This window comes from Burkholderia anthinoferrum, from assembly GCF_002925705.1.
Classification (GTDB): domain Bacteria; phylum Pseudomonadota; class Gammaproteobacteria; order Burkholderiales; family Burkholderiaceae; genus Burkholderia; species Burkholderia semiarida.
This window is the reverse complement of sequence record NZ_LFZP01000041.1, coordinates 332197-388057: the sequence shown is the minus strand read 5'-3', so window position 1 is coordinate 388057 and position 55861 is coordinate 332197. Positions and strand designations below refer to the sequence as shown.

General features: G+C 69.2%; 53 protein-coding genes (2 of these 53 running past the window's edge). 35 read left to right on the top strand and 18 right to left on the bottom strand.

Translation table 11 applies throughout. The features are described from left to right. A protein-coding gene (locus C5F75_RS15170; protein WP_060011435.1) for an acyl-CoA dehydrogenase crosses the window boundary here: on the bottom strand, positions 1 to 958 show its 5' portion. It extends 230 nt beyond the left edge of the window; 958 of the gene's 1188 nt are visible here — the first part of the coding sequence; the start codon lies at positions 956 to 958; its stop codon lies off the left edge, out of view. 113 nt (positions 959 to 1071) lie between these two features. On the opposite strand from C5F75_RS15170, the gene C5F75_RS15165 reads away from it, so the two are divergent. Then, positions 1072 to 1863, top strand: coding sequence for an IclR family transcriptional regulator (locus tag C5F75_RS15165; protein WP_104012412.1), 792 nt, complete (start codon positions 1072 to 1074; stop codon positions 1861 to 1863). A gap of 152 nt (positions 1864 to 2015) precedes the next feature. After that, positions 2016 to 2426, top strand: coding sequence for a GFA family protein (locus C5F75_RS15160; protein ID WP_104012424.1), 411 nt, complete (start codon positions 2016 to 2018; stop codon positions 2424 to 2426). 197 nt (positions 2427 to 2623) lie between these two features. On the opposite strand, the gene C5F75_RS15155 is transcribed toward C5F75_RS15160, so the two are convergent. Then, complete coding sequence (locus tag C5F75_RS15155; RefSeq protein WP_059574247.1) at positions 2624 to 3427, bottom strand: EAL domain-containing protein; 804 nt, start codon at positions 3425 to 3427, stop codon at positions 2624 to 2626. Between the two features lie 352 nt (positions 3428 to 3779). Here C5F75_RS15155 and C5F75_RS15150 point away from each other — a divergent pair, with 352 nt between their 5' ends. The 5 genes from C5F75_RS15150 to fahA are packed head-to-tail and all read left to right on the top strand — an operon-like array spanning position 3780 to position 9736. After that, on the top strand, positions 3780 to 5441 hold the full coding sequence (locus tag C5F75_RS15150; protein ID WP_104012411.1) for an FAD-dependent oxidoreductase: 1662 nt from the start codon (positions 3780 to 3782) through the stop codon (positions 5439 to 5441). Between the two features lie 28 nt (positions 5442 to 5469). Further along, positions 5470 to 5700, top strand: a complete 231-nt coding sequence (locus C5F75_RS15145) for a DUF2783 domain-containing protein (protein ID WP_059642074.1) — start codon at positions 5470 to 5472, stop codon at positions 5698 to 5700. Continuing rightward, positions 5697 to 7058 carry an MFS transporter gene (locus C5F75_RS15140; protein WP_104012410.1) on the top strand — a complete coding sequence of 454 codons (1362 nt, stop codon included), beginning with the start codon at positions 5697 to 5699 and terminating at the stop codon, positions 7056 to 7058. The genes C5F75_RS15145 and C5F75_RS15140 overlap by 4 nt, the downstream gene beginning before the upstream one ends. Before the next feature lie 15 nt (positions 7059 to 7073). Next, entirely contained in the window at positions 7074 to 8408 is a 1335-nt protein-coding gene (gene hmgA / locus C5F75_RS15135; protein ID WP_104012409.1) for a homogentisate 1,2-dioxygenase, read from the top strand. Beyond that, positions 8405 to 9736 (top strand): fumarylacetoacetase, encoded by a 1332-nt coding sequence (fahA, locus tag C5F75_RS15130; RefSeq protein WP_104012408.1) that lies wholly within the window; start codon positions 8405 to 8407, stop codon positions 9734 to 9736. Before hmgA ends, fahA begins: the two co-directional genes overlap by 4 nt. A gap of 189 nt (positions 9737 to 9925) precedes the next feature. Here fahA and C5F75_RS15125 read toward each other — a convergent pair whose 3' ends face one another. The 5 genes from C5F75_RS15125 to C5F75_RS15105 form a co-directional block, all read right to left on the bottom strand. Next, positions 9926 to 11086 (bottom strand): MFS transporter, encoded by a 1161-nt coding sequence (locus C5F75_RS15125; protein ID WP_059574242.1) that lies wholly within the window; start codon positions 11084 to 11086, stop codon positions 9926 to 9928. A gap of 93 nt (positions 11087 to 11179) precedes the next feature. Then, complete coding sequence (locus tag C5F75_RS15120; RefSeq protein WP_104012407.1) at positions 11180 to 12349, bottom strand: MFS transporter; 1170 nt, start codon at positions 12347 to 12349, stop codon at positions 11180 to 11182. A 223-nt stretch (positions 12350 to 12572) separates the two neighbouring features. Further along, positions 12573 to 13310, bottom strand: coding sequence for a 5,6-dimethylbenzimidazole synthase (bluB, locus tag C5F75_RS15115; protein WP_059574240.1), 738 nt, complete (start codon positions 13308 to 13310; stop codon positions 12573 to 12575). 183 nt (positions 13311 to 13493) lie between these two features. Beyond that, positions 13494 to 14492, bottom strand: a complete 999-nt coding sequence (locus C5F75_RS15110; RefSeq protein WP_104012406.1) for a 2-hydroxyacid dehydrogenase — start codon at positions 14490 to 14492, stop codon at positions 13494 to 13496. A gap of 30 nt (positions 14493 to 14522) precedes the next feature. Next, positions 14523 to 15506 (bottom strand): LysR family transcriptional regulator, encoded by a 984-nt coding sequence (locus C5F75_RS15105; RefSeq protein WP_104012405.1) that lies wholly within the window; start codon positions 15504 to 15506, stop codon positions 14523 to 14525. A gap of 775 nt (positions 15507 to 16281) precedes the next feature. Between C5F75_RS15105 and C5F75_RS15090 the strand changes: the two genes are divergently transcribed. Continuing rightward, on the top strand, positions 16282 to 17493 hold the full coding sequence (locus C5F75_RS15090; protein WP_059574237.1) for a pyridoxal-phosphate-dependent aminotransferase family protein: 1212 nt from the start codon (positions 16282 to 16284) through the stop codon (positions 17491 to 17493). Positions 17494 to 17520: 27 nt separating this feature from the next. On the opposite strand, the gene C5F75_RS15085 is transcribed toward C5F75_RS15090, so the two are convergent. Continuing rightward, positions 17521 to 18456, bottom strand: a complete 936-nt coding sequence (locus tag C5F75_RS15085) for an AraC family transcriptional regulator (RefSeq protein ID WP_060965628.1) — start codon at positions 18454 to 18456, stop codon at positions 17521 to 17523. A 134-nt stretch (positions 18457 to 18590) separates the two neighbouring features. On the opposite strand from C5F75_RS15085, the gene C5F75_RS15080 reads away from it, so the two are divergent. From C5F75_RS15080 to C5F75_RS37210, 4 genes are all read left to right on the top strand, one after another. Beyond that, positions 18591 to 19481, top strand: a complete 891-nt coding sequence (locus C5F75_RS15080; protein ID WP_059642048.1) for a DMT family transporter — start codon at positions 18591 to 18593, stop codon at positions 19479 to 19481. A gap of 121 nt (positions 19482 to 19602) precedes the next feature. Continuing rightward, complete coding sequence (locus C5F75_RS15075; protein ID WP_226224168.1) at positions 19603 to 20256, top strand: hypothetical protein; 654 nt, start codon at positions 19603 to 19605, stop codon at positions 20254 to 20256. A 9-nt stretch (positions 20257 to 20265) separates the two neighbouring features. Next, entirely contained in the window at positions 20266 to 20604 is a 339-nt protein-coding gene (locus tag C5F75_RS37215) for an RES family NAD+ phosphorylase (RefSeq protein ID WP_258048565.1), read from the top strand. Positions 20605 to 20627: 23 nt separating this feature from the next. Continuing rightward, the gene (locus tag C5F75_RS37210) at positions 20628 to 20858 is read left to right on the top strand and encodes an RES domain-containing protein (protein ID WP_258048564.1); all 231 of its coding nucleotides are present in this window, start codon (positions 20628 to 20630) and stop codon (positions 20856 to 20858) included. A gap of 36 nt (positions 20859 to 20894) precedes the next feature. Here C5F75_RS37210 and C5F75_RS15065 read toward each other — a convergent pair whose 3' ends face one another. Beyond that, a complete protein-coding gene (locus tag C5F75_RS15065) occupies positions 20895 to 22109 on the bottom strand; it encodes an MFS transporter (RefSeq protein WP_059574233.1) in 1215 nt (404 codons plus the stop codon). A gap of 332 nt (positions 22110 to 22441) precedes the next feature. On the opposite strand from C5F75_RS15065, the gene xdhA reads away from it, so the two are divergent. From xdhA to C5F75_RS15045, 4 genes are all read left to right on the top strand, one after another. Beyond that, entirely contained in the window at positions 22442 to 24043 is a 1602-nt protein-coding gene (gene xdhA / locus C5F75_RS15060) for a xanthine dehydrogenase small subunit (protein WP_104012403.1), read from the top strand. An 18-nt stretch (positions 24044 to 24061) separates the two neighbouring features. Further along, a complete protein-coding gene (gene xdhB / locus C5F75_RS15055) occupies positions 24062 to 26425 on the top strand; it encodes a xanthine dehydrogenase molybdopterin binding subunit (protein ID WP_104012402.1) in 2364 nt (787 codons plus the stop codon). 84 nt (positions 26426 to 26509) lie between these two features. Further along, a complete protein-coding gene (gene xdhC / locus C5F75_RS15050) occupies positions 26510 to 27178 on the top strand; it encodes a xanthine dehydrogenase accessory protein XdhC (RefSeq protein ID WP_104012401.1) in 669 nt (222 codons plus the stop codon). Between the two features lie 101 nt (positions 27179 to 27279). Then, entirely contained in the window at positions 27280 to 27681 is a 402-nt protein-coding gene (locus C5F75_RS15045) for a polyketide cyclase (protein ID WP_060965634.1), read from the top strand. A gap of 44 nt (positions 27682 to 27725) precedes the next feature. Here C5F75_RS15045 and C5F75_RS15040 read toward each other — a convergent pair whose 3' ends face one another. The 3 genes from C5F75_RS15040 to C5F75_RS15030 all read right to left on the bottom strand — a co-directional run bounded on the left by C5F75_RS15040 (position 27726) and on the right by C5F75_RS15030 (position 30957). Further along, entirely contained in the window at positions 27726 to 28673 is a 948-nt protein-coding gene (locus C5F75_RS15040) for a LysR family transcriptional regulator (RefSeq protein WP_059574228.1), read from the bottom strand. A gap of 108 nt (positions 28674 to 28781) precedes the next feature. After that, the gene (locus C5F75_RS15035; RefSeq protein WP_059574337.1) at positions 28782 to 29420 is read right to left on the bottom strand and encodes a 2-hydroxychromene-2-carboxylate isomerase; all 639 of its coding nucleotides are present in this window, start codon (positions 29418 to 29420) and stop codon (positions 28782 to 28784) included. A gap of 94 nt (positions 29421 to 29514) precedes the next feature. Beyond that, positions 29515 to 30957: a TAXI family TRAP transporter solute-binding subunit gene (locus tag C5F75_RS15030; protein WP_104012400.1), complete on the bottom strand. Its 1443-nt coding sequence runs from the start codon at positions 30955 to 30957 to the stop codon at positions 29515 to 29517. A 432-nt stretch (positions 30958 to 31389) separates the two neighbouring features. Between C5F75_RS15030 and C5F75_RS15025 the strand changes: the two genes are divergently transcribed. Together C5F75_RS15025 and C5F75_RS15020 are read left to right on the top strand one after the other, a co-directional pair. Further along, positions 31390 to 31755: a BON domain-containing protein gene (locus tag C5F75_RS15025; protein ID WP_059574226.1), complete on the top strand. Its 366-nt coding sequence runs from the start codon at positions 31390 to 31392 to the stop codon at positions 31753 to 31755. Between the two features lie 137 nt (positions 31756 to 31892). Further along, on the top strand, positions 31893 to 33980 hold the full coding sequence (locus tag C5F75_RS15020) for a D-(-)-3-hydroxybutyrate oligomer hydrolase (RefSeq protein ID WP_104012399.1): 2088 nt from the start codon (positions 31893 to 31895) through the stop codon (positions 33978 to 33980). A 287-nt stretch (positions 33981 to 34267) separates the two neighbouring features. Here C5F75_RS15020 and C5F75_RS15015 read toward each other — a convergent pair whose 3' ends face one another. The 5 genes from C5F75_RS15015 to C5F75_RS14995 form a co-directional block, all read right to left on the bottom strand. Beyond that, positions 34268 to 35056, bottom strand: a complete 789-nt coding sequence (locus tag C5F75_RS15015) for a sulfite exporter TauE/SafE family protein (RefSeq protein ID WP_059574336.1) — start codon at positions 35054 to 35056, stop codon at positions 34268 to 34270. Between the two features lie 306 nt (positions 35057 to 35362). Beyond that, a complete protein-coding gene (locus tag C5F75_RS15010; protein ID WP_059574224.1) occupies positions 35363 to 36802 on the bottom strand; it encodes a DHA2 family efflux MFS transporter permease subunit in 1440 nt (479 codons plus the stop codon). Between the two features lie 130 nt (positions 36803 to 36932). Next, the gene (locus tag C5F75_RS15005) at positions 36933 to 37664 is read right to left on the bottom strand and encodes a DsbA family oxidoreductase (RefSeq protein ID WP_059574223.1); all 732 of its coding nucleotides are present in this window, start codon (positions 37662 to 37664) and stop codon (positions 36933 to 36935) included. Between the two features lie 189 nt (positions 37665 to 37853). Beyond that, positions 37854 to 38648, bottom strand: a complete 795-nt coding sequence (locus C5F75_RS15000) for a helix-turn-helix transcriptional regulator (protein WP_081066595.1) — start codon at positions 38646 to 38648, stop codon at positions 37854 to 37856. Further along, a complete protein-coding gene (locus tag C5F75_RS14995; protein ID WP_104012398.1) occupies positions 38645 to 39607 on the bottom strand; it encodes an ornithine cyclodeaminase family protein in 963 nt (320 codons plus the stop codon). The genes C5F75_RS15000 and C5F75_RS14995 overlap by 4 nt, the downstream gene beginning before the upstream one ends. Positions 39608 to 39985: 378 nt before the next feature. On the opposite strand from C5F75_RS14995, the gene C5F75_RS14990 reads away from it, so the two are divergent. The 11 genes from C5F75_RS14990 to groL all read left to right on the top strand — a co-directional run bounded on the left by C5F75_RS14990 (position 39986) and on the right by groL (position 50719). Beyond that, positions 39986 to 40765 carry an ABC transporter substrate-binding protein gene (locus tag C5F75_RS14990; RefSeq protein WP_059642012.1) on the top strand — a complete coding sequence of 260 codons (780 nt, stop codon included), beginning with the start codon at positions 39986 to 39988 and terminating at the stop codon, positions 40763 to 40765. Between the two features lie 67 nt (positions 40766 to 40832). Beyond that, positions 40833 to 42077 (top strand): NAD(P)/FAD-dependent oxidoreductase, encoded by a 1245-nt coding sequence (locus C5F75_RS14985; protein ID WP_104012397.1) that lies wholly within the window; start codon positions 40833 to 40835, stop codon positions 42075 to 42077. Between the two features lie 509 nt (positions 42078 to 42586). Beyond that, positions 42587 to 44698, top strand: a complete 2112-nt coding sequence (locus C5F75_RS14975) for a beta strand repeat-containing protein (protein WP_104012396.1) — start codon at positions 42587 to 42589, stop codon at positions 44696 to 44698. A gap of 328 nt (positions 44699 to 45026) precedes the next feature. Continuing rightward, on the top strand, positions 45027 to 45386 hold the full coding sequence (locus tag C5F75_RS14970) for a COG4315 family predicted lipoprotein (RefSeq protein ID WP_099316113.1): 360 nt from the start codon (positions 45027 to 45029) through the stop codon (positions 45384 to 45386). A gap of 27 nt (positions 45387 to 45413) precedes the next feature. Beyond that, the gene (locus tag C5F75_RS14965) at positions 45414 to 45929 is read left to right on the top strand and encodes a sigma-70 family RNA polymerase sigma factor (RefSeq protein WP_059574216.1); all 516 of its coding nucleotides are present in this window, start codon (positions 45414 to 45416) and stop codon (positions 45927 to 45929) included. Beyond that, positions 45926 to 46708: an anti-sigma factor family protein gene (locus C5F75_RS14960; RefSeq protein ID WP_104012395.1), complete on the top strand. Its 783-nt coding sequence runs from the start codon at positions 45926 to 45928 to the stop codon at positions 46706 to 46708. Before C5F75_RS14965 ends, C5F75_RS14960 begins: the two co-directional genes overlap by 4 nt. Before the next feature lie 26 nt (positions 46709 to 46734). Then, complete coding sequence (locus C5F75_RS14955; protein ID WP_104012423.1) at positions 46735 to 47157, top strand: quinol oxidase; 423 nt, start codon at positions 46735 to 46737, stop codon at positions 47155 to 47157. Continuing rightward, entirely contained in the window at positions 47154 to 47786 is a 633-nt protein-coding gene (locus C5F75_RS14950) for a LolA family protein (RefSeq protein ID WP_099316115.1), read from the top strand. Before C5F75_RS14955 ends, C5F75_RS14950 begins: the two co-directional genes overlap by 4 nt. Positions 47787 to 47830: 44 nt before the next feature. Next, positions 47831 to 48346 carry an SRPBCC family protein gene (locus tag C5F75_RS14945; protein WP_104012394.1) on the top strand — a complete coding sequence of 172 codons (516 nt, stop codon included), beginning with the start codon at positions 47831 to 47833 and terminating at the stop codon, positions 48344 to 48346. A 392-nt stretch (positions 48347 to 48738) separates the two neighbouring features. After that, entirely contained in the window at positions 48739 to 49032 is a 294-nt protein-coding gene (gene groES / locus C5F75_RS14940; protein WP_011351136.1) for a co-chaperone GroES, read from the top strand. Between the two features lie 46 nt (positions 49033 to 49078). After that, on the top strand, positions 49079 to 50719 hold the full coding sequence (gene groL, locus C5F75_RS14935) for a chaperonin GroEL (RefSeq protein ID WP_006485462.1): 1641 nt from the start codon (positions 49079 to 49081) through the stop codon (positions 50717 to 50719). Between the two features lie 146 nt (positions 50720 to 50865). Here the strand turns inward: groL and C5F75_RS14930 are convergent, their stop codons facing one another. Then, entirely contained in the window at positions 50866 to 51732 is an 867-nt protein-coding gene (locus C5F75_RS14930) for a hydroxymethylpyrimidine/phosphomethylpyrimidine kinase (protein WP_059574212.1), read from the bottom strand. A gap of 256 nt (positions 51733 to 51988) precedes the next feature. Here C5F75_RS14930 and C5F75_RS14925 point away from each other — a divergent pair, with 256 nt between their 5' ends. From C5F75_RS14925 to C5F75_RS14900, 6 genes are all read left to right on the top strand, one after another. Then, complete coding sequence (locus C5F75_RS14925) at positions 51989 to 52159, top strand: rubredoxin (protein WP_004186709.1); 171 nt, start codon at positions 51989 to 51991, stop codon at positions 52157 to 52159. A 102-nt stretch (positions 52160 to 52261) separates the two neighbouring features. Further along, positions 52262 to 53563, top strand: a complete 1302-nt coding sequence (locus C5F75_RS14920; protein ID WP_104012393.1) for a hypothetical protein — start codon at positions 52262 to 52264, stop codon at positions 53561 to 53563. A gap of 182 nt (positions 53564 to 53745) precedes the next feature. Next, positions 53746 to 54324: a YqgE/AlgH family protein gene (locus C5F75_RS14915; RefSeq protein ID WP_006491354.1), complete on the top strand. Its 579-nt coding sequence runs from the start codon at positions 53746 to 53748 to the stop codon at positions 54322 to 54324. Beyond that, a complete protein-coding gene (gene ruvX / locus C5F75_RS14910; protein ID WP_060011442.1) occupies positions 54321 to 54770 on the top strand; it encodes a Holliday junction resolvase RuvX in 450 nt (149 codons plus the stop codon). Before C5F75_RS14915 ends, ruvX begins: the two co-directional genes overlap by 4 nt. Further along, complete coding sequence (pyrR, locus tag C5F75_RS14905; RefSeq protein ID WP_104012392.1) at positions 54757 to 55269, top strand: bifunctional pyr operon transcriptional regulator/uracil phosphoribosyltransferase PyrR; 513 nt, start codon at positions 54757 to 54759, stop codon at positions 55267 to 55269. The genes ruvX and pyrR overlap by 14 nt, the downstream gene beginning before the upstream one ends. A 73-nt stretch (positions 55270 to 55342) precedes the next feature. Next, positions 55343 to 55861, top strand: the 5' portion of a protein-coding gene (locus C5F75_RS14900) for an aspartate carbamoyltransferase catalytic subunit (RefSeq protein ID WP_006476735.1). 513 nt of this gene lie beyond the right edge of the window; 519 of the gene's 1032 nt are visible here — the first part of the coding sequence; the start codon lies at positions 55343 to 55345; its stop codon lies off the right edge, out of view.

Sequence of the window (55861 nt, the reverse complement as noted above, 5' to 3'; positions counted from 1 at the left end):
CTTCGTCCTTCATCCGGCCGAGGCGCAGCACGCCTTGCAGGCCGAGCGTGATTTCGGTCTGCATGTCGGCGAGCTTCTTCTGGATCAACTGGTTCGCGGCGAGCGGCCGGCCGAACTGCTGGCGGTCGAGCACGTACTGGCGTGCGGTGTGCCAGCACGACTCGGCGGCGCCGAGCGCGCCCCACGCGATCCCGTAGCGCGCCGAGTTCAGGCAGGTGAACGGGCCGCGCAGGCCGCTCACGTTCGGCATCAGGTTCTCTTCGGGCACGAACACCTCGTCGAGCACGATCTCGCCGGTGATCGACGCGCGCAGCCCGACCTTGCCGTGGATCGCCGGCGCCGACAGGCCCTTCCAGCCCTTCTCGAGGATGAAGCCGCGGATCGCGTCCTTGCCGTTTTCTTCCAGTTTCGCCCACACGACGAACACGTCGGCGATCGGCGAGTTGGTGATCCACATCTTCGCGCCGGACAGCGCGTAGCCGCCCGGCACCTTCTTCGCACGCGTGACCATGCTGCCCGGGTCGGAGCCGTGGTTCGGCTCGGTCAGCCCGAAGCAGCCGATCCATTCGCCGGTCGCGAGCTTCGGCAGGTATTTCCGCTTCTGCGCGTCGGAGCCGAATTCGAAGATCGGCACCATCACGAGCGACGACTGCACGGACATCATCGACCGGTAGCCCGAATCGACGCGCTCGACTTCGCGCGCGATCAGCCCGTAGCTCACGTAGTTGAGGCCGGGGCCGCCATATTCCTCGGGAATCGTCGGGCCGAGCAGGCCGAGTTCGCCCATCTCGCGAAAGATGGCCGCGTCGGTGCGTTCGTGGCGGAACGCTTCGGTGACGCGCGGCGCGAGCTTGTCCTGTGCGTAGGCCTGCGCGGCGTCGCGCACCATCCGCTCGTCCTCGGTCAGTTGCTGGTCGAGCAGCAGCGGATCGTCCCAATGAAAAGTTGCAGCACTCATCGTCTCATCTCCTGTTGGTCCGGTCTTCCAGCCGGCCCCATGCCAAAGTTCGCTTGACTATGGTTCCGCTGTGCGGAACAATGTTTTGCAAATTGAACTCAGTGTAGCACCGGATGACGCTTTCAACCACCGACGACACCACGATCGACGAGCGCAAGTTCGTCGTCGCGCTCGCGCGCGGGCTCGACCTGCTGCGCGCCTTTCGGCCCGGCGAGACGATGCTGGGCAATCGCGATTTCGCGGAACGCACCGGCCTGCCGAAGGCGACGGTGAACCGGCTCGCCTATACGCTGACCGTGCTCGGCTATCTGCGCTACGACGAGACGCTCGGCAAGTATGCGCTGGACGCCGGCGTGCTGTCGCTCGGCTACGCGTTGCTGTCGGGCTCGGGGACGATCGATCTCGCGCGGCCGCACATGCAGGCGCTCGCGCGCGAGATTGGCGCGGCCGTGTCGCTCGGCTGCCGCGACGGGCTCGACATGATCTATCTGGAGACGATCCGCAGCGAGACCGCGCTGACGCTCGGGCTCGCGCCCGGTTCGCGGCTGTCGATGCTGACGAGCTCGATGGGGCGCGCGTACCTGGCCGTGCAGCCGGAGGACGTGCGCGGTGCGCTCTATGCCGAGCTGCACCGCGCGGCCGGCGGCGCGGCCGATGCCGATGCGCTCGTCACCGCCGCGCAGCACGCGGTGGCCGAGTTCTCGGCGAGCGGTTGCTGCTATTCGTTCCGCGCGTGGCACACGGACGTGAATGCGGCAGCCGTGCCGTTTCGCGAGCCGCGCGAGGGGCGCTGGCTGATCCTGAGCTGCAGCGGCCCCGCATCGTCGATGGACGAGGGCGTGTTCCGCACGCAAGTCGGGCCGAAGCTGAAGGCGCTCGCGCAACGGCTCGGGCAGACGGTCTGAGCAACGAGCGCGCGCGCAGTTCGCCGTCGCCCGGCAACGGGTTCGTTGGTCGCGGGGGCGGAAGCGGAAGGGGCGGCGCGGTTGCGTATTGTGCGACGGGCGAACCGCGCTCATCATCGTTCGCCTGTGTCCTGACGATCATGAGGTTCGCGATGCTGCACCCCGAAACGATGGAAGGCGGATGCGCATGCGGCGCGATTCGCTACCGGATCGCCGGCCTGCCGGCCGATGCCGGCTTCTGCCACTGCCGGCTCTGCCAGCGTACGACGGGCGCGGCGGTCGTCGCATCGGCATCGGTGCCGATCGACGCATTCGAATACCTGCAGGGCGAACCGACCGTCTATGCGTCGAGCGCGTGGGGCGAGCGGCGTTTCTGCGGCCGCTGCGGCGCGCAGCTCGAATACCGGCGCTCCGTGGCGCCGCGGACGGTCGAGATCAATTACGCGACGCTCGACGAGCCGTCGCGGCTGCGTCCGGCGTGGCATGTCTGGTACGGAGATCGTTTCCCGGGCATCGAGATCGACGACGATCTGCCGAAGTACGACGACGGTGGAAGAGAATAAGAATAGGCGGCTGGTTCACGCCGACGCGCCGGTGTGGATCTCGCGCGCAGGCAGGTTCGACCTTTGCGCGTAACGAACAAGAAACCGGCCGGCGTCGAGCGACGCCGCGTGCTGAAACCCGATTCCCGAAGCGGCACGACACGCCGTCATTCAGCGTGCGACGCCCCGCGCGCGGCGCGCACCTTCCGCCGCGCCGCTCAGGCCGTCACGACTTTCGCGAACACCGGCCCCTGCATGAACCGCACGTCGTGCTGGCGCAGCAGCTCGCACTGCGTCTCGTCGACCACACCGTCGAAGATCAGCGGAATCCGCACGCGCTGCGCATAGGCGACGAGCGCCTTGACCATCCCGTCGCGCAGCGCGATGCCCGCATCCATCTTGATGTAGTCGGGGCGCGCCATGTCCGATTCGACCGCGAGGATGCGGCCCGGGTCGGGCAGCTTGTCCGCGACCTTGAAGCCGTGATGCTGGTAGCTGCGCGTCAGGTAGCCGAGGAACGTCTTGTGGGCGACCGCGACCGCCGGCAGCTCGATCACGATCCGCTCGGGCGGCAGCCCGAAGCGCTGCAGCACCGACGAGAAATGCTTGCCGTGGTCGTACTTCACGCTCTTGAGCAGCCGCTCGTGCACGCGCAGGAACAGCAGACCGTGACGCTGCGCACCGAAGAAATTGATCGCGTGCAGCGCGCGCGACAGGCGGTCGATCGCGACGAGCGTCTGGTCGTCGACGGCCGCGTCGACCGGATCGTGCTGCGCGCCCGTGACCAGCGTGACGGCCTGGAAGCCGAGCTCGTCGCCGTAGCGCTCGATCGCGTCGGCGAACGACGTCGATTGCGGCGCGCCGGGCATCGTCACGTCGTAGATCGGCTCGTACGCACTGGCGAGCGTGCGCTCGGGCAGATTCGCGCACGCGGTGCCGCCTTCGGCAAGCGCGAGGTGCTCCCGCAGATACGGCAGTTGCCCGGCACGGGCGACCAGCTCGGGGATGGTAGGCGGAATCATCGGCGTGAAAAGGAAAAATGGCGGCCGAAAGGGCCGCCTCGTTGTCTTGATATTAGCAGCGCGCGCCGCGCTCGGCTCGGCGTTTCGCTCATATGGTTATCCCGTCCCCGAGTGAACGACTAGGGTTTACGTTGATTTCACTATTCGTAATTGGTTTTACTATTCGTAAATCCAAAGATTTGTCGCCGATCAAGAAATGCGGCAGGCAGGCGCCGCGAAACGGCGCCGTTCACGAATCAACAGGAAGCAAGGAGCGAGACGTGGCGGTTGACAGGACAGGCGGGCACGCGCGCCGGCAGGAGACGGACGCGACGCCGGGCGCGGCGGTGCGCCCGGCGGGATTGAGGGGCGGATGGCGACCATGAGCATCGATTACCAGACGCTGAAGTTCGAGTACCGCGCCCGCGCGCACGACGCGGCCGTCCACCCGGTGATCGTCGTCGGCGCGGGGCCGGTGGGCCTCGCGGCCGCGATCGACCTCGCGCAGCAGGGCGTGCCGGTCGTGCTGCTCGACGACGACGACACGCTGTCGACCGGCTCGCGCGCGATCTGCTTCGCGAAGCGCACGCTCGAGATCTTCGACCGGCTCGGCTGCGGCGAGCGTTTCGTCGACAAGGGCGTGAGCTGGCACGTCGGCAAGGTGTTCCTGCAGGACGAGCAACTGTACGCGTTCGACCTGCTGCCCGAGGAAGGGCATGCGCGCCCCGCGTTCATCAACCTGCAGCAGTACTACGTCGAAGGCTATCTTGCCGATCGCGCGTTCGAGCTGCCGAACATCGACATCCGCTGGAAGCACAAGGTGACGGGCGTCGCGCAGTCGGCCGAACACGCGGTGCTGACGATCGAGACGCCGGACGGCGTCGCGACGCTGCACGCGCAGTACGTGGTCGCGGCCGACGGCTCGCGCAGCCCGATGCGCACGATGATGGGCCTGGAGAGCCGCGGCCGCACGTTCAAGGATCGCTTCCTGATCGCCGACGTGAAGATGAAGGCGGAGTTTCCGACCGAGCGCTGGTTCTGGTTCGATCCGCCGTTTCATCGCAACCAGTCGGTGCTGCTGCACCGCCAGCCCGACAACGTGTGGCGCATCGACTTCCAGCTCGGCTGGGATGCCGATCCCGTCGCCGAAAAGCAGCCGGAGCGCGTGATCCCGCGCGTGCGCGCGCTGCTCGGGCCGGACGTCGAGTTCGAGCTCGAGTGGGTGAGCGTCTATACGTTCCGCTGCCAGCGGATGGACACGTTCCGGCACGGCCGCGTGCTGTTCGCCGGCGATTCGGCGCACGGCGTGTCGCCGTTCGGCGCGCGTGGCGCGAACAGCGGCGTGCAGGATGCGGACAACCTCGCGTGGAAGCTGAAGCTGGTGCTCGACGGCCACGCGCACGACCGCCTGCTCGACACCTATGCGAGCGAGCGCGAGTTCGCGGCGGACGAGAACATCCGCCACTCGACGCGCTCGACCGATTTCATCACGCCGAAGAGCGCGGTGTCGCGCGTGTTCCGCGATGCGACGCTGAAGCTCGCGCGCGACTGCGAATTCGCGCGCAGGCTGGTGAACAGCGGGCGCCTGTCGGTGCCGGCCGTGCTGGCCGATTCGCCGCTGAACACGCCGGACCGCGGCGGCGACGCATTCGCATGCGCGATGCGGCCGGGCGCGGCGGCGGCCGATGCGCCGGTGCGTGCGCACGGCGCGTCCGGCTGGCTGCTGCGGCATCTGTGCGGCGGCTTCACCGGCGTGCTGTTCGGATTGCCCGGCGACGCGGCCGCGCTCGCGCAGGCCGTCAGCGGTCTCGCGCCGACGGTGCGGCCGGTGCTCGTCGTGCCGGCCGGGCACGCGCGTCCGGCAGCCGGCGTCGACGTCGTGGAGGACGTCGACGGGCTCGCCGCGCAGCGCTACGACGCGCAGCCCGGCACGTTCTACCTGCTGCGTCCCGACGAGCACGTGTGCGCACGCACGCGCACGCTCGACCGTCAAGCGATCGCCGACGCACTGGCGCGCGCGACCTGCGCACGCTGACTACGATAAAGACACCGGAGACACCGTCATGCCCTCACTCGATACCCGCCCGCGCCTGGCCGACCCCGACGCGTTCTACGAAGCGCTGATCGACATGCATCGCGACCTGTCGGACGCCGACAGCCAGCTCGTCAACGCGAAGCTGATCCTGCTGCTCGCGAACCAGGTCGGCGACGCCGACGTGCTGCGCGAAGCGATGGCGCTCGCGCGCCAGGGCGTGACGCCGCCCGTGCATCCGTCCGCCGAGGTGGCGCGATGAGCGCGGCGCCGGCCGATACGCGCGTGCTCGAAGTCGAGCGCGTGATCGACGAGACCCATCGCCCGGGTTTTCACTGGATGCTGCTCGCGCTGTGCGGGCTGTGCCTCGTGATCGACGGTTTCGATGCGCAGGCGATGGGCTACGTCGCGCCGAGCGTGATCGCCGAATGGGGCGTGCCGAAGCAGGCGCTCGGGCCGGTGTTCAGCGCGAGCCTGTTCGGGATGCTGCTCGGCGCGCTCGGGCTGTCGGTGCTGGCCGACCGGATCGGCCGGCGTCCGGTGCTGATCGGCTCGACGCTGTTCTTCTCGGTGACGATGCTCGCGACGCCGTTCGCGAGCTCGATCCCGGTGCTGATGGCGCTGCGCTTCGTCACGGGCCTCGGCCTCGGCTGCATCATGCCGAACGCGATGGCGCTGGTCGGCGAATTCAGCCCGGCCGCGCATCGCGTGAAGCGGATGATGATCGTGTCGTGCGGCTTCACGCTCGGCGCGGCGCTCGGCGGCTTCATCAGCGCGGCGCTGATTCCGGCGCTCGGCTGGCGCTCGGTGTTCTTCGTCGGCGGCGCGGTGCCGCTCGTGCTGATGATCGCGATGGTCGCGCGGCTGCCCGAGTCGCTGCAGTTCCTGGTGCTGAAAGGGCGTGTCGCGCAGGCGCGCGACTGGCTCGCGCGCTTCGCGCCGGCCGCCGGCATCGATGCGAACACGCGGCTCGTCGTGCGCGAACGCGCGGCGAGCGGCGCGCCGGTCGCCGAGCTGTTCCGCCATGGCCGCCTGCCCGTCACGCTGCTGCTGTGGGCCATCAGCTTCATGAACCTGATCGACCTGTACTTCCTGTCGAACTGGCTGCCGACCGTGATGCGCGATGCCGGTTATTCGCCGGGCACGGCGGTGATCGTCGGCACGGTGCTGCAGACGGGCGGCGTGATCGGCACGCTGTCGCTCGGCTGGTTCATCGAACGTTACGGCTTCGTGCGCGTGCTGTTCGCGTGCTTCGCGTGCGCGGCCGTGTCGGTGGGACTGATCGGCTCGGTCGCGCATGCGCTGCCGTGGCTGCTGGTCGTCGTGTTCGCGGGCGGGTTCTGCGTGGTCGGCGGACAGCCGGCCGTGAACGCGCTCGCGGGCCAGTATTACCCGACGTCGCTGCGCTCGACGGGCATCGGCTGGAGCCTCGGCATCGGCCGGATCGGCTCGGTGCTCGGGCCGCTCGTCGGCGGGCAACTGATTGCGCTGAACTGGTCGAACGGCGCGCTGTTCCACGCGGCCGCGGTGCCCGTGCTGTGCTCGGCGCTATTCGTCCTCGGGCTGGCCGGTGTGTCGCGGCGCAACGGCGCGCAGGCGCCGAACGCCGCCCTGAATTGATGGAGAAAGGAAACGATGACGCTTGACCTGTCGACACCGGCGACCGCCGGCTACCTCAGCGGTTTCGCGAACGAGTTCGCGACCGAGGCGCTGCCCGGCGCGCTGCCGCACGGCCGCAACTCGCCGCAGCGCGCGCCGTACGGGCTGTACGCGGAGCAGTTGTCGGGCACCGCGTTTACCGCACCGCGCGGCCACAACCGCCGCTCGTGGCTGTACCGGATTCGCCCCGCCGCCGTGCACCGGCCGTTCGAGCCGTATGCGGGCGCGCAGCGGCTCGTGTCGGAGTTCGGCGATTCGGCCGACGTGCCGCCGACGCCGCCGAACCAGTTGCGCTGGGATCCGCTGCCGATGCCGGTCGAGCCGACCGATTTCGTCGACGGCCTCGTGACGATGGCCGGCAACGGTTCGGCCGCCGCGATGAACGGCTGCGCGATCCATCTGTATGCGGCGAACCGGTCGATGCAGGACCGCTTCTTCTACAGCGCGGACGGTGAACTGCTGATCGTGCCGCAGCAGGGGCGCCTGTTCATCGCGACGGAATTGGGCCGGCTCGACATCGAGCCGTTCGAGATCGCGGTGATCCCGCGCGGCGTGCGTTTTTCGGTCGCGCTGCCGGACGGCGACGCGCGCGGCTACATCTGCGAAAACTTCGGCGCGCTGCTGCGGCTGCCGGATCTCGGCCCGATCGGCTCGAACGGGCTCGCGAACCCGCGCGACTTCCTGACGCCGCAGGCCGCGTACGAAGACCGCGAAGGCGCGTTCGAGCTGATCGCGAAACTGAACGGGCGCCTGTGGCGCGCGGACATCGGCCATTCGCCGCTCGACGTCGTCGCGTGGCACGGCAACTACGCGCCGTACAAATACGATCTGCGCCTGTTCAACACGATCGGCTCGATCAGCTTCGACCATCCCGATCCGTCGATCTTCCTCGTGCTGCAGGCGCAGAGCGACACGCCGGGCGTCGACACGATCGACTTCGTGATCTTCCCGCCGCGCTGGCTCGCGGCCGAGGATACGTTCCGCCCGCCGTGGTTCCACCGCAACGTCGCGAGCGAGTTCATGGGGCTCGTGCACGGCGCGTACGACGCGAAGGCCGAAGGCTTCGTGCCGGGCGGCGCGAGCCTGCACAACTGCATGTCGGGCCACGGGCCCGACGCGGACACGTTCGAGAAGGCGTCCGCGAGCGACACGACGAAGCCGCACAAGGTCGACGCGACGATGGCGTTCATGTTCGAAACCCGCACGCTGATCCGGCCGACGCGCTACGCGCTCGATACCGCACAGCTGCAGGCCGATTACTTCGAATGCTGGCAAGGCATCAAGAAACACTTCAATCCGGAGCAAAAGTGAGCGATACCCAAGACTGGCGCGCGACGCTCGACCCGGCTCGCAGGAGCTGGGTCGATACCGCGAACGATCCCGCCTGCGATTTCCCGATCCAGAACCTGCCGTTCGGAATCTTCAGCGATGCGAAGCAGACGGCGCGCCGCGCGGGCGTCGCGCTTGGCGACCAGATCGTCGACCTGGCCGAACTGAAGCGAGCCGGGCTGCTGACGTTGCCGCTGTCGAGCCCCGAGGATTTTGTCGAGATGCGCGATCGCGCGTTCGAGCAGCCGACGCTGAACGATTTCATCGCGCTCGGCCGCGATGCATGGCGCAGCGTGCGCGTGCAACTGTCCGACCTGTTCTCGCGCGACAACGCACGGCTGCGCGACGATGCCGCGCTGCGCGCGAAGGTGCTGGTGCCGCAGCGCGACGCGACGCTGCATCTGCCGGTCGAGATTCCCGGCTACACCGATTTCTATTCGTCGAAGGAGCACGCGACCAACGTCGGCTCGATGTTTCGCGATCCGAAAAATGCGCTGCTGCCGAACTGGTCGGAAATGCCGATCGGCTACAACGGCCGCGCGTCGTCAGTGGTCGTGAGCGGCACGCCGGTGCGGCGCCCGAACGGGCAGCTGAAGCTGCCCGACCAGGAGCGTCCGGTGTTCGGCGCGTGCCGCAAGCTCGATATCGAACTGGAAACGGGTTTCATCGTCGGCCGCGGCAACGCGCTCGGCGAGCCGATCGCGTGCGAGGACGCGGAAGCGCATATCTTCGGGATGGTGCTGCTGAACGACTGGAGCGCACGCGATATCCAGCAGTGGGAGTACGTGCCGCTGGGGCCATTCAATTCGAAGGGCTTCGCGACGACGATCTCGCCGTGGATCGTCACGCTCGACGCGCTTGAACCGTTTCGCGTCGCGCAGCCCGAGCAGTCGCCGCCGCCGCTCGCGTATCTGCGGCATGCGGGCAAGCACGCGTTCGACATCGCGCTGGAAGTGACGCTGCGCGCCGAAGGTGCGGCCGAGGCCACGTCGATCTGCCGCACGAACTTCAGGCACATGTACTGGACGATGGCGCAGCAGCTCGCGCATCACACGGTCGCGGGCTGCAACACGCGCGTGGGCGACCTGATGGGCTCGGGCACGATCAGCGGGCCGACGAAGGATTCGTTCGGCAGCCTGCTCGAACTGACGTGGAACGGCAAGGAGCCGCTCGCGCTGACGGGCGGCGGCAGCCGTACGTTCATCGAGGACGGCGACGAGCTGACGCTCGCCGGCTGGTGCCAGGGCGACGGCTATCGCGTCGGCTTCGGCACGTGTGCGGGCAAGATCTTGCCGGCGCGGAGCGCGTGACGGATTGCAGCGCGGAACGTCACGCGTAGGTCACGTGTAGATCACGCGTAGTCAGGAAGGACAGGGCGGCCCGCATTGCGCGGGCCGTTTCCGTTTACCGGAGAGTGGGCGCGAGCGGGCCGATGCGTACCGGTGCATGATGCCGCGCGCCAACGCCAACGCCAACGCCAACGCCAACGCCAATCTGCATCAGATCGCGCGTTGCACCGCGGCGCGTCGTTCCCACAACGCGGCCCCGACGAAGGCGGCGACACAGGCGACCAGCACGCCGACCAACGCATGGCTGCCCAACTGCTCCATCAACGCGCCGGCAATCAGCGGCCCGCCGAAGCTCGCGGCGCTCCACGACGCCGACACGAGCGAACTCGCGGTGACGAGCGCGGCGCCGCGGAAACGTTCGCCGCACGCGACGAGCGACAGCGTATAGATGCTGCCGGCGGCCGCGCCGAGCACGAACAGCAGCGGCCAGCACAGCCACGGATTGGCGATGACGAACGGCAGCAGCGGCAGGCCGCCCAGCACGATCCAGCCCGCGCCGAGGTGTACGCGTTCGCGGCCGAGCTTGTCCGCGAGCCAGCCGATCGGGAACTGCATCGCGGTATCGCCGAACAGCATGATCGACGCGAGCAGCACGGCGGTCGCGCTCGCGACGCCGTGATCCATCGCGTAGAGCGGCAGCAGCGACAGCGCGAGCGTGTCGAACAGCGCGAAGAAGCCGGTGCCGATGATCAGCGCGGGCATGCGCGGCAGCACGTCGAGCCAGCGGCCGTGCGCTTCGTGATGCGCGTCGTCGCCGGCGAGCGGCGCGCGGCGGATCGTCGCGAGCGTCGGCAGCGCGAGCAGGAACAGCGCGCCGCACAGCGCGAAGCGAATACGCGTCGCGCCGGCGATCTGGCTGACGAGCACGGGGCCGGCCATCTGGAACAGCGTGAAATTGGTCGCATAGATCGCGACCACGCGGCCGCGTGTCGAATCGTCGGCGAGCTGGTTGACCCATGCTTCGCCGATCGTGAACAGCAGCATCAGCGCGGCGCCGCACAGCACGCGCAGCACGCCCCACAGGATCAGGTTCGACGTGAACTGCATCAGCGCGGTGGCGGCCGCGAGCAGCACGACCGACACGACGATCGCGCGGCGCGCACCGATGTGCCGCGCGAGCGCGGTGACGAACGGCACGATCGCGAGGCCGCCGAGGGCCTGCGCGGCCGTCAGCATGCCGACGACGTTGGTGCCGTGTCCGGCTTCGGTCAGCGCGAGCGCGGTGAGGGGAAGCGTGGCGCCGGTGCCGAGGCCGACGACCGCGACGCTCAGGATCAGCGCGAGGAAATCGCGATTGAGAATGGCTTTCATCGGCCGGGATGCTACACCGCGGCCCTTCAAAGGTCCATGAAGGCCGTCACGTTTGAATGGCGTTGCGCACGCAACGATTACCGCAGGGTTGCGTCATACGTACTCGGTCGGCACGACCACGGGCCGGCGTTCGAGCGACGCCGACCACAGCGTGAGCGCGAGCGCCGCGACGGCCATCGCGACGCCGACCCACGGCAGGTTCACGAGCGATACGCCCGAGCCGATCGCCATCCCGCCGAGCCACGCGCCGGTCGCGTTGCCGAGGTTGAACGCGCCTTGGTTCAGCGTCGACGCGAGGTTCGGCGCGTCGCTCGCGCGATCGACGATCATGATCTGCAGCGGCGGCACGATCGCGAACGCGAGGATGCCCCACACGAAGATCGTCGCGAGCGCGGCGAACGGCAGATGCATCGTGCCCGCGAACAGCGCGAGGACGATGCCGATCAGCGCGAGCGTCGCGATCAGCGACGGCATCCGGCGCCAGTCGGCGAGCTTGCCGCCGAGCGTGCCGCCGACCGTCAGGCCGAGGCCGAACAGCAACAGCACGTAGGTCACCTGATGCGGCGAGAAGCCCGTCACGTCCTCGAGGATCGGCGTGATGTACGTGAACACGCTGAACAGGCTCGCGGACGCGAGCACGCTGATGCCGAGCACCATCAGCACCTGCGGATGCTTCAGCACGCTGAATTCGCGCGTGATGCTGGTGTCGGGCGTCACGAGGTTTTTCGGCAGGCACACCGCGAGCGCGGCGGCCGCGGCGATGCCGATGCCGGTGACGGCCCAGAACGTCGCGCGCCAGCCGAACGCCTGGCCGAGCGCGGTGCCGAGCGGCACGCCGAGCACGTTCGCGAGCGTGAGGCCGGTGAACATCAGCGCGATCGCCTGCGCGCGGCGGTTCGGCGCGACGAGGTTGCTCGCGACCACCGAGCCGATGCCGAAGAATGCACCGTGGCAGAACGCGGTGACGACGCGCGCGGCCATCAGCACCGCATAGCCGGGCGCGATCGCACAAAACAGGTTGCCGGCGATGAACAGGCCGATCAGGCCCATCAGCGCGCGCTTGCGCGGCATCTTCGCGGTGACGATCGCGAGGATCGGCGCGCCGATCGTCACGCCGAGCGCGTATCCGGACACGAGCATCCCGGCGGCCGGGATCGACACGCCGAGATCGCGCGCGACATTGGGCAGCAGCCCCATGATCACGAATTCGGTGGTACCGATTCCAAATGCGGCGACGGCAAGGGCGAAAAGAGGCAGGGGCATCGCGGTAGGCTCGGGAAAAGAGGCCGCTCGAGCCCAAGCGCGGGAGACGCGGGGCGGGCGGTCGGTGAGGCGAACGTCAGCCGCGATTCTACTTCAGTGAAAACCCTTATGTTTGGGGTCAAAACGGATGTTGCCGGCGTGCGACGGGGCGGCAAGCGGGAAGTTCATATTGTGGGATTTGCGGCGATTCGGTCGCGAGCGACGGCGGTTGCCGGACCGTGGATCAGGCGATGGGTTCGGACAATCCACCGGGCATCGTGGCCGACGTTTCTTTCATTTCAGTCTCTATTGACGACGCAGCCGATCCGGCCCCGTCGGTCGCCGCCGGATCGTCCCAGCCGTTCTCGAACAGGCAGGCTTCGATCGGCATCCGCGCGGCCCAGCGTTCTTGTTCCAGCATCGGCTTCGCATAAAACGCATCGACGTGCCCGACGCACAGCACGGCGATCGGCTTCGCGCCGTCGGGCATCCGCAGCAGCGTGCGCAGCGCATCGACGTCGAACAACGACACCCAGCCCATCCCGAGCCCTTCCGCGCGCGCCGCGAGCCACATGTTCTGGATCGCGCACGCGGCGGACGCCAGGTCCATCTCGGGCAGCGTGCGGCGGCCGAACACGTGGCGCTCGCGGCCGTCGGCGAGCGCGACGACCAGCAACTCGCCGCATTCGCGCACGCCTTCGACCTTCAGCCGCATGAATTCGTCCTGGCGTTCGCCGAGCGCGTCGGCGGTCGCGCGGCGCTCGGCCTCGACCAGTGCGTGGACCGACGTGCGCAATGCGGGATCGGTGATGCGGATGAAGCGCCACGGCTGCATGAAGCCGACGCTCGGTGCGTGGTGCGCCGCGCGCAGCAGGCGCGCGAGCACGGCCGGATCGACGGGCGCCGGCGTGAAATGGCGCATGTCGCGCCGTTCGAAGATGGCACGGTAGACGGCGGCGATGTCGGAATCGTCGAAACGCATGAGCGGCAAAGGCAGGGATGACGTCGACGCAACGATAGCAGACGGCGCGCGCGGGAATCGTTACGTCACCTGAAACAATGCGCGTAATTGTGGGTGATGGCGAGTGCAGTGTGCGGCAACCTGCACAAGCAAACGATTGCGAATGCGCTGCCGGCCGTCAAACGTGCCGTTTTTCGTGGTTTCTCAGCGGTTTGCCGTCACGACGTTCCGCGGCGCGCCCGCATGCCACGCCTCGATGTTCAGCAGCGTCGTGTGCGCGATCTCGGCCAGCGCCTCGCGCGTGAAGAACGCCTGGTGCGACGTGACGATCACGTTCGGGAACGTCAGCAGGCGCGCGAGCACGTCGTCCTGCAGCGGCAGGTCGGAGTGATCCTCGAAGAAGAGCCCGCTTTCCTCCTCGTACACGTCGAGCCCGAGATGACCGAGCTGGCCGCTCTTGAGCGCGTCGACCAGCGCCTGCGCATCGACGAGCCCGCCGCGCCCGGTGTTGATCAGCATCGCGCCATGCTTCATCCGCGCGAGCGTCCGTTCGTTGATCAGGTGGTGGGTCGACGGCAGCAGCGGGCAATGCAGGCTGACGACGTCGGCGCGATGCAGCAACTCGTCGAGCTCGACGTAGCGCGCGCCGAACGCGATCAGTTCGTCGTTGTACGGCGGCACCGAGTGCGCGAGCACATGCATCCCGAAGCCCATCATGATCTTCGCGAACACGCTGCCGATGATGCCGGTGCCGATCACGCCGACGGTCTTGCCGTGCAGGTCGAAGCCGAGCAGCCCGTTCAGCGAGAAGTCGCCTTCGCGGGTGCGGGCGACGGCGCGCGGCAGGCGGCGGTTGAGCGCGAGGATCAGCGCGACCGCGTGCTCGGCGACCGCGTGCGGCGAATACGCGGGCACGCGCACGACCGTGACGCCGAACCGTTCGGCGGCGGCCAGGTCGACATGGTTGAAGCCCGCCGAGCGCAGCGCGATCAGCCGCGTGCCGCCGTCGGCGAGCCGTTCGAGCACGGCCGCGTCGACGGTGTCGTTGACGAACGGGCAGACGACGTCATAGCCGTGCGCGAGGATCGCGGTTTCCGCGTCGAGGTGCGACGGCTGGAAGTGCAGCCGATAGCCGAACTGCCGGTTGGCGGCGGTAAACGAATCGTCGTCGTACTGCCGGCTGCTGAACAGGATCACGCGCACGCTGCACCTCCGAGGGCTGACGCGCGCAGTTTACTGCAGGCCCGTGACGATGTCGGAGCGGTCGGGGCCGCGCACCGGCCGCAGGAAGCCGTAGTCGGTCCGCTCGCGGCCGGACGGCGCGCCGAAGTGCTCGAGCGCGTGCTCGACGAAGCTGCGCGTGCGGGCCGGCACGTACTGGCGGTTCGGATAGACGAGCGACAACTGCGCGTCGGGATCGTCGATCCGGTAGCCGGCCATCAGCCGCACGAGCGTGCCGTGGTTGAGCGCGTCGGCGACGCACGGCTCGGGCAGCACCGCGATGCCGGCGCCGGCCACCGCCGCCGCCTGGACGAGCGCGAGCTGGTTGACCGTGCAGGCCGGGCGTACCGTGACCGAATGGACGACGCCGTCGTGACCGACCAGTTGCCACGTCGGCGCGTGCTGGTGCGGCGCGAGCGTGACCCAGTCGTGGCCCGGCAGGTCGTCGGGCACGCGCGGCTCGCCGCGGCGGTCGAGATAGGCGGGCGCCGCGCACGCGACGAACGGGTTCGGCGCAAGGGTGTGGCCGATCAGCGCCGGGTTGCCGTCGAGCCGGGTGCCCGTGACGATGCCGACGTCGTAGCCTGAATCGAGCACGTCGAGCGGCCCTTCGGCGACGGTCAGCTGCACCCGCAGCTCGGGATAGCGGTGCCGGAAGCTGCTGACGAGCGGCGTCAGCGCGAGCGGCGACAGCAGCCCCGACGCGACGACGCGCAGCGTGCCGGCCGGTTCGCGCACGGCATGCGCGACGGACGATTCGAGGTGGTCGAATTCCTCGAGCAGCGCGCGGCAACCGTCGAGGTAGCGCACGCCGGCCTCGGTGAGCGACAGGTTGCGCGTGGTGCGATGGATCAGCCGGGTGTTCAGGTGGCCCTCGAGCATCGCGATGGAACGCGTGACGAGCGCATTGGACACGCCGAGATGGTGCGCCGCGCGCCGGAAGCTTTGCTGCTCGGCGACGCAGACGAATACACGCATGGTCTGAATCTGGTTCATGGCTTGCGTATTTCTGGCCCGGTTGATTGATTTTGGTTGTGATTTATCGCCGCGCAACGCCGAAAGCGCATCGCGCGGCCCCTAGCGCTCCCTCGTATCGAAAATGGAATTTCGATTCCGCAGACGATTGTTCAATAAAGAACCGATATCCGTCAACCTGCGAAAACGGGCGGCTTGCGTAAAATCGAAATCGCGAGTAACGGTTTAACGCTGCGGTGCGGCAAGGAGGTGCGGGGTAAAACCGGCGCGGTATTGGTGGATTCGTCGGCTTGGAGAATATTTCCCATTCAATCAACGGGTTGTGTGAAATGTGAGCACGCCGTAGCAGCGCCTTTCGGAGTCGTTCCCCAATACATGCAACCGTAATGGATGTTTTTTCCACGTTCGGATTTTGTGTATCGAATTCGCTCCGCGATTTGTATCAGGTAACCGGTGTATTCGTACGATACGCCAATGGGGGGCTGAACTGTCAGTTTCGACGAATAGTCTCGATATTGGCGGAGAAAATCGCGCCCGCGGAACGCGAATGGAACCGTTTCTCGACCGGCTCGCACGCCCCTTTTCAATCCGGACGGCCGTCGCGCGAGCGGTGCGCGGCCGGCTGGCCCGGTCCGGCGACCGGGCCACCGTCGTGCTGTCCGAACGGGGGTGCCTCTTGCGCAAGGCGGCGGAACACGGAATGATCGTTCAGTTCGCTGCGCGTGCAACGGGCGCCGTGCATACGGGCGCCGTCCCGCGGGCGTTCGCGCACTTCCTTTCCTCACTTTTTCCAGCCATGTCCATCGATCATTCGCCGATTCCCTGTCCCGTCGTCGTGCCGCTCGACGCGATCCTGCCCGAAGAACCGCTGCTGATGATGGGGGCCGGCCCGGTCCCGATCCCGGCCGCCGTCGCCAAGGCGAACACGATCGTGATCAATCACCTCGGCGCGACGATGGCGAAGATCATCGAGCAGGTGAAGGAGATGGCGCGCTACGTGTTCCAGACCCGCACGAAATGGGTGCTCGGCGTCGCGGGCCCCGGCTCGGCCGCGATGGAAATGGCGATCTCGAACCTCGCGTGGCGTGGCACGCGCGTGCTGTCGATCCGCAACGGGTTCTTCAGCGCGCGGATGGCCGAGATGGCCACGCGCGTCGGCGCCGACGTCGCGACGCTCGAAGTGGCCGACCGCGCGGTCGCGAGCCTCGACGAAATCGCCGACGCGATCGCGCGCGAGCGGCCCGAGATCGTCACGATCGTGCAGGGCGAGACGTCGAACACCGTGTGGAATCGCGACCTGCGCGACATCGCCGCGCTCGCGAAGGCGGCCGGCGCGCTGGTCGTCGTCGATGCGGTATGCACGCTGTCGACGATGCCGCTCGAGATGGACGCGTGGGGCATCGACGCGGTGATCACCGGCGGCCAGAAGGGGCTGTCGTCGATCCCGGGCGTGTCGCTGATCGCGTTCTCCGATGCCGCGTGGGAACGCATGAAGCACCGTCCCGAGCCGAATGCGCACTGGTGCCTCGACATGGCGCTCGCGGAGAACTTCTGGCACAACGCCGGCTATCACTACACGGCGCCCGTGTCGGGCGTGCTTGCGCTGCACGAGGCGCTGCGGCTCGTGTGCGCGGAGACGCTCGAGAGCCGCTTCGCGCGCCACCTGCGCTGCTCGCTGGCGCTGCAGGCGGGCGTCGAATCGATGGGGCTCAAGCTGTATGCGCCGAAGGACTGCCGGCTCAATTCGGTGGTCGGGATCGAGACGCCGGAAGGGCTCACGCCCGGGATGGTGTGCGGCCATATCTCGAAGCAGTACCAGGTCGAGATCTCGGGTTCGTTCGGGTTGCCGATCGTGCGGATCGGCCAGATGGGCGAGCAGTGCCGCGAACACAACCTGTTCCGCACGCTGCATGCGTTCGGCCGCACGATGGTCGACCTGAAGGTGCCGGTCGACCTGCCGGCCGGCGTCGCGGCGCTCGAACAGGAACTGTCGCGGCGCGGCGCGTAAGCCGGGAGGCGCGGCACGGGGCCGCGCTCAGCGGCGCTGCATCGCGCGCCGGTACGTATTCGGCGTCGTGCCGTGCGCGTCGCGAAAGCGATGGCTGAAGTGGCCGGCATTTGCGTAGCCGCAGTCGGCCGCGATCTGCGCGAGCGGCAGCGCGGTCGTGCGCAGCAGCTCGCGGGCCCGGGCGAGCCGTTGCTCGGCCACCCACGCGTGCGGCGCGCGGCCGAACGACAGCCGGAACATCCGCGAGAAGTGATATTCGGACAGCGCGGCGACCTCCGCGAGTTCGCCGAGCGTCAGCGGCTGCGTCAGGTACGTGTCGATGTAGTCGCGCACGCGGCGGCGCACGGCCGGCGCGAGCCCGCCGCGGAACGACGTGTCGGTGCGCATCGTGCTCTGCCCGCGCAGCAGCAGGCTCAGTACTTCGTGCGCGGTCTCGTTCACGCGCAGCCGCTCGTCGGCATCGTCCCAGCCGTCCAGCGCGAGCGAGCGCAGCAGCGCGGCGACGCGCGCATCCTCGAAATAGGTGCGATCGGCGAGCTTCAGCTCGCGTGGCTCGCGATCGAGCTCGCGGATCGCGCGCTGCGTGAAGTGCTCGGGCAGGAAATACAAGTGGATGAAATGCATTTCGCCGCGCACCCACCAGCGTGATTCGTGATCGCCCGGCAACGCACACAGCAGGCTCGGCGCGCCGTAGCGCGGCACGCGCTGGCGCTCGGTCCGGTAGCCGCCGTCGAGGTAGCACGACAGCGTGTGGTGGCCGGGCTGCTCGTAGACCGTCTCGCTTTCGTCGGTGATTCGCGTCCATTCGGCGATCGCGAGATGGTCGCCGAGCCACGCGAAGCGCTCGAGCGTCGCGTTCGCGTCGGCGAGCGTGCGGCACACCGACTGCAGGCCGAACGGCAGATCGCCGCCGGCCAGGGCGGCGGCGCGGTCGATGGGCGGGGCGCAGAGGGAGAGACTCATGATGCGCCGAGTATAAGCGGGCGCGCGGCGCCGCGTGCGGCGCGCCGAAAAAGACCGCAATTCCGGACAATTGGCACGCGTCGTGCGGCGGCATAGTCGGGATCCCGATTCACCCGAATGTCCGGATTGCCGCCATGAACCTGTCGCTTTATTTCGTCACCGTGCTGATCTGGGGCACCACCTGGATCGCGATCAAATGGCAGCTCGGCTCGGTGCCGCCGCCCGTGTCGATCGCGTGGCGCTTCTGGCTCGCGGCCGCCGTGCTGTTCGCGCTGCTGCGCGTGATGCGCCGCCCGGTGCGGCCGCCGCGCGAAGCGTGGCGCTTTCTCGTCGCGCAAGGCTTCGCGCTGTTCTGCCTGAATTTCCTGTGCTTCTACTACGCGGAGCAGGTCGTGCCGAGCGGGCTCGTCGCGGTGATCTTCTCGACCGCGCCGCTGCTGAACTCGATCAACGGCCGGCTGTTCATGGGCCGCCCGCTGCGGCCGTCGGCGATCGCCGGCGCCCTGCTCGGGCTGACCGGCATCGCGTGCCTGTTCTGGCAGCAGATGGCCGGCCATCTCGACGACCACGCGACCTGGGCGGGGCTCGCGATCGCGTTCGCCGGCACGATGTGCTTCTCGGCGGGCAACCTGCTGTCGAGCCGGATGCAGTCGATGGGGCTGCACCCGCTCGCGACCAACGGCTGGGCGATGCTGATCGGCGCGGCGATCCTGACCGTCGGCAGCGCCGCGGCCGGAATGCCGTTCACGCTCGACATGAGCCCGCGCTATCTCGGCGCCCTCGTGTACCTGGCCGTGCCGGGCTCGGTGATCGGCTTCACCGCATACCTCACGCTCGTCGGCCGCATCGGGCCGGAGCGCGCCGCGTACTGCACGGTGCTGTTCCCGATCGTCGCGCTGGCCGTGTCGACGGTGTTCGAGGGTTACCAGTGGTCGCCGCTGGCGGTGGTCGGGCTGCTGCTCGTGGTGGCCGGCAATCTCGTCGCATTCGACCTCGCGCGGAGGTTGTTTCTGCGGACGGCATGAGAAGTTCGCGGTTGCGCGAACACATGATCGACGCAACCGGCGAACGGCCCATTTTGTTGACACGGTTGACTTGGTTTCGATTCAGGGCTACGCTCGATCATTCCGGACGTGACGGGAGGTGATGATGATTGCGCGAGCGCATACGCTGGAAGGGACGGCCGTCGTTCTTGATGTCGAGGCGGAGGAAGCGCTGCGCAGCGCTGTCGGCGCCGCGACCATGCTCGGCCCCGATCGCGCGCGGGCGCTGCTCAGCTTGTCCGACGAGCAATTGGGGCATCTGTTCAAGGCCGGCATCGCGCAGGTCATCGATCTGGCCGGCACGATCACGTTCGGCATCGCTGCTGCCGCGACGCGCGACAGGAAGCCGACCGGCGGGAAGAAGCGGGCGGCGGGCGTCGCCGCCGATCCGGAGCGGCAGGTGCAGGCGGAACGGCGCATGCTGGTCGCCGACGGCAAGCTGCTGCCTGCCGCGCAGACATGGGCCGGCCTGGGCATGACGCGGCAGGCGCTCAGCAAGGCCGTGGCGTCCGGCCGGATCTTCACGGTCGATGTCGGCGCCGCACAGTACTATCCGGCCTTCTACCTGACGGGAGATATCGATCGGAAGACGTTGGGCAGGGTGACGCAATGTCTGGGCGGTTTGCCGGGATGGAGCAAATGGCAGTTCTTCACGACGCCGAAGGCGTCGCTGGGCAACGTTACGCCGCTCGTCGCGCTGTCGCGCGGGAAGGTGGACGAAGTCGAGCGCGCCGCCACGGCGTTCGCCGAGCGCTAGGCGGCCCGTTTGCTGACGGCGCCGGGGGAACATTTCGCGAGCGCGACACTGGTGACGCGCGAGGTGGCGCCGACGGCGCTCGTGCGCATCTCGCGATTCGCGACGGGCGAGCCGTATTTCGGCAAGTCGGGCGGCAACCGCTTCGACGATCCGCGCAAACGGCGGCGGTATGGCACCAGCTACTTCGGTTTCGATCTGCATTGCGCATTCGCCGAGACGGTGCTGCACGACGAAGTCGCCGATCTGGTGCTGGGCGGCTTTCCGCTCGTGACGACCGAACTTGACCGCTATGTCCTGTCGTTCGATGGCGCGCCGCTGACCGTGGCCGTCCTGCATGGTTGCCGTTAAAAAACCTGGGCGGCGATGGTGCGTTGTCGACCATCGCACCGTACGACGTTCCGCAACGGTGGTCGCTTGCCGTCCACCGGCATCCCCGCCGCGTCGACGGGTTTTTGTACATGTCGCGCCATCTCAACACGTCGGAAGCGCTCGTGCTCTTCGATCGTGCCGAACCGAAGCTCTCGCTCGGGCGCGCCGTCCCGTTCAGGCGTCATCCCGATGCGGCCCGCGTATTGCGGGACTTCAACGTACTACTGCGTTGATGTGCGTCGCGGGCGCGGCAACGCGCCTCCCGCTTCTCACGCCGCCGCACCGCTCCCCGCCACCCGCGCCTGCCGCTGGTACAGCATCATCGACAGCGCGACGCCTGCCGCGGCGGCCACCGCCGCGAACAGGAACACCTGCGGATAGCCGAACGCGCCCGCGACATAGCCGGCGAGCGGGCCGGTGATGCCGAGGGACAGGTCGAGGAACACCGAATACGCGGACAGCGCCGCGCCGCGGCTCGCGGCCGGCACGAGCGCGACGGCCTCGACGCCGAGCGCCGGGAAGATCAGCGCGAAGCCGAAGCCCGTCAGCGCCGCGCCGACCAGCGCGACGTGCGGCACCGGCGCGAGCCACAGCAGCACGAGGCCCGCGCATTCGAACGCAAACGACACGATCGCGACGCGGAAGCCGCCGTACGTCTTGATCGTGTTCGCGAACAGCAGGCGCGCGCCGATGAACAGCGTGCCGAACACGGTCAGCGACAGTGCGGCGTTCGGCCAGTGGCGCGCCGCGTAGTACAGCGTGACGAAGGTCGCGATCGAGCCGAAGCCGGCCGAGCCGAGCGCGAGGCCGAGGCCGTGCGGCAGCACGCGCGTGAACACGCTCGCATACGACATCCGTTCGCCGTGCACGAGCGGCACCGGCGCGATCAGGCGGGCGAGGTAGAAGCCGAGCGCGGCGAGCGCGATCACGATCACGCCGATCAGCGCCGGATTCAGCGTATGCGCGATCGCGACGCCCACCGGCGCGCCGAGCGCGAGCGCGCCGTAGGTCGCGATGCCGTTCCACGAGATCACCTTCGCGTTGTGCGCGACGCCGACCCGGCCGATGCCCCACAGGATCGCGCCGGTGCCGCACAGGCTTTCGCCGACGCCGAGCACGAGCCGGCTCGCGACCAGCAGCACCAGGCTCGCGACCGGCCAGTGCGCGAGCAGCAGCGCGACGAGCAGCAGCACGCCCGACACGCCGCAGCCGACCAGCCCGCGCAGCACCGTCTGCTTCGGCCCGAGCGTATCGGCGAGGCGCCCGGCGAGCGGCCGCGACGCGAGCGTCGCGAAGTACTGGACGCTGATCGCGCCGCCCGCGACGATCGCGGAAAAGCCGAGCTCGTCGTGGACGAAGCCCGGCAGCACCGCGAGCGGCAGGCCGATGGTCAGGTAGCAGATGAACGTGAAGCAGACGACGGACACGATTTGCAGCGTGAGCGCGAACCCGCTGCGCGGCGGTGTGGCGGAATCGGATGACATGGGGTCGGAACGAATGGCGAAACGAACGGAAAACGGCAGGAAAGGGAATCGGGATTTTCCCATGGAACCGGTTTTCCCGCAGGTACCGTTTAGTTAACCGCGCCCCTATTCAGGAAGAGGGCGATGGTCTGCGCCCGGGAGCGGGCGAAGCGCCCCGCGCGGCAAGGGCCCGGGCCCGCCGTGCGCGCATATCGCGGCAGTTATATGAGCCGCATGCGTGATGGGCTATGGGTTGCGGAATTTGACGGTGATAGCGTGCAAACTGTCGGAAAAACGTCGGTCGAGCGCTCCGCGCAGGCCGCCTTGCCCCCAATTTGAAGAAACGCCGAGACATGAGTGAGCCGATTCGCTTCTACCATCGTCACGCGATCCGCGAAGTCAGCGGCGCGGACGTGACCCGCACCGTGCTGCAATATCTGCGCGAGGATGCGCATTGCACCGGTACCAAGGAAGGCTGCGCGGAAGGCGACTGCGGCGCGTGCACGGTCGTCGTCGGCGAGCTGACCGACGCCGGCGCGGTCGAGTTCAAGGCCGTCAACGCATGCATCCAGTTCCTGCCGACGCTCGACGGCAAGGCGCTGCTCACGGTCGAGGACCTGCGCCGGCCGGACGGCACGCTGCACCCGGTGCAGCAGGCGATGGTCGATTGCCACGGTTCGCAATGCGGGTTCTGCACGCCGGGCTTCGTGATGTCGATGTGGGCGCTGTACGAGAAGCATGGCCACGAAGGCTGCGGCAGTGCATGCGCGAAGGCGAAGGACGTGCCGACGCGCACCGAGATCGCCGATGCGCTGACCGGCAACCTGTGCCGCTGCACCGGGTATCGCCCGATCGTCGATGCGGCCGTGCGGATGTTCGACGCGGCCGGCGTAGGTGCGACCGGCGAAGGTGCGGCCGGCGAAGGCGCACCGGCGCCCGCCGCGCCCGTCGACACGGCCGCGCTGGCCCGCACGCTCGCGTCGCTCAGGCGCGACGACACGTTCGACTACACGACGATCGACGGCGCGCGCTTCGCGGCGCCGCGCACGCTCGACGCGCTGGCCGCGCTGAAGGCCGAGCGTCCCGATGCGCGCATTCTCGCCGGCAGCACCGACATCGGCCTGTGGGTGACCAAGCAGATGCGCCGCCTCGACGACCTGATCTACGTCGGCCAGATCGCCGAGCTGCAGCAGATCGTTCACGGCGACGACTGGATCGGGATCGGCGCGGGCGTGACGGTCGAGAAGGCCTATGCGGCGCTGGCCGGCACGTATCCGGAGCTGACCGAGATGTGGAAGCGCTTCGCGTCGCTGCCGATCCGCAACGCGGGCACGATGGGCGGCAACGTCGCGAACGGCTCGCCGATCGGCGATTCGATGCCGGGCCTGATCGCGCTCGGCGCGCGCGTCGTGCTGCGCGGCGGCGACACGGTGCGAGAGCTGCCGCTCGAGGCGCTCTACACGGGCTACCAGCAGAAGGACATGGCGCCACACGAATTCGTCGTCGGCCTGAAGGTGCCGACCCGCACCGGCGCGCGCGACAAGCTGCGGTTCCGCACGTACAAGCTGTCGAAGCGCTTCGACTCGGACATCTCGGCCGTGTGCGCGGCGTTCGCGTTCATCGCGGACGGCGACACGATCCGCGAGCCGCGCATCGCGTTCGGCGGGATGGCCGCGACGCCGAAGCGCGCGACCCACACGGAAGCCGTGCTCGACGGCGCGCAGTGGCACGAAGCCACCGCGCAGGCGGCGATGCAGGCGCTCGAGCGCGATTACCAGCCGCTGTCCGACATGCGCGCGACGAGCGCGTATCGCCTCGATACCGCGAAGAACCTGATCTATCGCTTCTGGCTGGAGACGCGTGCGCACGACCCGCTGCCGCCGCAGGCGCTGAACGTGCGCGAAGTGGCCGCCGAAGCAGGCGCCGAAGTGGCCGACGACGCGGCGCGCGTCTGACGACGGAGAACACCGAACATGAACCAGCAAGCAGAACCGTTCCTGAGCACCCTCGACCCGCAGGCCGACGCCGCGCAGGTGCACGTCTCGCGCGCCCACGAATCGGCCCACCTGCACGTGAGCGGGCGCGCCACCTACACCGACGACATTCCGGTCGTCGCGGGCACGCTGCACGCGGCGCTCGGGTTGTCGGCGAAGCCGCACGCGAAGATCGTGTCGATGAACTTCGACGCGGTGCGTGCGACGCCGGGCGTGGTCGCGGTATTCACGGCCGACGACATCCCGGGCGTCAACGATTGCGGCCCGATCGTCCACGACGATCCGGTGCTCGCGAAGGGCGTCGTGCAGTTCGTCGGCCAGCCGATGTTCATCGTCGTCGCGACGTCGCATGAAACCGCGCGGCTTGCCGCGCGCCGCGCGCAGGTCGAGTACGAGGAGCTGCCCGCGATCCTGACCGCGCAGGAAGCGCGCGCGGCCGAATCCTACGTGATCCCGCCGCTGAAGCTCGCGCGCGGTAACGCGGCCGCGCGGCTCGCCGCCGCGCCGCACCGCGAGTCGGGCGAGATGCTGCTCGGCGGGCAGGAGCAGTTCTACCTCGAAGGACAGATCGCATACGCGGTGCCGAAGGACGACGACGGCATGCACGTGTACTGCTCGACGCAGCACCCGAGCGAGATGCAGCACCTCGTCGCGCACGTGCTCGGCGTGGCGTCGCACAACGTGCTGGTCGAATGCCGCCGGATGGGCGGCGGGTTCGGCGGCAAGGAATCGCAGTCGGGCCTGTTCGCATGCTGCGCGGCGCTCGCCGCATGGAAGCTGCTGTGCCCGGTGAAGCTGCGTCCGGACCGCGACGACGACATGATGATCACCGGCAAGCGGCACGACTTCCATTACCGCTTCGACGTCGGCTACGACGACGACGGCCGCATCGACGGCGTGGCGCTCGACATGACGTCGCGCTGCGGCTTCTCGGCCGACCTGTCCGGCCCGGTGATGACGCGCGCCGTGTGCCATTTCGACAACGCGTACTGGCTCGGCGACGTCGACATCGCCGGCTACTGCGGCAGGACCAACACGCAGTCGAACACCGCGTTCCGCGGCTTCGGCGGCCCGCAGGGCGCGTTCGCGATCGAATACATCCTCGACGACATCGCGCGTTCGCTCGGCCGCGATCCGCTCGACGTCCGCTACGCGAACCTGTACGGCAAGACCGAACGCAACGTGACGCCGTACGGGCAGACGATCGAGGACAACGTGCTCCAGGAGCTGCTCGGCGAACTCGAGGCGACGAGCGACTACCGCGCGCGGCGCGCGGGCGTGCGTGCATTCAACGCACGCAACACGGTGCTGAAGAAGGGCATCGCGCTCACGCCGGTGAAGTTCGGCATCGCGTTCAACGTCACGCACTTCAACCAGGCCGGCGCGCTGGTGCACATCTACACCGACGGCTCGGTGCTCGTGAACCACGGCGGCACGGAGATGGGGCAGGGGCTCAACACGAAGGTCGCGCAGGTGGTCGCGCACGAGCTCGGCATCCGCTTCGGCCGGGTCCGCGTGACGGCGACCGACACGAGCAAGGTCGCGAACACGTCCGCGACGGCCGCGTCGACGGGCTCGGACCTGAACGGCAAGGCCGCGCAGGACGCGGCGCGCCAGTTGCGCGAGCGGCTCGCGGCATTCGCGGCGAAGCAGTTCGGCGACGGCAAGGTCGAGGCGGCCGACGTGACGTTCGGCAACGACGTCGTGTGGGTCGGCGGCCATGGCGTGCCGTTCGGCGAAGTGGTCGCGAAGGCATACCTCGCGCGCGTGCAGCTGTGGTCCGACGGCTTCTACGCGACGCCGAAGCTGCACTGGGATCAATCGAAGCTGCAGGGCCGGCCGTTCTACTACTACTCGTACGGCGCGGCGGTGTCGGAAGTCGTGATCGACACGCTGACGGGCGAGATGCGCACGCTGCGCGTCGATGCGCTGCACGACGTGGGCGCGTCGCTGAACCCGGCGCTCGACATCGGCCAGGTCGAAGGCGCGTTCATCCAGGGGATGGGCTGGCTGACGACCGAGGAGCTGTGGTGGAACAAGGGCGGCAAGCTGATGACGCACGCGCCGTCCACCTACAAGATCCCGACCGTGAACGACACGCCGCCCGAGTTCAACGTGCGGCTGTTCCAGAACCGCAACGTCGAGGACAGCATCCACCGCTCGAAGGCCGTCGGCGAGCCGCCGCTGCTGCTGCCGTTCTCGGTGTTCTTCGCGGTACGCGATGCGATTGCCGCGGTCGGCGACTATCGCGTGAACCCGCCGCTCGACGCGCCGGCCACCGGCGAGTCGATCCTGCGCGCGGTGCAGGCGGTGCGGGCGGCGAACGCCGCGCGGGCAGGCTGACGTGAACGGCGTCTGCCCGCTCATTTCGTGCGTCGGCTCCGACGGGGCGATCGGCTTCGTTCGGGCGACCCGCCGGAGGCCGGCGTGAACGGCCCCGCTCGTTCGCCGCGTGCCGCGTCCGATGCGCCCGTCGTGGGGTGCGAAGGCGCGTGCGGCAGCGCGCCTTCGCCGTTGCAGCCGTTCGCGCCGGGCACCGGCCAGCGCAACCGCGCGACCGGTGCGCCGCCGCCGATGCACGTCGTGCTGTTCGGCGCGGGCCACGTCGGCCATGCGCTCGTCACGCTGCTCGGCGCATTGCCGTGCGTCGTGCAGTGGGTCGACACGCGCGACGAGCTGTTCCCGGACGAGTGCCCGCCGAACGTGCAGCCGGAGCCGACCGACACGCCGGAGGCCGTCGTCGACGCGGCGCCGCCCGGCGCGTATTTCCTCGTGATGACGCACAACCACGCGCTCGACTTCTCGCTCGCCGCGCGGATCATGCGGCGGCGCGACTACGCATACTTCGGGATGATCGGCTCGCGCACCAAGCGCGTGAAGTTCGAGCGCCGGCTCGCCGCGCGCGGCGTCGATCCGGCGCGGCTCGTCGAGATGGTGTGCCCGATCGGCGTCGCCGGCATCGTCGACAAGGCGCCGGGCGCGATCGCGGTGGCCGTCTGCGCCGAGTTGCTGCAGGTGCGTTCGGGGATGCCGGTGGCCGATGCGAACGCAGCCGCGGCCGGGCGCGCACGCGACGAGGTGTCCTGCGCGCGGTAACGCGCGCATGCCGCGCGGCCGGCGCACGGCCGTGCGTTTTTGCCTACACTGCACGACAACGCGCGGCAGCGGGCCGCGCTCACTTTACCGTGCACGCGCCCATGTCCGATCATTCCGTCTATCTCGACGCGCTCGATGCGAGCCTCGTCGCCATCGAGCGCTGGCTGTCCGGCGTCGATACCGCGCCGGCGGCGCTCGATGCGCTGCTCGCCGCGTTTTCCGCCGACTTCACGATGATCCTGACCGACGGCCGCATGGTCGACCACGACGGTATGCGCGCGCTGTTCGCGAAGCTGGCCGGCGCGAAGCCGGGGCTGCGCATCGCGCTGTCGGAGATCCGCGTGCTCGCGGCGGACGCGTCGCACGCGGTGCTCACCTATCGCGAAGCGCAGCACGCGGCGGCGGGCGAGTTGCCCGCGCGCCGCGCGACCGCCGTGTTCGCGCGCGACGCGGCGGGCGTCGTACGCTGGGCTCATCTGCAGGAAACCTTCTGCACGGCCTGAGCGGCCGCGCTGCCTGACCCGTCGCGCTGCGCTTCGGCCGCGCGTCAGCGCTTGCGCGTGCGGGCGACCGTCAGCTCGTCGGACACGCTCTGCATCAGCGCGCACAGCCACGCGATGTCGGTCGGCCGGTCGGGCTGCGGGTGCGTGAGCAGGTAGCTCTTGATGCGCGGGAACGGCACGGGCGGCGCGACGACGACGAGCGGCAGCAGTTGCGCATAGTGCGTCGCGAAGCGGCGCGTCGTCGTGAAGATCAGGTCCGACTGCAGCAGCACCTGCGGCACGATCCCGAAGTACGGCAGCGTCGTCACGACGCGCCGCGCGAGGCGCGCGCGTGCCAGGCCGATCTCGATCGCATTGCGCTTGTCGCCGGTGTACGGGGTGGGCGCGACGTGCGCGGCCGACGCATACGCTTCGCGCGTGAGCGGCTCGCGGGCGAGCGGATGCGCGTCGCGCATCAGGCACACGATCGTGTCGGAGAACAGGTCCTGGCGCGCGAACTGCGGGTCGGGCTTCGGCCAGTTGCCGATCACGAGATCGAGCGCGCCCGACTCGAGCGCGGCCGCGTGGTCGAGCGCGGGGTTCAGCGAATCGATTTCCAGACGGGCATGCGGCGCCGCGTCGCGAAAGCGCTCGATCAGCGTCGGCATGAAGAAATCGTTCAGGTAGTCGGGCGCGGCGACGCGGAACGTGCGCCGCGCGGACGACGGATCGAACTCGCCGTGCGGCGTCGCGATGAAATCGACCTCGCGCAGCGCGCGCGACGCGGCTTCGAGCAGCGACGCGCCGTATTCGGTCGGCACCATGCCGGATTTGCCGCGCACGAGGATCGGATCGTTCAGCGTCTCGCGCAGCTTGCGCAGCGCGGTGCTGATCGCGGGCTGGGTCTGGTTCAGCCGCAGCGCGGCCTGCGTGACGCTGCGCTCGAGCAGCAGCGTGCGCAACACGCGCACGAGCCAGATGTCGAGCGAGGCGGTACGGTCGTCGTCTTCCATTGGTGGGGGATGCGGGGGACGCCAAGGGGCCGTTTTCATATGAAAACAGCCCGTTACCTTACCGCAGCCGCGCGTTGCCGTGCGTGATACCGGCCATCACGCACGCCATCACGCGCGGCCCTTCGGCAGCGTGCTGATCCGCTTGACCTCGCCCGATTCGAGCCAGTTCGGCGTGCGCGCGCAGTACAGCACCATCGGCAGCGCGTCCTCGCCCCAGAACAGTTGCTGGTTCATCCAGAAGGTCGGCACGCCGAACACGCCGAGCGCGATCGCGTCGGCCGTGTTGCGGGTCAGTTGCGCGGCGGTTTCCTCGAATTCGATCAGCTCGTCGCCGTGGCCGACGCCGACGCGTTCGCACAGCGCCGCGAAGCCTTCCGGCGTCGACGGATCGTTGCCTTCGCGCCAGATGAAGCGGAACATTTCCAGCACCGTCGCGATATCGGCGCGCAGCGCGATCGCGAGGCGCAGCACCTTGTCCGAATCGAACGGGTGCGCGGGCGGCATCTTGAAGCGGATGCCGAGCTGTTCCGCGCGAAACAGCGCGTGACGGTACGTGAACACGCGCTTGGCCGGCACGTCGGCGCTCGGACGCTGGCCCCAGTGGCGCTGCAGGTCGGCGAGCGACACGGCCACGGGGTCGAACGGCACGTCCGGCCATTTGTCGTGCTGCTCGAGCAGCAGATACGAGAACGGCGACACGAAGTCGAAGAACCAGGCGGGTTGGGCGGTATCGAGGCCGGTTGTCATGTCGTTCTCCAGAAGGTGGGGCGTGCGGCGCCTGACGGCGGCCTCCATGTTACGCGGCGGCGCGCGCATGCAGCAATGATCGCGGATCGTCCGCTCATGCGGAACCGGGAGTCGCCCGGGGGGCGTCGCCGGCCGGCTGCCGCGCGCTTGCCGTGCGTGCCGGCGGGCTGCCGGCGGCGGGCGGGCCCGCCGGCGTGTCCGGCTCCTGCGCGGTGAGCCGTTCGCGCACGAAGCCGATGTGCTCGCGCAGCACGTAGAACTGCCCGGCGTACGCGAGCGGCATCTTCATCCGGTTCACGGCTTCCTCGATGTCGTCGAGCTCGTCGAGCAACTGGACGCGCTCCTCGGCCGTGTGTTCGCCGAGCGCGCGGCGCTCGAGCGCGATCAGCGCGCCGTACCAGCGGTAGATGCGCGAGCGCACGCGCCAGCCGTACAGCGACGGCACGAGCCGCAGCCCCGGAATCAGCACGACGATCAGCGGCACGACCACCACCAGCAGCCGGTCGACGAGGCTCGCGACCCAGAACGGCAGCCGCCGGTACAGGAAGCTCTTGCCCGACTTGTAGTAGCGGGCGGCGTCGTCGGACAGCGGGAAGCCGCGCGTGACGGACGACGGAAATTCGCCTGCGTGCTGCAGGATCGTCGCGTGCCCGTGCACTTCGCGCGCGGCCTCGATCAGCAGGTCGGACAGCGCGGGGTGCAGCGAGTCGCGCGCGACGAGTTCGATCGTCGGCGCGACGGTGTGGATGTCGGCAGGCGGCAGGTTGCGGCCGAGATCGTAGACGCCCATCGGCAGCGTGATCGCGGTCAGGTACGGAAACCGCCGCGCATACGCCTCGGCCTGCGTGAACGAATACACGTGCACGCCCGGCGCGCGGAACAGCTTCGCCATCACCGGGATCTGCGTCGAGTCGCCGGACAGGAAGGCCGCGTCGATCTTGCCGTCGAGCAGCGCGGTCGCGGCGTCCTCGCCGGCGGTCGGCAGCAGCTCGGTCGAGCCGCCCGGCACGATCCCGTTCATCTTCAGCAGCGCGAGGCTCAACTCGCGCGCGCCGCTGCCTTCCGCGCCGAGCGCGAGCCGCTTGCCCTTGAAATCGGACAGCCGCGCGACGATCGGGCCGCGGTACATGATCGCGAGCGGCACGTAGCCGATGCTGCCGAGCGACACGAGATGCTCGTCGCGCTCCTTCGGGCCGATGCCGCTCTGCACGAAACCGACGTCGACCGGCGCGTTCGGGTTCGACAGCCGCGCGAGGTTCTGCGCGGAACCTTCGGACGATTGGACGTCGAGCGTGACGCCGTTTTTCGCGAGGATCGTCTTGTATTTCTGCGCGGCGTTCCAGTACGTGCTGCCCGGCGGCCCGGCCGAGATCACGAGCGTGGACGGCGGCGCCGGCTGGATCAGCTTGACCGCGAGCCAGACGGCCGCGCCGGCGAGCAGCACGGTCGGGCCGATCGACAGCGCGAGGTCGCGCCACGAGACGGCGACGAAGCGGGCGAGGATGCGGCGCGGCGGGCGAGGGCTGGCAGGCTTCATGGGGCGGGTGGATGACGCTGGCGTGACGCATCGGTGACGGTCGTCACCGGACGACACGGATGCTCGCGGCGATGGTACCCGGTTTCGCCGCGCATGCGCGAGTCGGGCGGGCCCGCGCGGCTGTCCGGCGACAGCGGCGGCGGCCGTCGCGTCAAAAGCTTTGCGCTTCGGCGGGCGCTGGATTACATTGTGCGACGCAGCCGCGCCCGAATCGCGCGCGACCCGGCACGTCATGAGACCGGGCGCGTCCGGCCGGCGGCTGTCCGGCCCGGCTGGCCCGCTTCTCGCGTGCGCCGGCCGCCGGCCCGTGCCGCCTCTCTCGTATCGCCGTGGAAAACACCGGCTGTCCCGCCCGTTCGCGCGCGGGCCGGCTGTTTTTGGGGGTATCCGGCCGTACTGTGCACGGCCGTTCCGAAGTGATAAGGAGATAGCATGAAGTCGATCGTGTTGAGAGCGTTGGGTGTCGCCGCCGTGGCGGCCTGTCTGTCGGGCAGCGTGTATGCGCAGTCGAGCGACGCAGCGGCGACGGAAGCGCCGGCGGCCGCAGCGAGCGCGCCGAAGGCCGCCGCGAAAACCGCGAAGAAGGCGAACCGCAAGCTCGGCTACGCGGTGCGCAAGGCCATTACGAAGGCAGGCGGCATCGACGTGGCGAACATCGTCGTGCGTTCGAAGGGCGGCGCGATCTCGCTGGAGGGCACGGTGCCCGACCAGGCACAGATCGACAAGGCGGAAGAGGCAGCCAAGAGCGTGAAGGGTGTGACGTCGGTCTCGAACAAGCTGACGGTTCAGCAGCAGTAACGCCGGGCGGCGGCGCGCGAGCGCCGCGTGCGCCCGTTTCCAGCGGGCCCCGGCATGCCGGGGCCCGTTTGCGCTTCAGAGGCCGAAAGCCGCGCGCGGCGCGGCGGCGGACCGATAACGATATCGAGGGGGCGGCGATGACGAAGCTCGGGTGGGGCAGGCGGGTGGTGTGGGGAGCGGCGCTGGCCGCGGTCGCGATGCTCGGCGCCTGCAACGGCGACGAGTCGGCCGAGCGCAACCGGTTGCCCGGCTTCGTGTCCGGCAGCGTGCGCACGACGACCTACGACGGCGCGAGCGACGACCTGCTGACGGCCGGCCTCGGCAAGACGGGGCTCGCCGCGGCGAGCGCGCCCGGCTTCGCGAATCCGGCGCGGCCGACGAGCGCCGAATTGCGGCGCCTCGCCATCTGGTCGAACTACCGCGCGCTCGTCGACATGAGCGCGAACGGCGGCTACGGCCGCTTCTGGGGGCCGAACGTCGACCTCGGCGGCAACGATACGCTCGGCGAAGGCAAGATCCCCGGCACCGAATACCTTGCGTATGCCGACGACGGCAGCGGCACCAAAAACGTCACGCTGCTCGTGCAGGTGCCCGCCCGCTTCGATCCCGCGCAGCCGTGCATCGTCACCGCGACGTCGTCCGGCTCGCGCGGCGTGTACGGCGCGATTTCCGCGGCCGGCGAGTGGGCGCTCAAGCGCGGCTGCGCGGTGGCCTACAACGACAAGGGCGGCGGCAACGGCGCGCACGAGCTCGGCTCCGACACCGTCACGCTGATCGACGGCACGCTCGCCAACGCGGTGCTGGCCGGCACCGCGAGCCTGTTCACCGCGAACGTGACGAGCGGCGATCTCGCCGCGTTCAACAACCGCTTCCCGAACCGCTATGCGTTCAAGCACGCGCATTCGCAACAGAATCCCGAGCAGGACTGGGGGCGCGTGACGCTGCAGTCGGTCGAATTCGCATACTGGGCGCTCAACGAGCAGTTCGGGCCGCTGATCGACGGCTCGCGTCGCGGCGTGCGCTATCGCGCGGGCGACATCACGACGATCGCCGCGTCGGTCAGCAACGGCGGCGGCGCGTCGCTCGCGGCGGCCGAGCAGGACAACCGCGGCTGGATCACCGCGGTCGTGGTCGGCGAGCCGCAGATCAACGTGCGGATGGCGCCGAACGCGGTGGTCCGCGCGGGCGGCCAGCCGGTGCCGTCGTTCGGCCGGCCGCTGGCCGATTACGCGACGCTCGCGAACCTGCTGGAGCCGTGCGCGGCCGCATCGGCGTCGCTCGCCGGCGCGCCGTACCTGAGCGCGCTGCCGGCCGCGACCACGCAGTCGATCCGCACGCAGCGCTGCGCGACGCTCGCCGCGGCCGGGCTGGTGTCGGGCGCCGACACGCAGAGCCAGGCGGCCGACGCGCTCGCGCAGCTCCACGCGGCCGGCTATCTGGCGGATTCGGACCTGCTGCAGGCGTCGATGTGGGATTCGCAGGCGATTCCCGCGATCGCGGTCACCTATGCGAACGCATACACGCGCTCGCGCGTCACCGACAACCTGTGCAACTTCAGCTTCGCGACGACGAACGCGACGGGCGCGGTCGCGGCGCCCGCCGCATCGCCGATGCCGGCCGTGTTCGGCGCCGGCAACGGCGTGCCGCCGACGGCCGGCATCAATCTCGTGTTCAACGACGGCGCGGGCGTCGACCACCGGCTCGCGACGCCCGATGCGAGCTTCGCGGGCGCGCTGTGCCTGCGCCAGCTATGGACGAACGGAATGCTCGGGATGCCCGCGAACGTCGACGCGGTGCGCGTGAACGCGAACCTGCACGGCAAGCCGGCGATCATCGTGCAGGGCCGCGGTGACGCCCTCGTGCCGGTGAACCACGCGTCGCGCGCGTACGTCGCGCAGAACGGGATCAGCGAAGCCGGGCGTAGCCGGCTGGTGTTCTACGAAGTGACGAACGGCCAGCACTTCGACGCATTCCTGTCGGTTCCGGGCTTCGATACGCGTTTCGTGCCGGTTCACTACTACAACGTGCAGGCGCTGAACCTGATGTGGAAGCATCTGAAGAACGGCGCGCCGCTGCCGCCGTCGCAGGTGGTGCGCACGGTACCGCGCGGCGGCACGCCGGGCGCCGCGCCCGCGCTGTCGAGCGCGAACCTGCCGCCGATCTCGACCGCGCCGGGCGCGAACGCGATCACGACCGGCGTGGGCACGATCGACGTGCCGCTCTGACCGCGGCCGACGCGCCGCCTCGTGCAAGCCGGACAGCCGTCCGGCTTTTTTCTGCGCGTCGTCTGGAATCGGTCGCACCGCGTTCAACGCGCAGAACCTGACGATCAAGAACGACCCGTCGGGCCACATGATCTGCCTGAACGACGCGTCGTGGACCGCGCTGAAGGGCGATCTCGCCAATTTCTACGACGGCATCCTCGCGAACCGTACTGCGCTGCAACGCGTGCTGAAGCTGCGGGCGCGCACGCAGCACCGGGACGGCGTTGTTCGTCAGGAGCGGCGCCCGCTTACGCCAGCACGAGCCGCACGCCGACCGCGACCAGGGTCGACGCGAGCAGGTTGCGCAGCAGCCGCTCGGGCGCGCGTGCCGACAGCAGGCTGCCGATCACGATGCCGGGCAGCGAACCGAGCAGCAGCGACAGCAGCATCGACCAGTCGACCGAGCCGAGCAGCCAGTGGCCCATCCCCGCGACGAGCGTGAGCGGCACCGCGTGCGCGATGTCGGAACCGACGATGCGGGTCGTCGCGAGCAGCGGATACAGCAGCAGGAGCACGGTCACGCCGATCGCGCCGGCGCCGACCGACGTCATCGACACGAGCACGCCGAGCACGGCGCCCGTCAGCACGGTCGACCACAGCGTGCGCGCGGGGCTCGGCGCGAGCGGGTTGCGCGCGGCGAATGCGGTGAGCTGAGGGCGGAAGATCAGCGCGAGCGACGTCAGCAGCAGCGCCACGCCGAGCACGAGCTGGATCATCCGCGCGGTACCCGGCGTGTTCATCCCGTGCGTGTGCAGCCACCACAGCGTGAGCGCCGCGGCCGGCACGCTGCCCGCCGCGAGGCGGCCCGTGATGCGCCAGTCGACCGAGCCTTTCAGGCCGTGGACGAGCGTGCCGGTGGCCTTGGTCGCGGCCGCGTACAGCAGGTCGGTGCCGACCGCCGTCGCAGGGTGGACGCCGAACAGCAGCACGAGAATCGGCGTCATCAACGAACCGCCGCCGACACCCGTCAGGCCGACGAGAATGCCGACGAACAGGCCGGACAGCGAGTACAGCAGATCGATATGGGGAAGCGACATCGGAAGCAGGCGGTTATGCGGCGTTCGGCGGCGGCGCGCGGCCCGTGGCGTGCGCGTCAAAGTCCGCCATTGTCGCAAAAGTGACGCGTCAATGGACGACTGCGTTAAAAATCGGCCGCGAAGGCCCGCCCGGCAGGCGGCCGGCGGGACGTGAAACGCGCGTTCGGGCGGGCGCGGCCGACGACGATGATCTGGCCCGAAAGCGGCGGCGAACCGGGCGCGTACGCCGCGTGCCCGGCACGCACGAAAAAGGCGCGACGATGCGCGCCCCGGTCCGATACCGGTTCCCGGCCCGTCCGTCGACGGTCAGTGCATCGCGGGCCCGGCGCCTTCGACCGCGCGCGGCGGCCGGATGCGCAGCGCGAAGCCGGTCAGCGCGGCCACGGCCGCAAACGCCGCGCCGAACGCGAAGGCCGCGTGGTAGCCGCCGTTCAGCGCGTCGAGCGGCGCCGCTTGCGCCGCCGCCAGTGCGCCGGTGCGGGCCTCCGCGAGACTCGCGAGGACCGCGAGCCCGAGCGCGCCGCCCATCATGAACGCGGTGTTGACGATGCCCGACGCGAGCCCGGAATCGGCCGGATCGACGTCGTTCATCGCGGCGAGCAGCACCGGATTGAACGCGACGCCAGCGCCGATGCCGAGCAGCGCCATGCCGGGCAGCACGTGCCACACGAAACCGCCGTCGACCGGCGCGCGCGAGAACAGCGCGAGGCCGCATGCCGCGGTCAGCAGGCCGGCGGCGATCGGGCCGCGGATCCCGAAGCGCATCACGATGCGCGCCGACAGCCCGAGCGAGAACGCGGCCATGATCAGGTTCGCCGGCAGGAACGCGAGGCCGACCTGCAGCGGCCCGTAGCCGAGCACGCGCTGCATGTACAGCGCGGACAGGAAGAACCACGCGAACATCGCGGCCGCCCACAGCACGGCGATCGCGTTCGCGAGCGCGACGTTGCGCGCGGCGAACAGCGTGAGCGGCATCAGCGGATGCGCGGCGCGCGACTCGATCGCGATGAACAGCGCGAGCAGCACGACGGCCGCGCCGATCAGCGCGACCGTCTGCGTCGACAGCCAGCCGGCCTCGTTGCCGCCGACGATCCCGTAGACGGCCAGCATCAGCGACGCGGTTACCGTGATCGCGCCGGCGACGTCGAGCCGGGCCGTGCCGGCCGGCGCACGCGTGCGCGGCAGCAGCGCGACGCACATCGCATAGACCGCGGCGCCGATCGGCAGGTTGACGAGGAAGATCCAGTGCCACGACAGCGAGCTCGTCAGCAGCCCGCCGAGCAGCACGCCGATGCTGCCGCCGCCCGCGCACACGAAGCCGTAGACGCCCATCGCACGTGCGCGCTCGCCGGGCTCGGTGAAGAGATTCATGATCAGCGACAGCGAGACGGCCGACACGACCGCGCCGCCGAGCCCCTGCACCGCGCGCGCGGCGATCAGCATCGCCTGTGATTGCGCGAGGCCGCAGGCGAGCGACGCGAGCGTGAACACGACGAGGCCCGCGAGGAACATGCGCCGCTGGCCGTACAGGTCGCCGAGCCGGCCGCCGAGCAGCAGGCAGCCGCCGAACGTCAGCAGGTACGCGTTGACGACCCACACGAGGGCTGTTTCGGTGAAGTGGAGGTCGGTGCTGATCGACGGCAACGCAACGTTCACGATCGTGCTGTCGAGCACGATCATCAGCACGCCGAGGCAGAGCACGATCAGCGCATACCAGCGCTTCTCGCCGTGGATACCGTGGGTCATGGGCGCTCAGCCTTCTCTCTGACAGTTATTTGAAAGGAGGCATTGTAGACGTCATCGGCGCGGGCTTCCTGCCGGTTTGTGGCAGCAGCGAAGCGTAGTGGCGCGCGGCGCGCGTGCCGCGGGTTGCGCGTTACGACCGGGCCGGCAGTTCGCAGCCGTCGGGGCCGCAGGCGGCCGCGTCGCTGCCGCCGAGTTCGACGACGCCGTCGCGCCATGCCTGGTCGAGCGCCTGCGCGAACGCGTCGGCCGGCTGCGCGCCGGACACCGCGTAGCGGCCGCCGAACACGAACAGCGGCACGCCGCGCCCGCCGATCTGTTCGGCGCGCGCGATGTCGGCCTCGACTTCGTCGCGGTAGGCGTCGCTGCGCAGCACCGCTTCGACGGCCGGGCGCTCGAGCCCGGCTTCGACCGCGAATTCGGTCAGCGCGGCATGATCGAACAGCGAGCCGTGCTCGCAGAAATACGCGCGATAGAGCCGCTCGGTCAGCGCGTGCGCGCGGCCCGACGCCTGCGCGAGCTTCACGAGCCGGTGGCCGTCGAGCGTGTCGCCGACCAGCGTGCCGGGCAGGTCGTAGCGCAGCCCGACGCTCGCGGCCGCATCGGTCACCTGGCGCAGCATCTGGTCGACCTGCGCCGGCGCCATCCGGTATTTGCCTGCCAGCATCGCCTCGACCGGCTCGACGGGCTGGCCGGGCATCAGCCGGTACGCGCGCGGCACGACGTCGACGCGCTCGGCGTGCGCGAACGCGGCCAGTGCCTCGTCGAAGCGGCGCTTGCCGATCCAGCACCATGGGCAGATCAGATCGGACCAGATTTCGACGGTCAGGGTCGGGCGGGCAGTCGGAGCGGGAGCGGTCGTCATGGGCGGTTCGGGGCGGCAAAAAAATGTAACTGCGACTATATCATTTTATGGTGCCGCGCTTGGGCGCTTCGGCGGCGGGCCCGCGCGGAACCCGGGCTGCACCCGCGCATCGCGAGGCTTGGACGCGGAACCGGAAGGCCGGTGCCGATGGCGCGAAGTCTGCGCGTCATCGCGCCCGCCGCATCCCGCTCAGGCGTCGCCCTGCGTTTCCTTCAGGTGCTTCAGATGCTTGTAGACCGTCGCGCGCCCCATCCCGAGCACGTTCGCGACGTAGTTCGCCGCGCTCTTGCCGCGGAACGCGCCTTCCGCGTACAGCGCCTCGACGAGCTCGCGCCGGTGCTCGCGCGTGAGCCCGTTCAGCCCGACCTGCCGCTCGCGCAGCCATCCGTGCAGGAACGTGTTGATGCGCTCCTGCCAGTCGTCGCGGAACAGTTCGTCGGGCTGCGCGACGACGCCCGCGCCCTTGATGAACAGGTCGAGCGTCGCGCGCACCTCGTCGAACACCGCGATGTTGAAGTTGATGCACATCACCCCGGCCGGCCGGCCTTCGTCGTCGAACAGCACGTTGCTCACGCAGCGCATCCGCCGGCCGTCCCAGTTCAGCTTCTCGTACGGGCCGATCACGCGTTCGCGCGCCGAATGATCGATTTCCTCGAGCGCGGAATCGTCGCCGACCTCGCGCTTCGACAGGTTGTTCGCGAGATACAGCACGGTCTGGTCGTGCAGGTCGTGGATCACGACTTCCGCGTACGGGAAGAACAGCGCGGCGATACCGTCGGCGATCGGCGCATAGCGGGTGAGCAGCAGGTCTTTGACGGGAGATTTCTTCTTGCGCATCGGTGTCGCGATCTCGGGTGGGCGGGAGCGGAGCAGCGTGTGGGGCCGGCGGGCCGGGCCACCGTCGGCCGGCATGCCCGTGCGCCCGCGCGCGGCCGCCGCAGCGGTTGCGCCATTGTATCGGCCCCGTGTGCGCGCGCCGCTCATGCGTGCGTCAGATGCGTGTACAGCGCGTGCGCGATCGCGATGTCCTCGAGGCCCAGGCCGATCGAGCGGAACAGCGCGTGACGCGTGCGCGACGGCGCCGCGCAGGTGCCGGCGACGAGCGCGGGCAGGTCGCCGACGATCCGGCCGGCATCCCAGCCGTGCTCGGCCGCGGCGATCTGCATCTCGCCCGCGCTCGCGGGCGTCGTGTGCCGGTAGTCGCAGTAGACGTCCATGTCAGGCAGCCACGCGGGCGGGATTTCGTGCGCGCGCGCGACGTTCGTGCTGATCGACGTGACGAGCGCGGGGCGCGTGAGCATGCCGTCGCCGAGCACGGGCGTGCCCGACGACGTGCACAGCATCACGACGTCCGCGTCGCGCACGCAGGCCTCGACGCTCGCCGCCGCGCGTGCGCGCGCGTCGAGCGCGGTCAGGCTCGCCTGCAGCGCCGCGTCACCGGCCAGCGCGGGCGAGTACACGCGGATCGTGGCCCAGTCGCGCAGCGCCACCGTGTGCCGCAGGTGCGCGAGGCCGACCGCACCCGCGCCGACGATCGCCAGATGACGCGCGTCGCGCGGCGCGAGACAGTCGACCGCGAGCGCCGTCGTGCCGGCCGTGCGTTCGACGGTCAGCAGCCCCGCGTCGCACCACATCAGCGGCTGGCCGGTCTGCATCGACATCAGCGCGGTCCATGCGGTGACGACAGGTTTGCCGCCTGTCACGACATACGGCGACAGCTTCGCGCCGAACACCTGCTCGTCGGCGAGCGCGCCGAGATACGTGATGAAGTCGCCAGCCCGGTCGGGAAACAGCGTGAGCGTCTGCGGCGGCTGCACCGCGCGCGCCGCGGCCAGCGACGCGAACATCCGGCGCAGCGTGCCGAGCACGTCGAGCGACGGCAGCGCCGCGCGCACCGCGGCTTCGTCGACGGTCAGCGGCAGGGTGGGGACGGTTTGCGTCATGGGGCATCTCCGGTTCGGGCTGGACAGAAAGTCTCGAAAGACGGTGTTCTGTGGGATTTGTGATGGACGAAAAGTCTAATATAGACAAACAAAGTCGTGAGAGTTTTTATTTTCGAGATGCTGTTTCGGAGTCGATGTCACGAAAAATTCCATGAAATCAACGGTGTTTTTGGTGATCGAAAGAAATTTCGACATGGAGGGCCAGAGCGGCATCCTCGTATCCCCTATAGTCTATAGTAGACTTTGAGTCTATATTTCGCATGCAGGACCCGCCACGTCGCCATGCGGCGTCGGCCTGCACTCGAATGCCGACCCGCCGCCCACCGAGGGTGTCGGGCGACCGATCTTCATCGCCTCAATCCGGAACGGAAGACCGTCATGAACTGGAAGCTTTCCCTCTGCGCCGCTGCGGCGCTCGCGTGCGCGGCCGTCACGGCCCATGCGGAACAAACCACGTTGCGCTTCGGGATCGAAGCCGCCTATCCGCCGTTCGAGAGCAAGACGCCGGCCGGTCAGTTGCAGGGGTTCGACGTCGACGTCGGCAACGCGGTGTGCGCGAAGCTGAACATGAAGTGTGTATGGGTCGAGAATGCGTTCGACGGGCTGATCCCCGCGCTACAGGCGCGCAAGTTCGACGCGATCAACTCGGCGATGAACATCACCGCGAAGCGCAAGCAAAGCATCGACTTCACGCCGGCGATCTACGTGGTGCCGATCGTGATGGTCGCGAAGCGCGGTGCGCCGTTGAAGCCCGACGTCGCGAGCCTGCGCGGCAAGCACGTCGGCGTGCTGCAGGGCTCGTCGCAGGAGGATTTTCTGAAGGCGCACTGGGCCAATGCGGGCGTGGCCGTCGTGTCCTACCAGGAGCAGGACCAGATCTACGCCGATCTCGTCGCGGGGCGTCTCGACGCGGCCGTGCAGGAAGCGCAGACCGCGCAGGACGGGTTCCTCGACAAGCCGGCCGGCCGCGACTACCAGATCGTCGGCGAGCCGCTGAAGGATCCGGCGACGCTCGGCGAAGGCACGGGCTTCGGGATGCGCAAGAACGACAAGGCGCTGCAGGCGAAGATCGTCGGCGCGCTCGATGCGCTGAAGAAGGACGGCACGCTGAGCGCGCTGTCGCAGAAGTACTTCAAGCGCGACATCATCGCGAAGTAAGCGCCGCCGCGCGCCGGCCGCGGGGCCGGCGCAACGCGCATCCCATCTCGACGCAGTACGGGGAACCATGGATTTCGACGTCATCGTTCTGGGGGCCGGCATCGTCGGCGTGTCGTCGGCGCTGCATCTGCAGGATCGCGGGCTGCGCGTCGCGCTCGTCGACCGGCGCGCGCCCGGCGAGGAAACCAGCCACGGCAATGCGGGGCTGATCGAGCGCTCGTCGGTCGTGCCGTATGCGTTTCCGCGCCAGCTCGGCACGCTGCTGCGCTATGCGCGCAACCGCTCGGTCGATCTCTATTGGGACTACCGCGCGCTGCCCGCGTACGCGGGCTGGCTCGCCCGCTTCTGGCGCGAATCGTCGCCGCGGCGGCTCGCGGCCGCCGCGCGCGACCTGCTTCCGCTCGTCGCGGCGAGCGTCGTCGAGCACGATGCGCTCCTCGCGCGCACCGACGCGCAGCCGCTCGTGCACGACGGCGGGTGGATCGAGGCGTTCCGTTCACCCGCGCTGTTCGACGAGCAAGCGCGCGCGCAGCAGCGCGTGGCGGCCGAGCACGGGCTGCGGATGACCGTGCTCGATGCGCGTGCGCTGCGGGCGCGCGAGCCCGGCATCGGCGACGCATTCTGCGGCGCGTTCCACTGGCAGGACCCGAAGACCGTATCGAGCCCGGGCGGGCTGACCAAGGCGTATGCGCGGCTGTTCGAGCGCGACGGCGGCACGTTCGTGCGCGGCGACGCGACGACGCTCGTGCAGATGGATGGCGGCTGGCAGGTCCGGTCCGAACACGGGCCGATCTCGGCACGCTCGGCCGTGGTCGCGCTCGGGCCGTGGTCCGATCATGTGTTCGCGCCGCTCGGCTACCGGATTCCGCTGCGCGCGAAGCGCGGCTATCACATGCATTACCGGCCGACGCGCACGCCGCTGAACGTGCCCGTGTGCGATACCGAGGCCGGTTTCGTCGTCGCGCCGATGGAGGGTGGCCGCCTGCGGCTCACCACAGGCGTCGAGATCGCGCCGCGCGATGCGCCGCCGACCGGCGTGCAACTCGCGCGCGCCGAACCGCTGGCGCGCGACGCGTTCGGCATCGGCGAGCGGCTCGATCCGCAACCGTGGCTCGGGATGCGGCCTTGTACGCCCGACATGCGTCCGGTGATCGGGCCGGCGCCGCGCCACCGTCATTTGTGGTTCGCGTTCGGCCATTGCCATCACGGGCTCACGCTGGGGCCCGCGACCGGCCGCCTGCTCGCCGAGATGATGACGGGCGCGCCGACCTATATCGATCCTCATCCGTATCGGCCCGCCCGCTTCGGCTGAACCTGCGGCGCGCGGATGCGGTTTCGGTCGCCGGCACGCGCCGGCGGGCATGCGCTTGCTTCACAGTTTTTCGTTCTGCTGTCCGGCTCGTCGAAATCCGCGCAATTGGAAATGATCTGCGTAATCGACAAGAAAGAAAATTTCGCGACAAAAGAAAATCAGCAAATTCGCGATTGATCAATGCATTTTCATATTGCCGAAATGCGTAATGGTCGGCCCGTCGTAACGGTATAGGGTTGCATTGCCGGCGCGTGTTCCGGCATTGGCGGAATGTACCGGTACACGTCACCACGAGGCTCGCAAACGTTACGTTACATCCCCGCTCCGATGGCGCTTTTCGTCAGACTATTGTGGCGTCGCGACGCGTGAATTCGTCAGAAATCAATTAAAAAAGCGTTATTGCCGGTCAATAAGCAGACAAATCCATCCGGTTTTTGTATTGGCACGCTTCGTGCAATCCGTCCCCATGCTTTGTCAACGTAGTGCCAACCGAGATGGGGAAAATAACGATGGGACAGAATTTTAAATTGACGGGTGTGGCGCTGTCGGTCGCGACGGTGTTCGGGGTGCTGGCTTCGGGGTCCGCGATGGCCGCGGCGCTCGATTCGCTGCCGATCCCGCAAGTGATCGTCAATCCGCCGACGAACAGCGTGTCCGTCGGGTTGGGCGCGACGGGGACGTCGCCGCTGGGTTCGGTCACCGTGACGGCAGGCGGGTCGGGCACGGTCCAGACGTCGCTCGGCGAGCCGGGGCAAGTGCTGTCGGGCGCCGTGGGGGCGGTGACGGGGGCACTGGGTAATGTCGGCGGCGGCACGAATCCGCTGGCGCCGGTGCAGGGTGTGGTGAATCAGGTGACGGGCGCGCTCGGTGGCGGCAACCCGGCAGGTGCGCTGAGCGGTGCCGTGGGTACGGTGACGGGCGCACTCGGCGGCATCGGTGGCGGCAACCCGGCCGGCGCACTGACCGGCGCGCTGAACACGGCAACCGGCACGCTGAGCAACGCGCTCGGCACGGCAACGGGTGCGCTGGGCGGTGTCGGCGGCGGCACGAATCCGCTGGCGCCGGTGCAGGATGTGGTGAATCAGGTGACGGGCGCGCTCGGTGGCGGTAACCCGGCAGGTGCGCTGAGCGGTGCCGTGGGTACGGTGACGGGCGCACTGGGCGGCGTTGGCGGCGGCAACCCGGCCGGCGCATTGACGGGCGCCCTGGGCACGGTAACCGGTGCACTGGGCGGCGTTGGCGGCGGCAACCCTGCAGGCGCGTTGACCGGTGCCCTGGGCACAGTGACGGGCGCACTGGGCGGCGTTGGCGGCGGCAACCCTGCCGGCGCATTGACCGGCGCCCTCGGCACCGTAACCGGCACACTGGGCAACCTCGGCGGCGGCGCGAACCCGATTACCCCGATCCAGAACGTCGTGAACCAGGTCACCGGCGCGCTAGGCAGCGGCAACCCGGCCGGCGCATTGAGCAACGCGGTCAACACGATCACCGGCACGCTCGGCAACGTCGGCGGCGCAGGGAGCCCGCTCGCGCCGGTGCAAGGCGCCGTCACGCAACTTGCCGGCACGCTCGGCAGCGGCGATCCTGCCGGTGCGCTGACGAACGCGCTGAACACCGTGACGGGCGCGCTCAGCGGTGCGAACCCGCTGGCGCCGGTGCAGGGCGTCGTGAACCAGGTCGTCGGCACGCTGTCGGGTGCAGGCGGCGGCAGCCCGATCACGCCGATCACGAACGTCGTCAACGGTCTGCAGAACGCATTGCCGGGCGGCAACCCGGCCGGCGCGCTGACCGGCGCCCTCGGCTCGGTGACGGGCGCGCTCGGCAACCTCGGCGGCGCGAACCCGCTGGCGCCGGTGCAAGGCGTCGTGAACCAGGTCGTCGGCACACTCGGCGGCAGCAATCCGGCCGGCACGCTGAGCAACGCGGTCGGGACGGCCACCGGCGCACTCGGCAACGCGGTCGGCTCGGCAGCGGGCGCGCTCGGCGCGCTGGGCGGCACGAACCCGCTGGCGCCGGTCCAGGGTGTCGTGAACCAGGTCGTGGGCGCGCTCGGCAGCGGCAATCCGGCCGGTGCACTGACGGGCGCGCTGAACTCGGTGACGGGCGCCCTCGGCAACCTCGGCGGCGCCAACCCGCTGGCGCCGGTGCAAGGCGTCGTGAATCAGGTGGTCGGCACGCTGTCCGGCGCTGCCGGCAACAACCCGATCGCGCCGATCACGAGCCTCGTGAGCGGCCTGACGGGCGGCGGCAACCCGGCGGGCGCCCTGACCGGTGCGCTCGGTTCGGTGACGGGCGCACTCGCGTCCGGTCCGGCGGCGCTCGGCCAGGCTGCCGGCGCGCTGTCGGGCGCGGCCGGTTCGACGGCAGCGGCAGGCGGCAGCCTGCTCGGCTCGGGCGCGAACGCGGCCGGCGGCACGGCCGGCGCGGTCGGTTCGCTGCTGACGGTGGGGGCCAATTCGACCGCGACGGTCGTCAATGCGGTCGGCACGTCGGTGGGTACGGCGCTCGGTTCCGCGCCGAGTCTGTCGGTGACGCCGCATTCGGGCAACAGCTCGCCGAACAACCCGCTCGCACCGGTGACGACGCTGCTCCAGTCGCTGACCGGCGCACTGCCGAGGTAACCGGCCGAAACCGCCCGACGGCGCTGCATCGGCCGTCGGGCGAGACGGTCGCGCAATACGGGCCGTGCAATACCGGCGATGCAGTACCGGTCGCCCAACGCGGCATGACAGCGATGTCATGCCGCGTTGTCATTTCGGGCTTCCCGCGCTCTTTCGTCACATGAACGATCGCGGCTGCCGGTCGCGGCGCCGCATGGAATAACAGGCCGTCGCCGTCCGTTTACATACCGAGTTCCGGCACCGCCGGCCGGCGGGATAATGATCGCGACGAAGCCGATCGTCCCGTCTGGCCGCATCGTGTCGCGACACGACGCCAAGGAGAACGGGAATGAAACGGATGCTCTTCGCTGCCGCGCTGACGGCGGCGATCGTGCGGCCGGCGGCCGCGGAACCGCCCCAGGCCGGCGACGGGAAACTGGTCGACGAAGCGCACATGACGCTGTACGTGTTCGACCGCGATGCGCCGGGCAAGAGCATGTGCGACGGCGCGTGCGCGGCCAACTGGCCGCCCGCGCTCGCCGACGCATACGACAAGCCGTCGGGTGCGCTGAGCGTCGTCGCCCGCGACGACGGCACTAAGCAATGGGCGTACCGCGGCCGTCCGCTGTATCGCTGGAAGATGGACCGCAAGGCTGGCGACGCCGGCGGCGACGGGATCGGCGGCATGTGGCACGTCGCGCGGCCGTGACCGCGCGGCGACGCGCGAGGCGCCCCGATGAGCTATGAATCGGACCTGCTGGTGTGGTTGCCGCATCTCACGCGCTATGCGCGTGCGCTGACGGGCGAGCGCGCGTGGGCCGACGATCTCGTACAGGACACGCTCGAGCGTGCGCTGAACCGGCCGCCGCGCGACGGCGGCAACCTGCGCGCGTGGCTGCTGACGCTGCTGCGGCACCGCTTCATCGACCAGTTGCGCGCGCGGCACGAGATCGCCGTGGACGACGCGACGGCGCCGTGGCAGACGATGGCGGCGCCCGCCGGCGAAGTCGGCGGGCTGGAGCTGCGCGACGTGCAGCGCGCGCTGTATCGGCTGCCGGTCGAGCAGCGCGAGGTGCTGCTGCTGGTCGCGCTCGAGGAGCTCAGCTATCGCGATGCCGCGCAGGTGCTCGGCGTGCCGGTGGGCACGGTGATGTCGCGGCTCGCGCGGGCGCGCGCGCAGATGCGCGCGTTGCTGACCGACGCGCCGGCGGCGCACGGCACGGCCACGTTACGGGTGATCGGGAAGCCATGATGGACGATCCGCGCAAGCCTTCGAACCGGCAGGACGACGACGCGTCGGCGCAACTGCTGTCCGCGTTGCTCGATGGCGAACTGTCCGGGCACGAGCGGCGCGAGATGCTCGAGCGCCTGCAGTCCGATCCGCGGGAAGCCGAACGATTCGCGCATTACCGTGCGCAGCGCGATGCGCTGAAGGCGTTGTTTCCGTTGCCGGGCGCCGCGCCCGCATTGTTCGTGCAGCGCCGCGCGTCGCGCTGGCGCGCCGCCGTGCACGCGTGCGCGGGGCTGGCGGCCGGGCTGCTGATCGGGTTCGCGCTGCATGCGGGCTGGGCGGCGTTCGGCCGCGAGCCGGCGTTCGCCGCGCGCGCCGATGCCGCGTACGCGGTGTACGCGGCCGACCGCGAGCATCCGGTGGAAGTCGGTGCGGCCGACCCCGCGCGTTTCGCCGCATGGCTGTCGGCGCGCGTCGGCCGGCCGGTGCGCGCACCGTCGCTCGACGAATACGGTTACGCGCTGCTGGGCGGCCGGTTGCTGCCCGGCGATGCGGGGCCGGCCGCACAGCTGATGTACCAGCGCGCGGACGGCGCGCGCGTGACGCTGTACATGACCGCCTACGATGCGCGGCGCCTCGCGCCGCAGGCGCTGTCGGCGGACGGCCGCTACACGTATTTCTGGTCGGATCGCGGCATGGGTTATGCGCTGTCCGGCCGTGGCGACGAACGGCGTCTGCGCGAGCTGGCGAGCGACGCATGCGCAGCGCTGGGCGGGCCGGCCGATGCGTGGAAGGGATGACGCGCGGCGCCCGCGGGGAGCAGGCGATGAAGACGACGATGATGAAGGAGCTCGTGCTGGCGGCGTGCCTCGCGGGCACGATGCTTGCGCGAGCGCAGGGAAATGCGCCCGTGCGAGTGCCGGTCGATGCCAACGGCGTACAGCGTGTGACGATCGTCGGCGGCAGCTATTTTTTCCGGCCGAATCACGTGATCGTCCGCGCGAACCTGCCGGTGGAGCTGACCGTGTCGGCCGAGCCCGGCGTGGTACCGCACAGCTTCGAGATCGACGCGCCGCCGCAGGCGGGCATCGCAGTGCATACCGAACTCGGCACGACGCCGAGGACGTTCCGTTTCACGCCGCAGCAGCCGGGTCGATTCGCCTACTATTGCACGCACCGGTTGCTGTTTTTCAGCAGCCATCGCGAGCGCGGGATGGAAGGCGTGCTCGACGTCGAGGCGGCGCCGTGATCGCCGCGTTGCTGGCCGCGAGCCTGATAGGAGCGAGCATGACCGCCGATCCCGTGACCGTCGCGCAGGCGCATTTCGACCACGTCCGCTCGTACCGCGCGACGATCCGCTCGTCGGCGCGCGACGGCGAGCACACCGAAATCCGTTACGCGTACCTGAAACCGGGCTTCGTCCGGATGGATTTCGTGTCGCCGCATCGCGGCGCGGTGCTCGCGTACGATCCCGGCGACGGCAAGGTGCGGCTGCGCCCGTTCGGCACGCATGCGCCGCCCGCGCTGACGCTGTCGCCGTCCAATCCGCTCGTGCGCGACCGCAGCGGCCACCGGGTCGACCGTTCGGACGTCGGCGAACTGCTGCGCAACGTGCATGCGCTGCAGCAGGGCGGCGCGACGGTGACCGAAGGCGAGGAAACCACCGGCGGCCGGCGCGCGCTGCGCGTGCTGGTCACGGGCGCGCCCGCGCATGCGATCGACGGCGTGCATCGCTACCGGTTGTGGCTCGACACCGACGACGGTTTTCCGCTGAAGGTGGTCAGCTACGCCGGCGACGACGATGTGCCGCTCGAAACCGTGACGCTCGACGACGTGGAGATCGACGTCGCGTTTCCCGAGCGTTTCTTCGCGCCCTGACGGCGCGCCGATCCGCGTTCCTGACGCGCAATGCTGGAGGCTGCATGGCGGAGTACCGGTTCTCGACGACCTGGCGGGTGGATGCGCCGCTCGCGGCGGTCTGGGACGCGATCTACCAGGTCGACCGCTGGCCCGACTGGTGGAAGGGCGCCGTGCGCACCGTCGAGCTCGAACCGGGCGACGCGCGCGGCGTCGGCGCGCTGCACCGGTATACATGGAAGGGCGCGCTGCCGTACCGGCTGACCTTCGACATGCGCGTGCGTCGCGTCGAGCGGCCGCATGCGCTGGAAGGCCATGCGAGCGGCGCGATCGAGGGCGACGGCCGCTGGTCGTTCGCCGCCGATGGCGCGCGCACCGTCGTGCGCTACGACTGGCACATTCGTACGCACCTGCGCTGGATGCACTGGCTCGAGCCGCTCGCGCGGCCGCTGTTCCGATGGAATCACGACGTCGTGATGCGCGAAGGCGCGAAGGGGCTCGCGCGGCGGCTGGGCGCGACCGTCGAGACGGACGGCCGGACCTTCCGGCCGCTGTCGGGCGCGGATTGCGCCGACGCGTGAGGATCGGCCCGGCGACGCGGGCGAACGAACGTGCCGCGGCGGATGAAATGGGCGCCCGCACGTTTTTTTCGATGCGATGTCGGCGGCCTCGGGAACTCCGGGCTTACCCGGTGTCCAAACGGGGCTGGATGGGATTCGCGGGCCTCGCGAGCCCGCCCGTCGGGTCGCTTTCGATCGTCATGGCTTTGTTTTGAAAGGGTTTTTCGTTGTCTTCAGCCGTTTTCCCGCCGCGTCGCCGCCTCGAAAATTCCTCCGGTTTCCCTTCTTGAATTTGTCAAAACCCGTCCATATAATTAGCACTCGCTGCACGAGAGTGCTAACAATTCTCTGCCGGGCGATGAGCCGGGCAGTTCCCTAAGCGTTCTTCAATCTCAGTCAAGAGAGGAGTGAATATGAACCTTCGTCCTTTGCACGATCGCGTGATCGTCAAGCGCCTGGATCAGGAAACCAAGACCGCCTCGGGCATCGTGATCCCCGACGCCGCTGCTGAAAAGCCGGATCAGGGCGAAGTCCTGGCCGTCGGCCCGGGCAAGCGCGACGACAAGGGCGCCCCGATCGCGCTCGACGTGAAGGTCGGCGATCGTGTTCTGTTCGGCAAGTACGCAGGCCAGACCGTGAAGGTCGACGGCAACGAACTGCTGGTCATGCGCGAAGAAGACATCATGGCCGTGGTCAACGCCAAGTAAGCGTCCTCCGACGGTACATATTCCCAAGAATTCAAGGAGTTAGAAGATGGCAGCTAAAGACGTCGTATTCGGCGATTCCGCCCGTTCGAAGATGGTCGAAGGCGTGAACATTCTCGCCAACGCAGTCAAGGTCACGCTGGGTCCGAAGGGCCGCAACGTCGTGCTCGAGCGCAGCTTCGGCGGCCCGACGGTCACCAAGGACGGTGTGTCGGTCGCGAAGGAAATCGAGCTGAAGGACAAGCTCCAGAACATGGGCGCGCAGATGGTCAAGGAAGTCGCTTCCAAGACCAGCGACAACGCAGGCGACGGCACGACGACGGCAACCGTCCTCGCGCAATCGATCGTCCGCGAAGGCATGAAGTACGTCGCATCGGGCATGAACCCGATGGACCTGAAGCGCGGCATCGACAAGGCAGTCGCAGCGGCTGTCGAAGAGCTGAAGAAGATCAGCAAGCCGTGCACGACCAACAAGGAAATCGCCCAGGTCGGCTCGATCTCGGCGAACAGCGATTCGTCGATCGGCGATCGCATCGCTGAAGCGATGGACAAGGTCGGCAAGGAAGGCGTCATCACCGTCGAAGACGGCAAGTCGCTCGCCGACGAGCTGGACGTCGTCGAAGGCATGCAATTCGACCGCGGCTACCTGTCGCCGTACTTCATCAACAACCCGGACAAGCAAGTCGCCGTCCTCGACAACCCGTTCGTGCTGCTGCACGACAAGAAGGTGTCGAACATCCGCGATCTGCTGCCGGTGCTCGAGCAAGTCGCGAAGGCTGGCCGTCCGCTGCTGATCATCGCAGAAGACGTCGAAGGCGAGGCACTGGCCACGCTGGTCGTCAACAACATCCGCGGCATCCTGAAGACCGTTGCGGTCAAGGCGCCGGGCTTCGGCGATCGTCGCAAGGCGATGCTGGAAGACATCGCGATCCTGACCGGCGGTCAAGTCATCGCGGAAGAAACCGGCCTGACGCTCGAGAAGGCAACGCTGGCAGAACTGGGCCAGGCGAAGCGCATCGAAGTGGGCAAGGAAAACACGACGATCATCGACGGCGCAGGCGAAGCTGCAAGCATCGAAGCACGCGTGAAGCAAGTGCGCGCGCAGATCGAAGAAGCGACGTCGGACTACGACCGTGAAAAGCTGCAAGAGCGCGTGGCCAAGCTGGCAGGCGGCGTGGCAGTGATCAAGGTCGGTGCTGCGACCGAAGTCGAAATGAAGGAAAAGAAGGCACGTGTCGAAGACGCACTGCACGCTACCCGCGCAGCTGTGGAAGAAGGCATCGTGGCAGGCGGCGGCGTTGCGCTGATCCGCGCACGCACCGCGATCGCAGGCCTGACCGGCGCGAACGCCGACCAGAACGCCGGCATCAAGATCGTGCTGCGCGCGATGGAAGAGCCGCTGCGCCAGATCGTCACGAACGGTGGCGAAGAAGCCAGCGTCGTGGTGGCGGCAGTTGCTGCAGGCAAGGGCAACTACGGCTACAACGCAGCAACGGGCGAGTACGTCGACATGGTTGAAGCCGGCGTCGTCGACCCGACCAAGGTCACGCGCACCGCGCTGCAGAACGCAGCTTCGGTCGCAGGCCTGCTGCTGACGACGGACGCTGCTGTCGCGGAACTGCCGAAGGAAGACGCACCGATGCCGGGCGGCATGCCGGGCGGCATGGGCGGCATGGGCATGGACATGTAATCGACTTCGGTCGACGGTGTCCGGAGCGCGCAGCGATGCGCGTTCCAGCCAAAAGAAAAGACCCGCAGCGATGCGGGTCTTTTTTATTTGCACGTGGAATTCGGCGCGCCGTTCGCGGCGGCGGGATCTGCCGGCCGCGTCGCCGCTCAATGCCGATGCGACGTCCTCGGCGCCGAATCGGCCTTCACGGCCGGCGGCGTGTCCGACTCGTCGTTGCTGCGCGCCCAGAAGAACCGGTCGGGCAGGTACGCACCCATGCCGGGCCGGAACGCGTCGCGCACGGCCTGGTACAGATATTCCTGCGCCTCGCGCACGGCTTCGGGCGGCTCCTGGCCGTTCGCGAGCAACGCCGCGATGGCCGCGCCGAGCGTATCGGTGATGCCCATCAGCCGGTGCGGCGAGCGATCCCACATGTCTTCGCGAAGCTGGCCTTCCTCGCCGTACAGCGTGTTGACGAGCCGGTGCGAACCCGTTTCCGACGACAGGATGTATTCGCAGCCCTGCGAAAGCAGGTGCGACACGGCCGCGTCGAGATTCGGCGCCTCGGCATCGCCGTCCGGCTGCGCGAGCGCGATCAGCGTCGCGTGGTCGGCGACCAGCAGCGTGGTTTGCGGCGCCAGCAGATCGGCGATCGATTCGCGCAGGTCGTCGGCCGCGAGCACGTGTTCGTCGTCGAGCGTGAAATCGGGCGCGAGCACGAGCGGCACGCCGTCGTAGTCGGCGACGACTTCGGCGATCGCACTGACGACTTCCGCGCGCGTGGCCGCGCCGATCTTGAACGCGGCGACCGGCATGTCTTCGAGCAGCATGCGCGCCTGCGCGGCGACGACGTCGGGGTCGAGGCCGGTCACCTCGTCGCAGGCGGCCGAGTCGCGCACGGTATAGCCGGTCAGGACGGACACGCCGTGACAGCCCATGCTCGCCAGGGTCATCAGATCGGCTTGGAGGCCGGAGCCGCCGGTGGGATCGGACAGGCCGAAGGTGAGGACGATCGGAGGGGCGTTGCTGGACATGTAAAAATGGGGCAAGAGAAAAACGGACAAGCGACGGACATGCGGACGGCGAGGCGAATGGGCTTTGTTCGGCCCCGTGTTGCCCGGCAGGCCGCACTTTTCAACCATTATGCGGTGGAATCCGGCCGGTACGACGGATTTTTTAGCGCGGCGCAACGTAGTTGCCGTCCTCCAGCGCGATTGCTAGGCAGTCCGGCCCCGACACGGTACCATCATGGCTCCCGAATTTACCGACTTTTCCCCGACGCGGCTTAAGATGGAATACAAGAGCTGGATGTGCCTGATTTGTGGCTGGATTTACGACGAAGAAGCCGGGCTGCCGGAAGAGGGCATTGCCCCGGGCACGCGCTGGGAAGACGTCCCGATCAACTGGACGTGCCCTGAATGCGGCGCCCGCAAGGAAGACTTCGAGATGGTCCAGATCTGACCGGACCGCTGGCCCACGAGCACTCCGCTCAGGCCTCGCACCGGCCCGGCGCTCGCGCCGTGGCACGCGCGAGCGACTTGACGATGACAGGCGCGCGTGTCCATGACGTCCGATCCGGCGAACGTTCCCCACCCTGACGCATTGCCCAACCCGCGCGGCGGCGCCGTGCGCGCGGCCGACGCGTGGCTGGCGGCGGCCGCCGACGCGTTCGAGCGGCGCGACGACGCCGCGGCGCCGCTTGCCGCTGCCGCGGCCGTACTGGCGGAAGCCGGCTGGCTGCCGGCCGCGCGCTTCGCCGGGCAACTGTCGGCCGCGGTGCCGCTCGTTGCCACCGAGCCGACGTCGGCCGGCTGGCGTGCGGCGCTGCGCGATTTTCGTGCGGCCGTCGGGCGCCACAATCTGCGCGAGCTTGCGTGCTCGCCCGTTCTCTTCGAGCATTTCCGGGCGTTGCGCGCGCAAAGTGCTGCCGACCTGCGCGCGAGCGTGCCGCTCGATGCGCTGGCGCTGGTCGGCCGCGCGGTGCCGCCCGCCACGCTGCGCGCGCTGCCCGATACCGTCGCGCCCCGGATTCGCGCCCGCTACGAGCAGGCGCTGCTCGGCGTGCTGCGTGCCGAACACGGTGCGCCGGGCGCGGCGCTCGACGAACTCGACGCGCTGCTCGCCGCGCTCACCGACGACGCACCGTACGACTTCTGGCGGCTCGCGGCCGCGTGCGTGCGCGCGCTGCGGGCAAGCGGCGCGCCCGAGCTCAAGCGCTTTCTCGCGCGGACCAACCTGCTGCTCGGCGAACACGCGCAGGGCCGGCGCAGCGCGCCGCCCGACCTGGTGCGCGAGACGGTGGCGCTGCTGTGGCGCGATTTCGCGCTGTTCGGCGCCGCGGCCGAGGATGTCGCGCTCGTCGACGTGCTGCACGACTACGGGTTGACGGTCGACTGGCACGTCGCCGGCACGCCCGCATCGGAGGCGCTGTGGGAGGCCGATGCCGCGCGGGCCGAGCACGATGCGGTCGCCGCCGCCCCCACTCGTGCGCTCGGCGTCGTGACCGTCAATGCGCATGCCTACGAGGATTTCCTGCAGACCGCCGATGCGTCGATGGCCGATCTGGCGGCCAATCCGGCCATCGCCGACGCCGGCGCCGCATGGCACGCGTCCGGCGCCGCCTACCGGGTCGGCACGGCCGCGTGCGCGCTCGGGCTCGGCCACGCGGCGCTGCTGGCCGATACGCTCGGCCTGGCGTGGCGCCGTGCGGCGCACGGCGTGCCGCTCGCCGACGGCGGCCTCGATGCGCACCGCCATGCGTCCGACATGCTGCGCGCGGCGCTCCTGAAGATCGCGGCCGGCGTCGCGCCGCCGGATCTCACGGCGGCGTCCGAAGCGCTCGGCGCGGCGCTCGGCCGGAGCTGACGAACAAGGGGACGGACACGCGACGGCGGGCCTCGCCGGGCGGGCCTGCAACACGCTGCCGACAGCGCCCGCGCGCGTGTTAGAGTGCCGTGTGATCCGCGCGCGCCGTTGCCAGCGCGGCGCGGCGTTGCTTGTTGATCGCGGCCCGGTCAGGTCGCGGCGTCTTTGCTAAAATTCAAACCATGTCAAAGCCTTCCGATCGCATCAATCTCACCAACCAGTTCCTGATCGCCATGCCGAACATGGCCGATCCGACGTTCTCGGGGACGGTGGTCTATCTTTGCGATCACAGCGAGCGCGGTGCGCTCGGCCTCGTCATCAATCGTCCCACCGACATCGACCTCGAGTCGCTGTTCAACCGCATCGACCTGAAGCTCGACATCGAGCCGTTGCTGCACATTCCCGTGTACTTCGGCGGCCCGGTCCAGACCGAGCGCGGCTTCGTGCTGCACGAGCCGGTCGAGGGCGCGAGCTACAACTCGTCGATGTCCGTCGACGGCGGGCTCGAGATGACGACGTCGAAGGACGTGCTCGAGGCGGTCGCAACGGGCACCGGCCCGAAACGCTTCCTGCTGACGCTCGGCCATGCGGGCTGGGGCGCCGGCCAGCTCGAGGAAGAAATTTCCCGCAACGGCTGGCTGACCGTCGCCGCCGATCCGCGCATCGTGTTCGACACGCCGGCCGAGGAGCGCTTCGAAGCCGCGCTCGGCCTGCTCGGCGTGAGCTCGTCGATGCTGTCCGGCGAAGCAGGGCACGCATGAGTGGCGCGGGCGCGCGCGATGCGACGCTCCTGGCGTTCGACTACGGCGAAAAACGGATCGGCGTCGCGATCGGCAACGCGCTGACGCGCTCGGCGCGTGCGCTCGTCGTGATCCAGAACCTGAACCGCGAACACCGCTTCAAGGCGGTCGGCGACCTGCTGGCCGAATGGCGGCCGGACGCGCTCGTCGTGGGCCTGCCGATGCATCCGGACGGCACGCCGCACGACATGACGCAGCAGGCGAAGCGCTTCGGCAACCAGTTGAACGGCCGCTTCGGGCTGCCCGTCACGTGGGTCGACGAGCGCTATTCGTCGGTCGAGGCCGAGGCCGGGCTGCGCGAGCGCAACGTGCGCGGCCGCGCCCGCACCGACATGCTCGATGCCGAGGCCGCGCGCGTCATTCTTCAACAGTATCTCGATCAATTGTCCGACCATGAGCATCATTGACGCCGAGGCGCTTTACCGCGTCCTGCTCGACCAGGTCCGCGCCGCGTACGGCACGGCGTTCGCCGAACCGGGCGGCCCGCGGCTCGCCGGCATTCACAGCGGCGGCGCGTGGCTCGCCGAGCGCCTCGCGCGCGATCTCGGCGCACCGGCGTTCGGCGTCGTCAACGTCGCGCTGCACCGCGACGACTACGCGAAGAAGGGGCTGCACAGCCAGGCCAGCCCGACGTCGCTGCCGTTCGAGATCGACGGCGCGCGCATCGTGCTCGTCGACGACGTGCTGTACACCGGGCGCACCGTGCGCGCGGCGCTCAACGAGCTGTTCGACTACGGCCGTCCGGCCGCGGTCGAGCTCGCGGTGCTCGCCGATCGCGGCGGCCGCGAGCTGCCGGTCGCCGCACGCTTCGCGGGCGGCACGCTCGACGTGCCGGCCGGCGCGACGCTCGTGCTCGCGCGTGACGATGCGCGGTTCACGCTGCGCGTCGAGTCGCACGGCGCCTGAACCACACGCGAACCGTATCCCGGGCCGCTGGTTTGCACCGCGGCCCGTTTGCATAGTTGGAATCACGCACACCATGACCACCGACACCACTGGCCGCACCGGCAATCCCGCGGCGGCCGCGAGCCCCGACCGGTTTCGCTACGGTTTCCTGAAGGGCAACCCGCAGCTCACGAAAAACGGCGAGCTGAAGCATCTGCTGTCGATCGAGGGCCTGCCGCGCTCGATCGTCAATCACATCCTCGATACGGCCGAGCAGTTCGTCAGCGTGACGGATCGTGAAGTGAAGAAGGTGCCGCTCTTGCGCGGCAAGTCCGTGTTCAACCTGTTCTTCGAGAACTCGACGCGCACCCGCACGACCTTCGAGATCGCCGCGACGCGCCTGTCGGCCGACGTGCTGAACCTGAACATCAACGCGTCGTCCACGAGCAAGGGCGAATCGCTGCTCGACACGATCAACAACCTGTCGGCGATGCATGCCGACCTGTTCGTCGTACGCCACGCGTCGAGCGGCGCGCCGTACCTGATCGCCGAGCACTGCGCGCCGCACGTGCACGTGATCAACGCCGGCGACGGCCGCCACGCGCATCCGACG

Excerpts from the sequence above, each read along its gene's own strand:
- C5F75_RS15165 (WP_104012412.1), top strand. The coding sequence starts at position 1,072 with ATGACGCTTTCAACCACCGACGACACCACGATCGACGAGCGCAAGTTC.
- C5F75_RS15160 (WP_104012424.1), top strand. The coding sequence starts at position 2,016 with ATGCTGCACCCCGAAACGATGGAAGGCGGATGCGCATGCGGCGCGATT.
- C5F75_RS15155 (WP_059574247.1), bottom strand. The coding sequence starts at position 3,427 with ATGATTCCGCCTACCATCCCCGAGCTGGTCGCCCGTGCCGGGCAACTG.
- C5F75_RS15150 (WP_104012411.1), top strand. The coding sequence starts at position 3,780 with ATGGCGACCATGAGCATCGATTACCAGACGCTGAAGTTCGAGTACCGC.
- C5F75_RS15145 (WP_059642074.1), top strand. The coding sequence starts at position 5,470 with ATGCCCTCACTCGATACCCGCCCGCGCCTGGCCGACCCCGACGCGTTC.
- C5F75_RS15140 (WP_104012410.1), top strand. The coding sequence starts at position 5,697 with ATGAGCGCGGCGCCGGCCGATACGCGCGTGCTCGAAGTCGAGCGCGTG.
- hmgA (WP_104012409.1), top strand. The coding sequence starts at position 7,074 with ATGACGCTTGACCTGTCGACACCGGCGACCGCCGGCTACCTCAGCGGT.
- C5F75_RS15125 (WP_059574242.1), bottom strand. The coding sequence starts at position 11,086 with ATGAAAGCCATTCTCAATCGCGATTTCCTCGCGCTGATCCTGAGCGTC.
- C5F75_RS15120 (WP_104012407.1), bottom strand. The coding sequence starts at position 12,349 with ATGCCCCTGCCTCTTTTCGCCCTTGCCGTCGCCGCATTTGGAATCGGT.
- bluB (WP_059574240.1), bottom strand. The coding sequence starts at position 13,310 with ATGCGTTTCGACGATTCCGACATCGCCGCCGTCTACCGTGCCATCTTC.
- C5F75_RS15105 (WP_104012405.1), bottom strand. The coding sequence starts at position 15,506 with ATGAACCAGATTCAGACCATGCGTGTATTCGTCTGCGTCGCCGAGCAG.
- C5F75_RS15090 (WP_059574237.1), top strand. The coding sequence starts at position 16,282 with ATGTCCATCGATCATTCGCCGATTCCCTGTCCCGTCGTCGTGCCGCTC.
- C5F75_RS15085 (WP_060965628.1), bottom strand. The coding sequence starts at position 18,456 with ATGAGTCTCTCCCTCTGCGCCCCGCCCATCGACCGCGCCGCCGCCCTG.
- C5F75_RS15080 (WP_059642048.1), top strand. The coding sequence starts at position 18,591 with ATGAACCTGTCGCTTTATTTCGTCACCGTGCTGATCTGGGGCACCACC.
- C5F75_RS15075 (WP_226224168.1), top strand. The coding sequence starts at position 19,603 with ATGATGATTGCGCGAGCGCATACGCTGGAAGGGACGGCCGTCGTTCTT.
- C5F75_RS15065 (WP_059574233.1), bottom strand. The coding sequence starts at position 22,109 with ATGTCATCCGATTCCGCCACACCGCCGCGCAGCGGGTTCGCGCTCACG.
- xdhA (WP_104012403.1), top strand. The coding sequence starts at position 22,442 with ATGAGTGAGCCGATTCGCTTCTACCATCGTCACGCGATCCGCGAAGTC.
- xdhB (WP_104012402.1), top strand. The coding sequence starts at position 24,062 with ATGAACCAGCAAGCAGAACCGTTCCTGAGCACCCTCGACCCGCAGGCC.
- C5F75_RS15045 (WP_060965634.1), top strand. The coding sequence starts at position 27,280 with ATGTCCGATCATTCCGTCTATCTCGACGCGCTCGATGCGAGCCTCGTC.
- C5F75_RS15040 (WP_059574228.1), bottom strand. The coding sequence starts at position 28,673 with ATGGAAGACGACGACCGTACCGCCTCGCTCGACATCTGGCTCGTGCGC.
- C5F75_RS15035 (WP_059574337.1), bottom strand. The coding sequence starts at position 29,420 with ATGACAACCGGCCTCGATACCGCCCAACCCGCCTGGTTCTTCGACTTC.
- C5F75_RS15030 (WP_104012400.1), bottom strand. The coding sequence starts at position 30,957 with ATGAAGCCTGCCAGCCCTCGCCCGCCGCGCCGCATCCTCGCCCGCTTC.
- C5F75_RS15025 (WP_059574226.1), top strand. The coding sequence starts at position 31,390 with ATGAAGTCGATCGTGTTGAGAGCGTTGGGTGTCGCCGCCGTGGCGGCC.
- C5F75_RS15020 (WP_104012399.1), top strand. The coding sequence starts at position 31,893 with ATGACGAAGCTCGGGTGGGGCAGGCGGGTGGTGTGGGGAGCGGCGCTG.
- C5F75_RS15015 (WP_059574336.1), bottom strand. The coding sequence starts at position 35,056 with ATGTCGCTTCCCCATATCGATCTGCTGTACTCGCTGTCCGGCCTGTTC.
- C5F75_RS15010 (WP_059574224.1), bottom strand. The coding sequence starts at position 36,802 with ATGACCCACGGTATCCACGGCGAGAAGCGCTGGTATGCGCTGATCGTG.
- C5F75_RS15005 (WP_059574223.1), bottom strand. The coding sequence starts at position 37,664 with ATGACGACCGCTCCCGCTCCGACTGCCCGCCCGACCCTGACCGTCGAA.
- C5F75_RS15000 (WP_081066595.1), bottom strand. The coding sequence starts at position 38,648 with ATGAGCGGCGCGCGCACACGGGGCCGATACAATGGCGCAACCGCTGCG.
- C5F75_RS14995 (WP_104012398.1), bottom strand. The coding sequence starts at position 39,607 with ATGACGCAAACCGTCCCCACCCTGCCGCTGACCGTCGACGAAGCCGCG.
- C5F75_RS14990 (WP_059642012.1), top strand. The coding sequence starts at position 39,986 with ATGAACTGGAAGCTTTCCCTCTGCGCCGCTGCGGCGCTCGCGTGCGCG.
- C5F75_RS14985 (WP_104012397.1), top strand. The coding sequence starts at position 40,833 with ATGGATTTCGACGTCATCGTTCTGGGGGCCGGCATCGTCGGCGTGTCG.
- C5F75_RS14975 (WP_104012396.1), top strand. The coding sequence starts at position 42,587 with ATGGGACAGAATTTTAAATTGACGGGTGTGGCGCTGTCGGTCGCGACG.
- C5F75_RS14970 (WP_099316113.1), top strand. The coding sequence starts at position 45,027 with ATGAAACGGATGCTCTTCGCTGCCGCGCTGACGGCGGCGATCGTGCGG.
- C5F75_RS14965 (WP_059574216.1), top strand. The coding sequence starts at position 45,414 with ATGAGCTATGAATCGGACCTGCTGGTGTGGTTGCCGCATCTCACGCGC.
- C5F75_RS14960 (WP_104012395.1), top strand. The coding sequence starts at position 45,926 with ATGATGGACGATCCGCGCAAGCCTTCGAACCGGCAGGACGACGACGCG.
- C5F75_RS14955 (WP_104012423.1), top strand. The coding sequence starts at position 46,735 with ATGAAGACGACGATGATGAAGGAGCTCGTGCTGGCGGCGTGCCTCGCG.
- C5F75_RS14945 (WP_104012394.1), top strand. The coding sequence starts at position 47,831 with ATGGCGGAGTACCGGTTCTCGACGACCTGGCGGGTGGATGCGCCGCTC.
- groES (WP_011351136.1), top strand. The coding sequence starts at position 48,739 with ATGAACCTTCGTCCTTTGCACGATCGCGTGATCGTCAAGCGCCTGGAT.
- groL (WP_006485462.1), top strand. The coding sequence starts at position 49,079 with ATGGCAGCTAAAGACGTCGTATTCGGCGATTCCGCCCGTTCGAAGATG.
- C5F75_RS14930 (WP_059574212.1), bottom strand. The coding sequence starts at position 51,732 with ATGTCCAGCAACGCCCCTCCGATCGTCCTCACCTTCGGCCTGTCCGAT.
- C5F75_RS14925 (WP_004186709.1), top strand. The coding sequence starts at position 51,989 with ATGGAATACAAGAGCTGGATGTGCCTGATTTGTGGCTGGATTTACGAC.
- C5F75_RS14920 (WP_104012393.1), top strand. The coding sequence starts at position 52,262 with ATGACGTCCGATCCGGCGAACGTTCCCCACCCTGACGCATTGCCCAAC.
- C5F75_RS14915 (WP_006491354.1), top strand. The coding sequence starts at position 53,746 with ATGTCAAAGCCTTCCGATCGCATCAATCTCACCAACCAGTTCCTGATC.
- ruvX (WP_060011442.1), top strand. The coding sequence starts at position 54,321 with ATGAGTGGCGCGGGCGCGCGCGATGCGACGCTCCTGGCGTTCGACTAC.
- pyrR (WP_104012392.1), top strand. The coding sequence starts at position 54,757 with ATGAGCATCATTGACGCCGAGGCGCTTTACCGCGTCCTGCTCGACCAG.